Genomic DNA, 57,671 nt, shown 5'->3' with positions numbered 1-57,671 from the left:
CGGATGGACCGGGACACCGCCGCCGTGCTGCTCAAGGTCGCCCTCGACGAACGCCGCGCCGCCCTGGCCGAAGAGGCCGCGCGGGCCGCCGCCCAGACGGCGACCCGGTCCCGGTTGACCGCGGCCACGCAGGCCGTCACCGGCCTTCCCGTCACCGTCCCGGCGTCCATGGCCGGCGCACCCGCCGGCACTCCCGGTTCCGGACCATCCGCCTCCGGCGGGAACGACAAGGACGTGCTGGTCGAGCTGGTCCGCGCGACGTTGCCGGCAATCAGCCACGACGCGGTGCTGGCCGGGGTGGCCGGGGTGCTGCGGATGGCCGCCCGGGTGCGCACCGACCTGGACACGGTGACCGAGCGGCTCGCCAGGTCGTTGTCCGCCCCGAAGGCGGTGGCGCCGGCGACCACCGCGACCGGACCCACCGACGAGCAGCTCAATTTGGCGCTGGACGGTCTGCGCGGCTCGGCCTACAGGGCGACCAGTTCGACCCACGCCTTCACCCAGTTCCAGGCGTTCGCCGTTCAGCGGTCCGCCACCACCGGGAGTGAACCCGCCGTACGGCTGCACCTCGACGGACCGTCCCTGCCGGGCGCTCTGGACTGGTGGCCCGTGCTCGGCGGTGTCGCGGCCGTCGCCTACCGGGCCGTCACGGCGGTCACCCCCGACGACCACCGGGAGACGCTGCGCGCGCTGCTCACCGAGCTGGACCGGCTCGATCTGAGCACGGCGGCCGAACCGACCCGGTGGCGTCGGTTCACCCTGCACCTGCTGGACGAGGACCTGAACAACCCCGACGGCACGCGCCGGTACCCCAGGCCGGGCATCCTGCCGTTGTCCGACGGGGCGTTCATCGCCGTCCTCAACTCCAGCGGCACGGCCACCGGCTACCACTTCGAGGCGCTGCATCACGACCCGGCCGGCGCGTTCGCCGTGCCCGAGCCGTACACGGTGCAGTCCTCGGCATTGGTCGGTGCCGAACGGCCGGCCGGCTGGCTGGCCGGTTTCCTCACCGAGTGGGCCGCGCGCGGCCCACTGCCCTGGCGGCCGGAGGCGGCCGAGCAGTTCGCCGAGCTGACCGGCGTCACCCCCACCGCCGCGAAGCTGGTGCTGGCCGGCCTGCCCCACGCGGACTCGGCGAACACCGTGCCGACCGAGTTGCGCAGGGCGCTCGGGGTCAAGCAGGTGGGCGAGGTCAAGCTGGCCTTCGGGATCCTGAAGGAGGCCCGCCCGCAGCTCCGGCGGGCCGTGGTCTCGGCGCTGCTGCCGGACGACCCGGCCCGGCTGTGGACCGACGGTCCGGCCGTGGCCGCCGCCGCGGCGGTCTGGAACGCCGCCCTCGGGCACCGGGTGGTGGTGCCCGAACAGTTGCTCGCCGAGGCGGTGCGCGCGGTCCGAACCGGCTGGGGGCCAGCGAAGGCGTTGCCGGCGCTGCTCGATCCGGCCCGCTCGGTCGAACTGCGTACCGACCTGGCCTTCGAGATCAGGGGCGACCGGGCCCGGCAGGTCGACGGCCGGGCAGCGGGCTTCACCGGTGAGGTGCTGCGCTCCACGATCGCCCTGGCAGCCTGGGTCGCCCACCACGCGCCGGCCGGCGACCCGTGCCGGGCCGCGTTGCCGGCCGCGCTGGCCGTGACCCGGGACCGGCTGGCCAACCCCGGCCTGCTGCTCGACCTCGACCAGTACGTCTCCCTGCCCGAGTTCCGGCAGGTGGCGGGCACCCCGTCGGAGACCGGCCCTGGCTGGGAACGGTACGGCGCCATCGTCCTGGCGACCCACGACAGCCAACCGTCGCCCGCGTTGCGGCCGGACCTGCTCGACGCCGACGGGACGGACCCGTACCTGCCGGCGCTGCGGTCAGACGCGGCCAAGCCGTACCCGATGGAGGTGGCGCTGCGCCTGGTCCGCGAACCGCGGTTCGCGGCGCTGCTCGGCGACCCGGGGGAGCCGGCCGGCGGCGCGCGGGCGGCGGACGGGACCTGGTGGCCGCAGGATCCGACCCGGTCGGTGCCCGACCTGGTCGCCGAGGTGGCCGGGGAGCACGGCCTGGGTGCCGACGCGGCAGCGGTGTACCTGATGCTGCTGGCCATGCCGGACCCGACCGACCGCAACACGGCCAGGTGGACCGGCTGGAAGCCGGCCCGGCTGAAGGCGGCCCGCGCCGAACTGGCCGGCACCGACCTGGTCATCGAGGCCAGCCGGTCCCGGGCCGGCCGGTCGCTGTTCCTGCCCGGCCGGTGGCTGGAGCGCGGCGGCGGGCAGTCGCCGATCGAGGGCTGGAAGGTCACCCTGTTCGACCTCGCACCCGACGGTACGGCCGGGCTCGGCGTGACCGTGCCGCTCGAACCGGCCGCCGGCCTCTACCTGCGGGCCTGGCAACGCCTCCGCGACGGCGACCGGCCCCGGTTCGACCATCTGCCCACCCGCTGACCCCGCAGGACGGTGCTGCCCCGGCGACCGTCCCGGCCGTCGCGGCGCCACCACCCCGCTGTCGACCCTGTCCCGAACACCCCACCCGAACCAGTGAGATAGAGGAAACGCCCGTGACCCTGACGGAACACGTCCGCCCCACCGCGGCGTCGGAGACCGCCGCCCAGGTCCTCTCCGCCGAACAGCGGTACGCCGACGAGCTGGACTTCCTGGCCGCGTACGACGACGGGGCCCGGCCACCGGGCTGGGCGCTGACCCCGCGCGCCGTGGTCACCTTCATCCAGGGCAGCGACGGCGAGGCGTTGAAGCTGCCCGCCGACCGGCGCACCGCTGCGGACGGCACCGAACTGCCGGCCAGCATGACCGTCCCGCCGAAGTTCGTCGGTGAGCGGAGCCTCGTCGAGCGGTGCGTGGTCACCCTGGCCGGTGAGCGGGGTCTGCTGCTGGTCGGCGAGCCCGGTACCGCCAAGTCGATGCTGTCCGAGCTGCTGGCCGCCGCGGTCTGTGGCACCAGCGCGCTGACCGTGCAGGGCACCGCCGGCACCACGGAGGACGCCTTCCGGTACGGCTGGAACTACGCCCTGCTGCTCGCCCAGGGCCCGACCCCCCAGGCGCTGGTCGACTCGCCGGTGCTGACCGCGATGCGCACCGGCCGGGTGGTCCGGATCGAGGAGGTCACCCGCTGCCTGCCCGAGGTGCAGGACGCGCTGGTCTCCATCCTGTCCGACCGGCGGATGAACGTGCCGGAGCTGAGCGGCACCGAGGACGGCCTGATCCGCGCGGCACCCGGGTTCACCGTGATCGCCACCGCCAACCTGCGGGACCGGGGTGTGTCGGAGATGTCCTCGGCCCTCAAGCGCCGGTTCAACTTCGAGACCATCCACCCGATCTCGGACGTGGACACCGAGACCGACCTGGTCCGCCGGCAGGCGACCGCCGCCGTGCAGCGCGCCGGCGCGGCGTACACCGTGGATGACGCGGTGCTGGACGCCCTGGTCACCGTGTTCCGCGACCTGCGCTCCGGCCGGTCCGGCGAGGGCTGGGACGTGGAGCGGCCCGGCACGGTGATGTCCACCGCCGAGGCGGTGCAGGTGGCGGCGTCGCTCGGCCTGGCCGCCGCGTACCTGCCCGACGGGGACGCGCTCGACCTGGTGCCCGGGCATCTGCTCGGTGTGGTCCGCAAGGACGACCAGAACGACCACGCCCGGCTGCTCGGCTACTGGGACGGCCCGGTCCGCCGCCGCGCCGAGGACGGCTCGGCGATGTGGCGCCGGCTCTGGGACCTGCGGGAGAACCTGCGGTGACGGCCCTCTCCAGCACGTCGACCGGTGCGGCTCCGCCGACCACCGAGCCGCCGACCACCGATCTGCCGACGGCCGACCCGCGAGCCGTGGTCGACGCGCTCGCCGGTTCGGTCCGGCCGTACCTGATCGGGGTGCGGCATCACAGCCCGGCCCTGGCGGCGGTGCTCCCGGCACTGCTCGACGCCGCCGGGGCCGAGGTGGTCTGTATCGAGCTGCCGGCCGACTTCCAGCGCTGGCTGCCGTACCTGTCCGACCCGGCCGCCCGGGCCCCGCTGGCCCTGGTGGGCAGCAACGGCGCGGACGGGCCGATGGGGTTCTACCCGTTCGCCGACTTCTCCCCGGAACTGGCCGCGATCCGCTGGGCCCGGCAGCGCGGCGTCGAGGTGGTCTGCTGCGACCTGCCGCTGGCCGACCCCGGCTGGGCCGCCGACACCACCGACCCGGTTCCCGGCTCCGGTCCGACCGCCGGGTCCGAGCCGACCGCCGGTGGCGATCCCGCCCCGGACGCCGGTGAGCCGGTGCCCGGCCTGCGTCGGTCCGGCTACGCCGCCGCGCTCAGCGCCAGCGGCACCGGTCGGGACGGCGACGACCTGTGGGACCGGGTGGTCGAGGTGCGTGCCCCGGGCTGCTCGTCCGAGGCGGTCCGCCGGGCCGCCCTCGCCGTCGGCTGGGCGATGCGTGCCGACAGCGCCAGCGGCGACGGCGTACCGGCCCGGGATCTGGCCCGCGAGCGGCACATGCGCCGGGTGCTGGCCGAGGCCGGCGCGGACGGCCGGCGGGTCGCCGCCGTCATCGGCGCGTTCCATGCCCCGGCCCTGCTCGTCGCCCCGTCGACCGACACCGACACCGACACCGATGCCTGCGGCGGTCCGGCCCGGACAGCCGGCGGTGCCGTCCCGGCCGGTCCGGTCCGGTCCCTGACGACCCAGCGCGGGCCGGCCACCATCCCCGGCGGCGGCACCGCGGTCACCTCGCTGGTGCCGTACGCGTTCGACCTGCTCGACTCCCGGTCCGGCTACCCGGCCGGGATCCGCGACCCGCGCTGGCAGCAGTCTGTCTTCACCGCCGCCGGCGACCCGGAACGAATCCGGGCCGCCGCCGCTCGGGCGGTCACAGACCTGTGCCGGGAACTCCGCTCGGCCGGTCACACCGCCGGTACCGGTGAGGCCACCGAGACGGTACGGCTCGCCGGCGACCTGGCGCGGCTGCGGGACCTGCCCGCCCCGGGACGGGGCGAGGTGCTGGAGGCGGTGTCCACCGTGCTCGGCCAGGGTGAACTGCTCGGCCGCGGCCGAGCGCTGGCCAGGGCGCTGGAGACCGTGCTGGTCGGCGCCGAGCGGGGCCGGATCGCCCCCGGTACGCCGCGGTCCGGGCTCGGCCCCGCGGTCGAGGCGGAACTCGCCGCGCTGCGGCTGCCCAACCCGGACAGCCCGAAGCCCCGCGAGGTCCGGCTGGACCCGCTGCGCACCGAGCTGGACGGGCGGCGGGAGGTCCTGCTGCAACGCCTCCAGGTCTGCGGCGTCGGCTACGGCGAGCCGATCGCGGTGTCCGGCACCGGCGACGGTGCGGCCCTGACCACCCGCTGGCAACTGGCCTGGACGCCGTCCGTGGCGGCCCGGCTGGACCTGGTCGGCGTACGCGGGGTGACCGCGGCGCTGGCCGCGGCCGGCACCTTGCGGGAACGGTTTCGCCGGGAGGTCGCCGACGGCGGCCCCACCGCCGAGCGGCTGCTGACCGGGCTACGCGACGCCGCCCGGTGCGACCTGCCCGAACTGGTCACCGACCGGCTCGAGTCGGCCGCCGCGGTGCTGCCGGGCACCGGCACGCTGCCCGAGCTGCTGGCCGCACTGGACCTGCTGGAGGCGCTGCGCCGGGAACACCTGCCCGGCACCACCGCCGACGGCCGGGCCCGGGCGGCCGAGCTGGCCGTCGTGCTGCTGGACGCGGCGGTCCGTGGGCTGCCCGGCCTGGCCGGCAGCGACGCCGCCGCCGACGCCGCCGCGCTGGTCGACCTCGCGGTCCGGGCCGGCGAGGACCGGATCGGCCTGCGCCTGGACGAGGCCCTCGGCTACCTGGCCCGGGCCGGTTCGCCGCTGATCCAGGGCGCGGCTCTGGCGGCCCGGGTGCTGCTCGATCTGACCGATCTGGAGACCCTGGGTACCCGGGTGGCCGGCTGGGTCGACGCGGCGACCGGACCGGACACCCGCCGGCACCTGCACCGGCTGCTCGGTGGGCTGCTCACCGCGGCGCACCCGCTGCTGCAGTCCGCCCCGGCCGCGCTGGACCCGCTGCTGGAACGGATCGAGCGGCTCACCGACACCGAGTTCCTGGACCGGCTGCCGGCCCTGCGTGGCGGGTTCGACGTGCTCACCCCGGCGGCCCGGGGTCGGCTGCTGCACACCGTCACCGAACGGCTGGGCGACCGGCTCGATCTGGTCCTGTCCGCCCCGCCCGAGCTGCTGGCCCGCTGGGCCGCCGCCGACGCGGCCGGCCGGGCCGCCCTGGTCGCCCGCGACATCCCGATCCCGGGCACGCCGACCGGCTCCGCCGACGCCCCCGCCGCCAACCCCGCCGGTGTGCACGCCGGGCCGGAGACGCCGGCCGCCCGGCTCACCCCCACGGACCGGTGGCGGCTGCTGCTCGGGCGGCAACCCGACCGGTTGCCGGCCGACGCCCGCCGCTACGCCCGCGCCCTGGACGAGCTGTACGGGGCGGGCCAGGGCGAGGGCGTCACCGACCTCGGCCAGGCGGCCGGCGGCGGCCAGGAAGCCTCCTTCCCGACCGCGCGCGAGTGGGCCGACGAACTGGAGGCGCTGTTCGGCACCGCGGTACGTGAGGAGGTCATCGCCCGGGCGGCCGAGAGCGGCCGTACCGACGTGCTCGCCGAGCTCGACCCGGCCACGGTACGCCCCTCGATGGAGCTGCTGACCTCGGTGCTGTCGCTGGCCGGTGGCCTGCCCGAGGGGCACGTGGCCAAGCTGCGGCCACTGGTCCGGCGGCTGGTCGAGGAGCTGACCAAGCAGTTGGCCACCCAGGTGCGTCCGGCGCTGACCGGGCTGACCAACCCGCGTCCGTCCCGTCGTCCCGGAGGCCGGATCAACCTCGCCCGTACGCTCCGGGCCAACCTGGCGCACACCCAGCGGCTCGGCGACGGCCGGACGGTGGTGGTGCCGGAACGTCCAATCTTCAACACCCGGACCCGCAGGGAGGCCGACTGGCGGCTGGTGCTGGTGGTCGACGTGTCCGGCTCGATGGAGGCGTCGGTGGTGTGGTCGGCGTTGACCGCCGCCGTGCTGGCCGGGGTGCCCACCCTGTCCACCCACTTCCTCGCCTTCTCCACCGAGGTGGCCGACCTGACCGACCGGGTCGACGACCCGCTGTCGCTGCTGCTGGAGGTGCGCGTCGGCGGCGGTACGCACATCGCCGCCGGGCTGGCCCACGCCCGCTCGCTGGTGACCGTGCCGAGCCGCACCATCGTCGCGGTGGTCAGCGACTTCGAGGAGGGCTACCCGCTGGCCGGGCTGCTCGGCGAGGTCCGCACGCTGGCCAGTTCCGGCGTGCACCTGCTCGGCTGCGCCGCGCTGAACGACAGGGGAGTGCCCTGCTACTCGGTACCGGTCGCCGAGCAACTCGTCGCGGCCGGGATGCCGGTCGCCGCTCTCAGCCCGCTCGAACTCGCCCGCTGGGCGGGCGACCGCATCCGTGGAGGATCACGTTGACGGACCGCACACCCACCGCCGCGGACACCGACCGGTTGCCGCCGGTGCTGCCGGGGGTCGCCGCCGCGGCGGTGGCGGCCCTGCCACCTCGGCTGCACAGGCGGCTGGACGCCACCGTCGGACGGCTGGCCGGTGCACCGGTCGGCCGGGTCGACGGCGGCGTAACGGTCGACTGCGGCCCCGAGGCCCTCGTCACCCTGACGCCCGGACCGACCGGCGCGGTCACCGACCCGCACCAGGCGCGGTGCAGCTGCCTGCTGGCGCCCCGCTGTCTGCACCGGACCGCGGTCCTCGTCGCCTGCCCGATCGCCGACCGGGTCACCCACCCCGATCTGGCGTCCACCGTCGCGTCGTCCACCCCGGACGGCCCCGGCGCGGCCACCGGGCGGACCGGGGGACCGGCCGGCCCGGCCGCCGGTCGTACCAGCCGGAACACGGCACCGACGAAGGCGCAACGGGCCGCCGCGAGCGCGCTGTGGCGGGCCGCCGCCGCGGTGCTCGCTGCCGGCGTGCCGGCTGCCGGCGCGGTTCCCCAGGCCGAACTGCTGCGGGCCGCGCACAGCGCCCGGCTGGCCGGCCTGCCGAGGGCCGAGAGCGCCGCGCTGCGCACGGTACGTGGCCTGCGTGCCCACCGGGAACGACTGGCCGGCCACCGGCTGGCCGAGCTGGTCGAGGTGCTGCACGACCTGCTGTACGTGGCCGGTCGGCTGGCCGCCGGCGATCCCGACCCGGCGCTGGTCGGCATCCTCCGGCGGGCCTACCAGCCGGACGGCACGTTGGAGGTGTACGGCGTCTGCCGGGAACCGGTGATCAGCGCGACCGGATACGCCGGGGTGGTCACCCACCTGGTCACCGCCGACGGGCGCCGGCTCTCCTTCGGCGACGTGAAACCGGGCGGCCCGGACCGGGCGCGGGACTGCGCCGGGGCGGTCACCGAGATGGGCGCGGTCGCGGTCAACCACTCGGTGCTGGCCCGCGGCGGCCTGCGGATCACCGGCACCACCGTCTCCCCGGACGGCCGGCTCGGCGCCGGCAAGGGGGTCCGGGCCAGCCCGCTCACCGGGACCGGCTGGTCCGCCGGGCCGCTGGCGGAACTGTTCGCCCGCCCGCTCGCCGAGGTGGTGACCGCCCAACTCGCCGCCGACGACCCGGAGGACCCGGCCCGGGCCGGGACCGCGCTGGTCGGCTGTGACCTGATGGTGGTAGGTGCCGTCGGTGACCAGGTGCTGGCCCGCGAGCTGGCCCCCGCCGCCGCCGACGTCGGACCGGACCGTGCGCCGGTGCCGGACGGGCCGGTGATCCGGCTGGTGCCGGTCGACTCCCACCCGGTGCTGGCCCACGTGGCCAACCTGCGGCGGCTCGCCTCCTGGCCGGGCCTGCGGATTCGGGCGGTCGGCCGGCTGGACCCGGACCGGGCCAGCACGCTGCACCCGCTCGCGGTCGGCCCGGTGCCCGGTGCCGCCGCGACGCTCCGGCTGCCGACAGGTTGGCACGGCCGGCTGGACCTCGGCTACGACGAGATCCAGGGCAGCCACCTACCGCCGCGCGAACCGGCCGCGATGACCGAACCGGTTCGCGCCGTCGACGCCGACGCGGTTGCGGAGTCCCCGCTGTGGCGGGTCCGCCGGCTGGTGGAGCTGGCCGTCTCCGGCGGTCGCCGCGCCGTCGCCGAGGCGGCCCGCGGCGAGGGCGCCGGGCTGGCTGGTCCGCTGCGCCGCGCCGGCTTCACCACCGCCGCCGCCGTGGCCGCCGCGCTCGCCGCCGAGTCCGACCGGCGCGGTCGGGATGCGTTCGGTCGGCTCACCGATCCCGACCCGGACCGGTACGCCTGGGCCTGGCTCGCCGCGACCGCCCACCTCGCCGCCACCGAGCGGGAGCTGATCCGGTCCTCCTGGACCGCCCCACCCGTCGGCTGACCTGCCGGAATCCGGGGTGACTGAGCTCCGGGCCGATAGGTGGCAGCCCAGGTGACCGCACACCCGCGGATCACCTGGCCCCGGCGCCCGCCCGAGCCCCGGGCGGGCGCCGACCCTCCCGGACATCCCGGGGAACCCGACTCTGATCGCCGGCTGCGCCGGGTCGGGAGGGTGCTGACCGGACGGCAGCGCCCATCGAACGGTGTGCTGATCTCCGCCGGTAGTTCGGTTCGTTCGGGACCGCCGGTGGCCACCGGGTGTCCATCCGGCCGGCTGGCCGTCAATCCCGTAGTCGCCGGCCCCGTTTTGGCCACCGCTTGAGTGTGCGCTGGTCACGCCCGGTGTCGGTGGGGCGCCTCGGAAGCCTGGTTCGGTGCGGAGGTCTGCGGATCTCGCCTGGTCGTGGGCTAGATGATCTCTTGACGGCCCTGCTCACATGAAATATAAAGTACATGCTCCGCCCTTACTCGGGAGGTCTTGTGTTCGTTCGAAGAGGGCGATTCGCCGTTGCCCTGGTCGTAGCAGCGCTAACGCTGACGGCTTGCGGCAGTGACTCATCGTCGCCAACTACGGAAGGAGCGGGTGGGAAGCAGGCGCTGACAGTCGCCACTCAACCCGACTTCTTTGGAATTCCGCTGTACTTCGCGGTGCAGAAGGGCTTTCTCGCAAAGCAGGGAATCGAAGCCAAGTTGCAGGAGTTCCCGACCGGCGTGGAGGGGACCGAGGCTGTGGTCACCGGCCAGGCCGACCTGACCTCCGTCGCCGGCTATCCGGTCGCGAGTCTCGCGGCGAAGGGTGCCAAGGTGAAGATCATCGGGCACAACGCGACGTCGTACGGCTGGTGGGGCATCGTCGTCGATGGCAGTATCGCCACCCCGCAGGACCTGTACGGCAAGACGATCGCTCTCCAGTCCAACTCGACGGCCAGCTACTGGTTCGACCGTTTCGTGGCGTTCCACAAGCTGGACAAATCGAAGATCAAGGTCAAGGACGCGAAGTACGCCCAGCTCGTGCCGACCTTCGCCAAGGGCGACGCGAACGCGATCATTCATTTCGAGCCGAACGTCACCAAAGCCATCAGCGCGCGGCCCGGCGCACGTCTCGGCTGGGCCGGGGGCGATGACGACCTGCTGCCCTTCATCGGCTATGTGGTGGCCGGACCGAAGATCTCCGAAAACAAGGAGGTGGGCGTCAAGGTCCTGCGTGCGCTGCGGGAGACGTCCGCCTACATGAAGAGCAACCAGGGCGAGGTCATCGCGTTCATCAAGTCCAAGACCGGAATCACCGACGACGCCGAGGCCAAAAAGATCCTGGCGAAGATCGATTTCAGTCTGGCCTTCGACCCGGCGAGTGTCGACCAGATCCAGCAGGTCGCTGACTACCAGCTGGAGATGGGCAACATCAAGAACAAGGTCGACGCGAAGAGCTACGTCATAACCGATTGGGTCAGTGCCATCTGACGATCGCCATCGGGTCCTCGATTTCGACCCGGCGATCACCGATGGTGTGCCGAACACCTGACCGACCAGTTTCCTCCGATTGATCCGGACGGTGCGGGAAGGCCGACCCGGGCCACGGTTTCCGTGGCCCGGGGAAGCCGGTCGAACACCGGACACCGGCCGTCCGACTTCGAGCCCCGGGTCCGCCCACCCCGGCCCACCCCCGGCGGACGCCACCGGCCGGCCTGTTTCCACCGCACCGAGGAGTCGTCAGTGCCCCCCACACCCAAGTCGATCGCGTGCCGCCCGTACGCGCCAGCCGGCCTTCGGACCCAGTGAGATAGATGGAAATCGCCGTTTCGCACCTCCCGACCGATCCCGCCCGTGCGTTGGAGATAGCCCGGGTCGCCGAGGAGGCCGGCATCGGAACGTTCGGTGTCGCCGACTCGTCGCACCTCTACGGGGCGATGTATCCCGTGGCGCAGCACATCCTCGCGCACACCCGCACCATCCGGGTCGGGCCGTGCGTGACGAATCCGGTCACCCGCCACCCGTCGGTACACGCCGCCGATGTGGCCGCGCTCAACGCGCTGTTCCCCGGCCGGGTGTTCGTCGCGATGGGCACCGGTGACTCGGCCGTACACAGTGTGGGGTTGCGCCCGGCAGACCCGGGGCAGGTGGGCGAGGCGCTCGACACCATCCGGGCGGCGGCCGGTCCGGGTCCTCAGCTCTTTCTGGCCGCCAGCGGGCCCCGGGCGGCGGCGGCGACCCCGGGCAGCGCCGACGGTGTCCTGCTCGGCGGTGGATTCGAACCCGGCTGGCTGGGCAGGCTCGCCACCACCGCAGCGGAGGCTGCGGGGCGCCGCCAGCGCGGATGGATGATCGCGGTGGCCCACCTGGTCGAGCGGGACAGCGAGGTCGCCGCCGCCCGGCAGGCCGTCCGCGCTTCGGTCATCGCCGTGGCCCGGCACGGGCTGCATGTCAACCTCGCCGGCCGTGGAGTCCCGGCGGACCTGGTACCCGGCCTGCGGGAGCTGTTCTCGCGATACGTGTTCGCCGAGCATGCGCGTCCGGGTGGCGTCAACGCCCGGATACTCGCGGACCACCCCCGGGAAGAGGCGTACCTGTTCGACCGGTTCGCGCTGGTGGGGACCCCTGGTGAGGTCGCCGAGCGGCTGCGGGTCGTGGAGGAGAAGACCGAGATCGAGGGGATCGTCCTCACCACGACGGTTCCCGATCCGATGACGCACGTCGCACTGATCGGGCGGCTCGTTCAGGGAGGCAGGGCATGACGACAACGGACGCTACGACGCGATACCCGGCAGTGGACGGGGACGGCTACGTGACGATCGAGGACATCTCGTTCGCGTACGCGGCCGGTGCGCCGCGGATTCTCGCGGACGTCTCCCTGTCGCTGTCCCGAGGCGAGTTCTTCGTGCTGCTGGGCCCCAGCGGTTGCGGAAAGACCACCGTCCTCAACCAGGTGGCGGGATTCGAGTTCCCGACCGAGGGCCGGATGACCGTTGCCGGCCGGCCCGTCACCGGTCCCGGGCCGGACCGGGCGGTGATCTTCCAGGGAGACGATTCACTGCTCGGTTGGCTCAACGTCTACGGCAACGTCGAGTTCGGCCTGCGTGTGCTCGGGGTCAAGAACCCCGAACGCCAGCAGCGGGTGCGGGCCGCGCTGGAGATGGTCGAACTCGGTGGCCAGGCGAAGAAGTACCCGCATGAACTCTCCGGCGGGATGAAGCAGCGGGTGCAGATCGCCCGGGCCCTGGTCACCGACGCGCCGATCCTGTTGATGGACGAGCCGTTCGGTGCCCTGGACGCCCAGACCCGGACCACGTTGCAGGACGAACTCGCCCGGATCTGGGCCGCCACCGACCGCACCGTCCTGTTCATCACCCACGACATCTCCGAGGCGATGATCCTCGGTGACCGGATCGGGATCATGACGTCCGGGCCGGAGGCGAAGCTGCACGACGTCATCGAGAATCCGCTGTCGCGTCCGCGTGAGCGGGGCGGGCCGGACTTCGGCGCGCTCTACCAGGACCTGGAACGGACCGTGACGGTAGCGAAGGCCCGACGTCCCGGTCTGGACGGCGAGGTGGGTACGCGATGACCCCCGCCTCCGCCACCGGCATCGGTGGGCGACCCGGCGCCACACCCACCGGGTACGCCGAATCCACGAGAACGACCGGCGGCCCGGCCGGCCCTCGGCCCCGACGGCGCGGACCACGGTCGGCGGCGTCCTGGTCACGGCGGCGGATCGGGCTGAACCTGCTGGCGGTCGTGGCCGCGATCGTGGTGTGGCACCTCGCCGCGTTGGCGAAGAACAACCCGCTGGTCTTCCCGACCCCGCTCGACAGTGCCCGCGCGCTGGTGGAACTGGTCCAGGACGCGGACTCGCGCGGCGAGGTGCTGGTCACCCTGTGGCGGGTGGTGGTCGGGTTCGCGCTGGGCAGCACGCTGGGAATCGCCGTCGCGAGCCTGCTCGGCTCGTCGCGGGTGGCGGCCGACGCGCTGGAACCCGTCGTGCACTTCCTGCGCTCCATCACGCCGGTGGCCTGGATCGTGCCGGCCACGATCTGGTTCGGGGTCGGGGACGCGTCGATGCGGTTCATCGTCATCTACGCCACCGTCTTCCCGGTCATCCTCAACACCCTGACCGGGATGGCACAGGCCGCCCGGAACAAGACCCGAATGGCCCGGGTCTTCGGCGCCGGGCGGTTGCGGACCTACCGTTCGGTGGTCATCCCGAGTGCGGTGCCCTACGTGCTGACCGGGATGCGGCTGTCCCTCGGCTACTCCTTCATGAGCGTGATCGGCGCCGAGATGGTGGCGGGCAGCGACGGCATCGGCCACCTCATCTACGAGTCCCGGCTCTTCTACGACACTCCGACCATGTTCGCCGGGATCCTGCTGGTCGGTGCCGCCGGCCTGGCCTTCGACCGGGTGTTCGTCCTGGCCAGTGCCCGGATCTTCCGCCGATTCTACTGTGGGCAGGTGGCGCGATGAGCGTGTCGACCCGGACGGCCCGACCCGCCGTCGTCCGTCGGCCGGGCGGTGCCCCGCGGTTGCGGCGGGCCCTCACCATCGTCGGCGGCTTCGTCGCCGTGGTGGCGCTGTGGTGGCTGGCCGCCAGCTTCTACGGGATGCCGATGCTGTTCCCCGGCCCCCCCGACGTGGTCACCCAGTTCAAGTCGGTGCTTGCCGACGGCAGCCTCGCGCAGGCGGTGTCGGCGAGCCTGGGACGGGTCGCCGCCGGCCTCGTGCTGGGCAGCCTGCTCGGTACGCTGCTCGGCCTGCTGAGCGGTTCGAGTCGGGTGCTCGAGGCGTTGCTCGAGCCGTTCATCAGCTTCTTCCGGTTCATTCCGCCGCTGGCCTGGTTCGCTCCCGTCCTGCTCTGGCTCGGTGCCGGTGAGCCGGCGAAACTGACCCTGATCCTCTACACCACGGTGTTCGTCGTCGCGGTGAACACGGCGGCGGGGGTGCGGGCGGTACCGGGGAACAAGCTGCGCATGGCGGCGACCTTCGGTGCCCGGCCGTGGCAGACCTTCCTGCTGGTGCGGTTGCCCGGCAGCGCGGCGTACATTCTCGCCGGAATCCGGATCGCGCTGGGCAACGCGTTCATGACGGTGGTGACCGCGGAGATGCTCGGCGCGCCATCCGGACTCGGCGTGATCGTCACCAACGGCATGGCGACCACCAACATCCGAGGCGTGTTCGTCGCCCTGATCACCCTCGGCGCGCTCGGCCTGATCGCCGATCGCCTCTTCGTCGCCCTGCTCCGCCGGTTCGGCGCCCGGTTCGGGGCCAGCCCCGACGTGGCGCGGTAGCCGTCGGGACCATTCCTCTCTTCCATCAGTTCGACCCGTGATCTAAGGAGCACCCCGTGGCGTACGCGACGATCAACAACACATCTCTGTGGTACGAGGTGGCGGGGCAGGGACCGCACCTGCTGCAACTGCACGGCCTCGGCCTCGGCCACGCCAACTTCGCCCCGGTGACCCCGTTGCTGCGTCCGGACTTCACCGTGATCGACTACGACATGCGCGGGTTCGGCGACAGTGACAAGCCGCCGGCGCCGTACTCGATCGAGGGGTGGGCCGACGAGGCGATCGGGCTGCTCGACCACCTCGGCCTGGACGCCGTCGACGTGCACGGCACCTCGTTCGGGGGCATGGTGGGCATCGTGATGGCGGCCAAGTACCCGGACCGGGTCAAGCGGCTGGTCATCGGCTGCTGCATGGCGCGGTACGACTCCCTCGCGATTCTCAACAAGAAGGTGTGGAAGGCGATGGCGACCGCGACCGGGATGGGTGAGGAGGTCGCCAACCTCATCGCCTCGCAGGCGTTCAGCCGGGCGTTCCACGACACCGACCGCGCACCGGCCCAGGTGGCGGCGATGGGGGCCGCGTTCAAGAAGAACGACCCCGAGCTGTGGAAGCACTTCTGCGACCTGCTCTGCGAGGCGGATCTCACCGGTTACCTGCCGCAGATCACGGCGCCGGTGTTGGTGACCAGCGGTGACCAGGACATCATGACCCCGGTGGACTCCGGCCCGGCGGGGGTCGGCACCCGGGAGATGGTCCGGCTGCTGCCGAACGCCTGGCTGACGCTGCTGGAGGGCTGCGGCCACCTGCACCTGGTCGAACGGCCGGAGGAGAGCGCGAAGCTCGTGCGGGACTTCATTCTCGACGGGACGGTCAACGGGGAGACCGTGCTCGGGGAGACCGACGGGCGATGACGACACTAGTCACCGGCGGTACCGGTTTCGTCGGCCAGCACGCCACGGCGATCCTCGCCGGGCAGGACGAGCGGGTCATCGCCCTGGACCCGCTTGCGCCCCGGGAGGAGCTGCGGCAGGCCGGGGTCGAGTACGTCCGGGGTGACGTCTCCGACCTGCGGTCGCTGCTGGCCATCCTGGCCGAGCACGGCGTGGACCGCGTCATCCACCTGGGTTCCCTGCTGGCCCCGGCCTCGGCGGATGATCCGTACCGGGCGCTGGAGGTCAACTGCGCCGGTACCCAGAACATCTTCGAGGCGGCTCGGATCCTTCGACTGACCAATGTGACCTGGGCCAGCTCGATGGCGGTGTTCGGGCACAGCGCCGCGGCGTTGGCCGAGGGCGAGTTGCTCACCGAGCACACTCCGCACTCACCCGACAACGCGTACGGGGCGACGAAGTCGTACTGCGAGCACATCAGCCGCGCGTACCGGAAGCGGTACGGGGTGAACTGCGTGGGGCTACGACTCGGGCTGGTGTACGGCGCCGGGAAGGTACGCGGCGAGGGCCTGTTCACCGAGCAGTTGTTCCAGCGGCCGGCGCTCGGGCAGCCCGGGGTGGTCCCCTACGGCGACGATGTCTACTGCTGGCAGTACGTCCGGGACGTGGCGGCGGCGTTCACGTTGGTGTCCCGCCTGGACAGTACGGAAAACGCCGTCTACAACCTGCCCGGGACGGTGCTGACCATGGTCGACGCGGTCGAGACGGTACGTGCGCTGGTGCCCTCGGCCGAGCTGACGGTCGAGCCGGGGGTGCTCGGTTTCCCGTACCGGATCGACGCCTCCCCGCTGACCGCCCTGCTGGGCGACTCCCTCCGGCTGACGGCGATCCGCGACGGTTTCGCCGCCACGATCGAGGGAATCGCCGCCCGGGCCGGTCGGTGACGACCGGGGTCGGGGGGACCCGACGTCAGGGATCGAGCCGGCCGGGCTCGCCGGAGAGGTCGCGATCGTCACCGGCGGTGGTTCGCGGGGGACGACATCGGCATCGGCCGGGCCACCCGCGATCCTCCTGGCCCGGCGGGGAGCCCGGGTGATCGTGGTGGACAGCGCCCGGGACCGGGCCGGGGCCACGGTCGACCTGATCGGGGCGGAGGGCGGGGAGGCGATCGGCCGGTGACCGCTCCCGGTGGATCACCGGGGCTGTGCTTGCGGTGGACGCCGGAGCAACGGCGGGACCGGGCGTCACCCCGGGACACCTGACCGGTGTGGCCGCCGATGCCGGTCCGGCCACCGGGGCGGTCGAAGGATCGTCCCTGCAGGAATGAACGTTGCCGATCGGGTGGCGGTGCGTCCGCCGCCCGATCGTCTTGCCCGTCCGGGGACCGCTTCGGCCCGGTGGGTGTGGCCGGGGCGCGGCCTGTTCGGAGGGTCAGCTCCTCGGGACAGCCCCGTCTGGGCTGCTCGCACCGGCGGAGTCCAGGCTGTTCGACGCGAAGTGATCGGCGAGCAGGTCCCCGGCGTGCCGGAGGTGGTCGGTGACGGCTCGTCTGGCCGCCTCCGGATCGTGGCTGGCCAGCGCTCGCACGATCGCGGAATGGTCGTGCAGGGACGCGTCCGGCCAGCCACCGATCGTGGCGTAGAAGCGGCGGGGCACGTACTTGGTGATGAAGCCGAGAAACCAGAGCAGCTTTCCCGAACCGCCACTGGTGTTGACCATCCGGTGGAACAGGTGGTTCAGGCGTTCCATCTCGTCGGTGTCGCCGTTGCTCGCTGCCTCGTCGATTCGGCCCTGGAGGGCCCGCAGCTCGGCGATCTGTTCCTCGGTGAGCGTCGTGGCCGCGCGAGCGGCCAGCTCCCCGGCGATCAGTGCCTGGGCGATGAACAGGTCGCGGATGTCTGCCGGGGCCAGCGGAGCGACCACGAAACCGCGCCGGGGCTGGAGTTGGAGGAAGCCCTCAGCGCGCAGCGAGAGCAGTCCTTCCCGGACCGGGGTGACGCTGATCTCCAGCGCGGCGGCGACCTGTTCCTGACGAAGGTGCTGCCCCGGCCGGAGCTGTCCGGACATGATCAATTCTCGGACGTAGCTGGCCGCCTCGTCGCTGAGTTGCACCCGCTTGTTCTGGGACCGAGCGCCGTCGACGGGTAGGTTCATCCAGAGTCCTCAAATATGAAATATGGCCCGACACAGCATACTGAATCGGTCCTCGGATAGGAGAGGCGGCCCGGCCTCCCGCGTGTCGGTCGGGCCGCCTCTCTCACCAACGGCTGAGGCCGAACAGGTTAGCAATACCGTCGCATTCGTCGATGTGCCAGGCAGTGTGCCACAACGCCGCCGCGCGATCCCCGAGCCGGGGACGGACGAGCAGGTCGAACTTCGCCCGTAGCCGCTCGTCGGACATCGGCCGGTCGACGCTGCCGGTGGCGTGTGCGACCGAGACCCGGTGGGTCGTGCCCCCGGTCGTGCGTACGGTGACCTCGCAGGCGTCCTTGGGCATCGTCGGCTCGGTGCTGGCCCGCACCTTGCGGCGTAGGGCGACCACCGACTCGTCCCGCGCCCGGGCGTCGCTGTACTGGGCTGGTCCGGCGCCGCCGTCCAGGAATCCCACCGCGAAGCAGTGGTAGACGGAGAACTTGCTGCGCAGCCCGTCCTCCGGTTCCTCGACCCCCATCACCTGCAGGACCACCGGGCGGACCACCACGTCGACCGACTCGATGACCTCCGGTCCGGGCAGGATGTCGCGTAGCTCGATGGCGGCGTCGATGACCGGGTGGCTGACGATCCCGCAACTGTAGGGCTTGAACGCGTTCGCCTCGATCTCCCAGGCCCGGCCCAGCTCTCGGGTGGCCTCGGCCAGGTCGGGTTCGGGCGCCAACAGGGCCGCGAGGCCCCGGCGGCCCTCCAGCGGCGCGTCGGGCCCGGTGAACCCGCCGGCGGCCAGCAGTGCGGCCTCCACCCCGTCGGCGGCGGCCTTGCCGGGATGCATGGACTTGCTCATCGTGCCCAACTGCTCCGTGGTGCCGGCGGCCTGGGTCGCTGCCAGCGAGACCGCGTGCCGCATCCGGGTGGCGTCGAGCCCGAGTAGCCGGCCCGCCGCGACGGCGGCACCGAGATGCCCCATCGTGCCGGTCAGGTGCCAGCCCCGGTCGAAGTGTCCCGGACCGAGCGCGTTGCCGACCCGGCAGGCTACCTCGACTCCGGCGGTGACGGCGGTGAGGAGGTCACGCCCTGACGCGTTGGTGAGTTCGGCCACGGCGAGAGCGGCCGGCACCACCGGCGAGCCGGGATGGATCACGGTACGCAGGTGGGTGTCGTCGAAGTCCTCGACGTGCATCGCCATGCCGTTGACGAACGCCGCCCAGGCGGCGGTGAGCGTGTCCGCGCGGCCGAGCACCGAGGAGCGCCCGCGCAGGCCCAGGTCGCCCAGGGTGGCGACGGCGATCTCGACGGCATCGTGGCGGGACGCGTCCACGGCCAGTCCGACGACGTTGACGAACGTGCGCCGGGCGGCGTGTCGGGCGGATTCCGGGATCTGGTCCCAGCTCAGGCCGCTGGCGAACTCGGCAAGCTCGGCGGTGAGCCGGACCGGGCCCGGTTGCGCTGTTCCCGTCATGCTGGCTCTCCCACGATCGTCGTCAACAGGTCGCCGCAGGAGCTGGCCGAGGCCAGGCCGCGTACCGCGGCGATGACCTCGGGGCCGTGACCGGGTCGGGTCCGGTCGACCAGGGCGGTGACCTTCAGGTCGAGTTCGGTGTCGGTCATCGGCCGCGCGACGCTGCCCCGGGCATGCGTGACGGATTCGGTGAGTACCGGCCCGTCCGACACCACAACCTCGACGGTCGCCGCGTCGCGGGCCATCGACCCGTCGATGATCAGGGTGGTGGCCGCGCGCAGGGCGGTCATGTCCGGGGCGACGACCCGGGCGTCCTCGTACTGGGCCAGCCCCACCACACCGTCGGCCAACGCCGCGGCGACGCCGTGCACGGTGCTGAACCGGGCGGCGAGGCCGGTGTCCGGCGCCGGGTTCCCGGTCAGTTCGGCGACCAGGGGGTGGCAGCGGACCCGTACGGCCACCGGTGTGCGGCCGGCGAGCCGGGCGTGCAGCCGCTCGGCGGCCTCGATCGCGGGATGTGCGACGATCCCACACGGGTACGGCTTGACGGTGTTGTCCAGGAACTGCCAGCGTGTGCCCAGCTCGGTGGTCAGCCGGGCGGGATCCGTGGTGGGGGAGAGCGCCCGGAAGTAGCCGCGTGGGCCCTCCAGCGCCGTCGGGGAGCCGGTGAAGCCGCGCCGGGCCAGGGTCGCCGCCAGTACGCCGTTGGCCGCGGCCTTGCCGGGGTGGAACGGCTTGACCATCGTGCCGAACCCCTCCCGATGCCCCAGCGTCATGCTGGACGCGATCGCGATCGCATTGCCGAGCTGCTCCGGGGACAGCCCCAGCAGCAGGCCGGCGGTGACCGCGGCGCCCGGGGCGCCGACGGTTCCGGTGATGTGCCAGCCGTCGTCGTAGTGCCACGGCGTCATCGTCAGGGCGAGCCGAAGTTGGGTCTCCAGCCCGAGGGCGACCGCGTCGAGGAGCCGGGGTCCGGTGGTCCCGTGGTCGGGCAGGATCGCCACCACGGCGCCGAGCACGGCCGCGCCCGGGTGTACGACGGTGTCGAGGTGGGTGTCGTCGAAGTCGTCGAGGTGGGCGGCGAGCCCGGTCGCCAGCGCGGCGCTCAGCGGATCGAGGCGCTCCACGCGGCCGGGTACCGGGCAGCGACGCTCACCCCCGTTGTCCAGCGCGGTCGCGACGACGATCTCGACGGCCCGATCACGACAGGCGCCGGTCGCGGTTGCGACGACGTTCAACAGACTGCGGGCCGCGTGCGCGCGGAGTTCGCCGGTCAGGCCGGTACGGGACAGGTCGACCAGAGCTCGGGCCAGCTCGTGGGCGGCCGGATCGGTCGCGGTCACGCGGTCGGCTCCCGGACATACTCCACCAGGATCCGGTCGGCCCGCCGGGGGTCGACGAAGCCGATCGTCGTTCCCCGTGAGCCGGGGCGGGGCACCGTGTCCATCAGACTCATGCCGCACGCCTCGGCACCGGCCAGCGCGGTGGCGACGTCGTCGACCAGGTACGCGCAGTGGTGGATGCCCTCGCCCCGTTCCCGGAGGAACTGGGCCACATCGTCCTCGTCGGACTTCGGCTCCAGTAGCTCGATCAGGGTGGCGCCGGCCCGGAAGAAGGCGACCGTCAGCGTCGGGAATTCCTCGGCGCCTTCGTATGGCAGGCCGAGTTGGGTCTCGAAGTGCTCCCGAGACGCCTCGATCGAATGTACGGCCCAGCCGAGGTGGTGTAGCTGCATTGTTCCTCCTGCTCGCGGCTGAACTCCGAACGCCCAGCGGTGCGAGGATACTGTGTATCATATTTTTCATCTCCGAGAGAACCTCGCGTCAGCCGATGCCGACGCGGGGCTCGAAGGCCGCCCTGCGTGCGGTAAAACGGCAATAAACCAGGACAAGGAGGACGTGTGCTCCCTCTGGATGGCATCGTCGTCGTCTCACTCGAACAGGCCGTTGCCGCGCCGTTCGCCACCCGGCAGCTCGCCGACCTCGGTGCCCGCGTGATCAAGATCGAACGACCCGAGGGCGACTTCGCCCGGGGCTACGACCGCACCGTGCACGGCCAGGCGAGCTACTTCGTCTGGCTCAACCGCTCGAAGGAGTCGGTGGTCCTGGACCTCAAGTCACCGGGCGGCCGAACCGCGCTGCGTCGACTGCTCGCCCGGGCGGACGTGTTCGTACAGAACCTCGCCCCGGGGGCGGTGGACCGGCTCGGCTTCGCGGTCGAGCAGTTGCGCGCCGACCGGCCAGAGCTGATCACCTGCTCGATCAGCGGCTACGGCAACGGCGGCCCGTGGCGTGACCGCAAGGCGTACGACGCGCTCATCCAGTGCGAGACCGGCCTGCTGTCCATCACCGGCACCCCGGACACGCCGGTGAAGGTGGGGATCTCGGTGGCCGACATCGCCGCCGGCGTCTACGCCTACAGCGGCATCCTGACCGCGCTGTATCACCGGGAACGCACCGGCGAAGGTTGCGCGCTGGAGGTCTCGCTGTTCGACGCCCTCGCTGAGTGGATGTCGCAACCCGCGCTGATGGCCCAGTACACCGGAACGGACCCACGCCGGTTCGGCGCCCATCACACGGTCATCGCGCCGTACGGCCCGTACCCGGTCGCCGACGGCACCGTCCAGCTCGCCGTCCAGAACGAGCGTGAGTGGCGTCGCTTCGCCTTCGAGGTCCTCGAAGCGCCGGCGCTGGCGGATGATCCACGGTTCGACAGCAACTCCGACCGGGTGGCCCACCGGGCGGACCTCGATCAGGAGCTGGCCAGGTGGATGAGCCGGTTCACCGTCACCGAGATCACGGCCCGACTCGACAGGGCCGGGATCGCCAACGCGACGGTCAACACCGTGACGGACTTCCTCGACCACGTGCAGCTCACCGCGCGGAACCGGTGGACGAACGTGGCGACCCCGGCCGGTGAGGTGCGGACCCTGCTGCCCCCGGTGACCTCGGAGCAGATCGACGTGCGGGTCGATCCGGTGCCCGCCCTCGGCCAACACACCCGCACCGTGCTGGCCGAGTTCGAGTTCACCGATGACGAGATTGCGCAGATGAGTACCGACGAGGTTGCCCGATGACCGTCAAACCTGGCTGGACCGGCCGATTCCTGGAGGACTTCGAGGTCGGCGACATCTACGAGCATCCGTTGGGACGCACCATCACCTCGACGGACAACACCTGGTTCACCCTGCTCACCCAGAACACCGCCCCCCTGCACTTCGACCACCACTACGCCAGTCAGACCGCGTTCGGCCGTCCGCTGGTGAACTCGTGCCTGACCCTGTCGGTCGTCACCGGACAATCCGTCACCGACGTGTCGCAGAACGTCTTCGCCAACCTGGAGTGGGCCGAGGTCCGGATGCCACGTCCGGTGTTCGAGGGGGACACCCTCTATTCCCGCTCCGAGGTGCTCGGCGTCCGACCGTCGGGTTCGCGAGCTGACGTGGGCGTCGTCGAGGTCCGTACAACTGGCTACACCCAGGCTGGCACGGTCGTGGTGACCTTCCGCCGGACCCTGCTGGTCTACCGGCGGGGGCACGGCCCGCAGCGTCCCGCACCGGCGGTCGACGCGTGAACGGGACCACCGCGCGGCGATCGGTGCAGACCGCCCGGACGCTGCTGTTCGTGCCGGGGTCCCGTCCCGACCGCTTCGGCAAGGCCGTCGCGGCCGGGGCTGACGAGGTCATCCTCGACCTGGAGGACGCGGTCAGCGGGCCGGACAAGCCGGCCGCGCGGCAGTGGGTCCGGGACTGGCTCTGCGGCACCGGCGCCGCCGCGGTGCGGATCAACGCCGGCCCGGAGCAGGCCGATGACCTGACCGCCCTGGCTGGCGTACCCGGGCTCACCGCCGTGGTGGTCGCGAAGGCCGAGGATCCGGACGTGCTCCAGCTGGTCGGTGACCGGCTGGGGGTCCCGGTGCTCGCGCTGATCGAGAGCGCCCGGGGGGTGGCCCGGGCCCGCGAGGTCGCGGCTGCCCCGGCGGTGGCCCGGCTGGCGATCGGCACGGTCGACCTGGCCCTGGACCTCGATGCTGAGGAGGCGTGGGAGCCGTTGCTGTCGGCCCGCGCCGAGTTGGTCGTCGCCTCCCGGCTGGCTGGCCTGTCCGGTCCCGTGGACGGGGTCAGCGCCGGGCTCGACGACGAGCGGGAGGTGTTCACCGCCACCGAGCGCGTCCGGGCACTGGGGTTCACCGGCAAGCTCTGTGTCCATCCCCGGCAGATTGCCCCGGCGCACCGCGCGTTGCGGCCATCGGCGGACCGGGTTGCCTGGGCGACCCAGGTGCTGGCCGCGACCCATACGGGATCGTCGGCCGGCCGGGTCGGCGCGGAGATGGTGGACCTGCCCGTCCGGCTCCGGGCGGAGCGGATCCTGGCCGCGCATCATGCTGCCCTCGGTGAGGCCGACGGTGACTGAGATCGGTGAGCTGGACGGGCCGTCGCTGACGGAGACACTGGTCGCCGAGGTACGCCGTCCGGTCGACGCGGACACGCGCAGGCTCGCCGCGCTGCACGTGCTCGACTGGATCGCGACCGCGACGGCTGGGCTCGGCACCGAGGAGGGCGGCATCCTCACCGCGTTCGCCGCCTCCGCCGACCACGGTCCGGCGTGGACCATCGGGTACGGCGAACGGGCCGAGTCGACCGCCGCGTTCGTCAACGCGGGGCTCGCTCTGGTGCTGGAGATGGACGCCACACATCGGCGGGCGCGGCTGCATCCCGGGCCGGTGGTGATCGCGGCGGCCCTGGCGATGGCCCAACGACAGGGGGCGAACGGCGCGGGGTTCCTCGACGCTGTGGTGCGGGGCTACGAGGTGATGATCCGGGTCGGCGAGGCGACCGGGCCCACCCATTACCGGTACTTCCATCCGACGAGCACCTGTGGCGCGTTCGGGGCCGCGGCGGCCGGTGCCAGCCTGCTGGATCTTACCGAACGTCAGTGGGTCGACGCCCTCGGTAACGCTGGCAGCCGCACCGGTGGTCTGTGGCGCTGTCGCCTCGAACGGACGATGTCCAAGCTGGTCCACGTCGGGGAGTCGGCCGGTGCCGGACTGCGCGCGGCGCGGCTGGCGCACCTGGGGCTGACCGGTCCGCGGCACGTTCTCGAGGGGGAGTTGGGCCTGTTCGCGGCAAGCTGTCCGGATGCCGATCCCGAGGCCGTCAATCGGCCCGGCGTTTCCGGATGGAAGATCACCGAGACCTCCCTCAAACCGTGGCCTGGCTGCCGGCACGCGCACCCCGCCGTGGATGCCGCGCTTCGGCTGCGGCGGCACCTGGTAGCGGACGGGGTGCCCGCCGGGCAGATCGAGGAGGTCGAGGTCCTGACCTACCCGGAGGCGTTGGGCTTCACCGATCAGCCCCGACCGGCGTCGACCCCGGAGGCGTTGTTCTCGGTTCAGCACCTGGTGGCTGTCGCGCTGGCGCGCGGGGAGCCATCCCTGGACGACGTGGGCCCGCCGGCCCTGCGTGATCCCGAACTGGCGGCGATCCGGGCCCGGGTGCGGGTGGCCAGCGGGGAACCGTACGCGTCGGCGTACCCGTCGAGTTGGGGAGCGCGGGTGTCGGTGGCGTACCGGGGGCGGTGGTACCGCGAGCAGGTCCGGGACACCAGGGGTGACCCGGAGTCACCCATGACCGCCGGTGAGATCGAGGCCAAGGCCGGCCGGCTGCTCGATCGGGCGGGCCTGACCGGGCCCGAGATCGCCGCCGGGCTGGCGACCGTGGCGAGCCTGCCCACCGCGGGTGGGCTGGGGCAGCTCGTCGCCGTGCTGCCCGGGAGAAGTGGGCCGGGTCGCGCCGGGCCCGGCGGGCCCTTGCTCTAGCCAGTCTACAAATATATTATTTTCTGGATAATCGAACTTGACGAAGGAGATCAAGTTGTTCGTACTCTCCGCCGAGGAACGGGCGATTGTGGACTTGGTTCGGGACTTCGTCGACAGGGAAGTCAAACCGGTCGTCCGGAACCTCGAACACGACAACGTCTACCCCGAGGACCTCATCAAGCAGATGGCGGCCATCGGGATGTTCGGCCTGACCATCCCCGAGCCGTACGGCGAGGTCCGTGTCTCCACCGTCTGTTACGCGATGGTCACCGAGGAGCTCGCCCGGGGCTGGATGTCGCTGGCCGGCGTGATCGGCGGGCACACCGTGGTGGCCAAGCTGATCCTTCTCTACGGCACGGAGGAGCAACGACAGCGCTACCTGCCCCGAATGGCCACCGGTGAACTGCGTGCGACGATGGCGCTCACCGAGCCCGGCGGTGGATCAGATCTCCAGGCGATCCGCACCGTGGCTCGCCTGGACGGTGACGAGTACGTCGTCAACGGATCCAAGACCTGGATCACCAACGCGCGCCGGTCCGGCCTGGTCGCGCTGCTGTGCAAGACCGATCCGACGGCCACGCCGCCGCACACCGGGATCAGCGTCCTGCTGGCGGAGAAGGGGACCGGCTTCGAAGTCTCCCGCGATCTGCCCAAGCTCGGCTACAAGGGTGTGGAGAGCTGTGAACTCAGCTTCGACAACTACCGGGTGCCGGCCGACGCGGTGCTCGGTGGAGTGCCCGGACGCGGGTTCGTCCAGATGATGCGTGGCTTGGAGATCGGCCGGATCCAGGTTGCCGGGCGGGCCGTCGGGGTCGGCCGGGCCGCCTTCGAGGATTCGTTGCGCTACGCCCAGGAGCGGGAGAGCTTCGGCGTCCAGATCTGGAAGCACCAGTCGATCTCGAACTACCTCGCGGACATGGCGACCAGACTCACCGCCGCTCGGCTGATGCTGCACGACTCGGCGGAACGCCTGGACCGGGGCGAGCGCTGCGACCTGGAAGCGGGGATGGCGAAACTGTTCGCCTCGGAGACCGCCATGCAGATCGCCATGGACGCGTTGCGGATCCACGGCGGCTACGGATACTCGACGGAATTCGACGTCGAACGGTACTTCCGGGACGCGCCGCTGATGATCGTGGGTGAGGGCACCAACGAGATCCAACGCAACATCATCACCCGCCAGCTCATCAGCCGGCAGGGGAGCCAGAGCTGAAGCGTGCCCGGTTGGCGGCTCCGCCCGCCCCGGGGCACCCTTTCGGCAGCGTCCTCGAGGTCACGGCGGGTCAGCGCCACCGCGAGGACACGGGACCAGGAGACGATCACATGACCGACCCCAATCCGGCGCCCGCGCCCGACCCGACCCGCGGAAACCGGCGCCGGCCGACCGTACTGAGCACGCTGCCGGAGAAGGTGCGCCCCGACCGTGCCGCGTTGCTGATCATCGACATGAGCAACGACTTCCTGCACCCCGCGGGCAAAACGATCGTCCGGGGCGGCCGGGACGTCGGCGCGGCCCGGGCCGTGGTCCCGGTGCAACGCCGGCTCATCGACGCGGCCCACACCGCCGGGGTGCCCGTCATCTACGTGTCACACACCACCCTGCCGGACCACGCCAGTGACTCCGGGCCGTGGCTGGACGCGCGCAGCAGGGCGAGCTTCTCCGTCGTGGACATCTGCATCGACGGATCCTGGGGGCAGCAGGTGATCGACGAACTCACACCGACCGAGGACGACATCCTGGTGAAGAAGTACCGCTACAGCGGGTTCGCCGGGACCAACCTCGACCTGGTGCTGCGGAGCCTCGCCCGGTCGACCGTCATCTGCGCCGGCGTGTCCACCAACGCCTGCGTCGAGGCGACCGCGCGGGAGGCGTTCAGCCACGACTACTACGTGGTCATCCCCGAAGACGCCTGCGCGTCGTGGGACATGGAACTGCACCAGGCCACCCTGGATACCGCCCGACACCGGTACGCCACGGTCGGCCCGGCCGCCGACATCATCGAGATCTGGTCGAGCACAGAGGAACGGCGATGACCCCCACGACACCACGTATCGCCTACTCGTACGGCGAGAGCGGCGCCGGATTGGAACCACCCGCCCCGGGCCGGGGGCTGATCGTGCACGTGGTGCTCAACGTCGAGCACTGGCCGCTGGACGCCCCGATGCCCCGGAAACTCCTGGGTAGCCCGCACGGTGCGGACCACATCCCGGACGTGCCGAACTACAGCTGGGCCGAGTACGGCATGCGCCGGGGACTGCCCCGGGTGGTGTCCGCGCTCACCGGTCGCGGGCTGCCGGCCAGCGTCAGTTTCAACGCCGCCGTCATCGACGCCTATCCGGAGGCGGCCGGGCGACTGCGGGACACCGGCTGGGAGTTCGTCGCACACGGTCTGCACCAGCAGGCGCTGCCGTCGGCGCCGGACGAGAGCGTGGTGATCGACGAATGTCTGCGCAAGATCGAGGAGTTCACCGGCCGGAGACCCAGGGGCTGGCTCGGTCCCGGCCTCCAGGAGACCTTCACGACTCCCGACCTGCTGGCCGCAGCCGGCGTCGACTACACCTGTGACTGGGTGGTCGACGACGTTCCGGTCTGGCTGGCGGCCCAGCCGAGACCGCTGGTCGCGCTGCCGTACTCGCTGGAGTTGAACGACAGCATCATCTACGCCACCGAGAAACACTCCTCCGACGAGATGTACCGGCGATTCACCGAGACCGTCGAGGTGCTCGCCGCCGAGGCGGCGCTCGAACCGAGGGTGCTCACCCTGCCGATCCATCCCCACATGGTCGGAGTGCCGCACCGGATCCGGTACTTCGACCGCATCCTGGACGAGTTGTCGAATCGGGAGGACGTCATCTTTCTCACCGGCAGCGAGATCTGCGACTGGTTCACCGGCCAGCGTCCGGCGACCGAGCACTGACGGTCGGGCCCGGCACTACCGGACGGCCCTTCGCGGTCGCCCTGCCGGCGGTGGCGGCGCGCAGGGGCAGGATGCCGACGGGCCGCCGGGGCACGCGTCGCGCCCCGGCGGCCCGTCGTCGTCAGCCGTTGTTGTCGATCAGGCTGGCAATCTCGTTGTAGATCAGGTGTGCCTTCGCGCCCTGGTTCGACGGGCAGCCGCCGAGGTGGTGCAGGGCGACCACCCGGTGGCTGGCGTTCAGCACCGGCGAGCCCGAGTTGCCGCCGGAGGTGTCACAGCTGTAGCTGATGTTCGAGGTGTTGTAGTTGGCGTTCCGCACGCTGCACGTCGTGCCGTTCTGGGTGTCCTCGTAGATCGACAGTCGCTTCGGGCTGCCGTCGCCGTGCCCCGGGATGTAGATCCGGGTGCCGTTGGTGGTGGCGGTCGTCGCCAGGTACAGCGTGCCGAACGCCTGGATGTTGGCGAAGTTGTTCACCGAGTACAGGGCGTAGTCCAGTTCGCCGGAGCCGCCGCTGCTCACCCTGTGGAGGGTGGCGCCGCTGACCTTGGTGCCGGCGCCGGGGTTCGAGCCGCCGCAGGTGGCGCACTGGTAGTCGAACTGCATCTCGCTGCCGCTGACGGCGGACTGCGTCGAGAAGCAGTGCTTGTTGGTCAGCATCCGGTTGGTGTTGCCGACCCGCCAGGTCGTGCACATCCCACCGCCGCTGATCAGTAGTCGCGCCACCGCCCTGCCGCGGGCGTATTCGGTGGGGTGGCTGCTCTGGTAGCAGACCACGTCGCGGCGCGCGTCGGTGCTGCAGACGGACTGCGTGGAGAAGTTGTGCTGGGTGATCTCCGTGGGGTCGTAGCCGCGCCAGAACCGGTCGATGGTCGCGGCGGTGCCACGGGAGGGGCGGCTGCTGTGCAGCGTCACCACCGCGGTGTCGCCCTCGACCGACATCGCCCAGAAGCCCGGCTGCCCGTCGGTGGTGTAGTCCGAGCCGGTCGCCCGGTTCAGGTGGCGGTCGTACCGGTAGCTCTCGCGGCCGTCGGGGCTCGACACGGTCACGTAGGCGCCGCCGGCCAGTCGCAGGGAGCTGAAGTGCACCTTGACGTACGACGCGCCGGGATGCCGGATGATCTGTTCCTGGCCGCCCCCGGCGTAGGACAGCGAGCCGGCGACGGTGCGGAGTTCACCGACCGTCGTGACGCCCTCGGCCGAGAACTGGTCCGATTCGGGCGCCCGCTCGGACTGTGGTGCGAGAGGCTGGACCGAGTACGCCTCGGCGGCGGGTACCGACAGCAAACTGAGCCCGAGTGTGCAGGCGCCGAGCGCGACCGCCGCCGTTCGTAGACGACGCAGGCTGTGTCTCATCGTCGCTCCTCCCCAGGAACCAGCACCCAGACGTGCTTTCAGCCTTCATACACGAGCATCTCGATACATGCAAATGTATCTATTGACTTGCGGCCTGTGGCGCCGCCGCGCCGGCTCTTTCCTGTGGGGGTGAATTCGACTAGACGTCGGCGCGGGTTCTCACGCGCGGAGGTGGCCGGCGTCGGCCCGGCCGACGAGCTCACGCGGTAGCGCCCCACCGGCCAGGATGGATGGCCAGACCCGTGAGGAGAGCCGATTGACGTAGGTCATTGCCGCGCCTCTCGTGATCACCTAGGTTGGCACACGATCGCACCCTGTCGCACTGAGCACCTCCCCGCTCTGGCGAGGCCGCGAGACACGGACCAATCGCGCCGATCGGTGACTTAAGGAGCTCACGGTGGCCCAGCCGCTCTATCGAAGAACCTTCCCAACCCGCAGGGCGAGCACCCGGCTGGTCGCGTCGGTGGCCGCAGGCGTCCTGCTGCTCGCCGCGACCGCCGTTCCCGCCGCTGCGGCACCCTCCCGCCTGCCGCTACCGGCCGGCCAGGAGACACCTGCGGCACCAGCGGCGCCCGAGCGACCGGCACCCGAGCTTCCGCAGCCCAAGAGCGGGCTCTGGCTGTTGCGGATGGACAAGCCGTCGTTGGTGGCCGCTTCGAGGGCGACCACGGCACGCACCGGCAGGATCGACCCCCGGTCCGCCGCGAGCACCTCCTACGCCACGGAGTTGGCGCGGCAGCAGGACGTGCTGGTGGACGAGATCGAGACCGCCCTGGGCCGCTCCGTGCGGGTCGCCCACACGTACCGGAACGTGATCAACGGACTGGCGGTCGCGGTCAGCGCGGACGAGGCGCAGCACCTGTCCGACCTGCCGGGAGTCGCCGCGGTCGTACCCGACCAGGAACTCACCCTGGAGACGGACACCAGTAACGCGCTGATCCAGTCGGCCGCCGTCTGGCAGGGACAGACCGCAGGGGACGTCGCGACCCGGGGCGAGGGCGTCATCGTCGGGGTTCTGGACTCCGGGGTGAACCCCGGCCATCCGTCGTTCGCGGCGGTGGACGGCGACGGCTACCGGCACACCAACCCGTTCGGCACGGGCAACTACGTCGGCGTTTGCGCTCCGACCCACCCGCGCCCCGAGGCGATCTGCAACGACAAGCTGATCGGCGCCTGGTCGATGGCCGCCGGCACCAACGCCCGGGACGACCACGGTCACGGCAGCCACACCGCCTCGACCGCCGCCGGCAACCGGCACCAGGCGACCATCACCGTCGGCACGGACTCGCACACCCTCACCATTTCCGGGGTCGCACCACGGGCCAACATCATCTCCTACAAGGTCTGCGTGACGACGCTCTGCAACTCCTCGGCGACGATCGCCGCGGTGGACCAGGCGATCACCGACGGTGTGGACGTTCTCAACTACTCGATCTCCGGGCGCGACAACCCGTGGAACGACCTCGTGGACCAGGCGTTCCTGGAGGCATACTCAGCCGGCATCTTCGTCGCCGCCTCCGCCGGCAACAATGGCCCGGCCGCCAGCACCGTCGCGAAGACCGCGCCGTGGAACATGTCCGTCGCCGCGGTCAGCCACGAGCGGGTCGTCGCCCACCGGCTCGACGTGACGGGTCCGACGCCGGCCCCGCCGGCGCTCACCGGCGTCGCCGCCGTGCTGGGGGAGAACTCACCGAGCCCGCCCATCGCGGGAGAGATCCGGTACGCGGGCACCGTCGACCCGGACAACGCGCAGGGCTGCGCGGGCTTCCCGTCAGCGGCGTTCAGCGGCGGGGTAGCCCTGATCCCCAGAGGCGGCTGCGACTTCTCCGTCAAGGTGCGCAACGCCGCCACCGCCGGCGCCACCGGGGTGGTCGTGCACACCCAGTACGGCGGACCGCCGCTGACCATGGGCGCACTCACGGGGAGCACCATCCCCGCCGTGATGGTCAGCCTCGCCGACGGGCAGCGGCTGCGCGCCCACCTGGCCGCCACCGACGGGCCCGTCTCGGTGCGGGTGGGCGCCGGCAGCGAGGTGCTGCGCGACGGGGACTGGACCGACGTGGTGGGCGACTTCAGCTCGCGCGGGCCCAGCCGGTTCGACATGCTCGCGCCCACCGTCGCCGCCCCGGGCCGGAACATCCTCGCCGCCACGATCGGGACGGCCGGCAACCCGGCCCAGTACACCTTCATGCAGGGCACCTCCATGGCCTCGCCGCACGTCGCCGGCGCCGGCGCGCTGCTGGCGGCCCTGCACCCGGACTGGTCACCGACGCGGATCCGCTCCGCGCTGGCGGTCACCGCGGACCGCGACGGGGTGGTGAAGGAGGACGGTGTCACGCCGGCCGACGCGTTCGACATCGGCTCCGGCCGGATCAACCTGGGGCAGGCCGCCCGCACGGGGCTCGTGCTCGACGAGACGGCTGAGAACTTCGCCGCGGCCGATCCCGAGTCCGGCGGCGACCCGCAGACGCTGAACCTGCCGGCCGTCGTCGAACACCACTGCCTGAAGGTCTGCACCTTCACCCGCACGGTGTCCAGCGTGGCCACCGTGGACGCGACCTACCGGGCGGCGGCGCAGGCCCCGGCCGGAGCCCGGATCACGGTCACGCCGACGCAGTTCACGCTGGCGCCCGGCGCCAGCCAGGAGTTGACCGTCAGCCTGGACGTCACCGGCACGCCCCGCAAGGACTGGCTCTTCGGCGCGATCAACCTGACCACCGACGCCCGGCACGGGTCGGGCGGGCAACCGATCGCCCAGGCGCACTTCCCGGTCGCCGTCCTGCCGGCGGCCCCGGACCTGACCCTGGACCCGGCCACGCTGAGCAGCAGCCTGGATGTCGCGCAGGCCGAGAGCCACACCGTCAAGGTGAGCAACGCCGGCGGAGCCGAACTCACCTGGCAGGCGACGGGCGACGGCGCCGGCTGTTCCTGGCCGGCATGGGCGAAGGTGACGCCGGCAACCGGGACGCTGGCCCCGTTCAGCAGCCAGGACATCAAGGTCACCCTCGACTCGACCGGCCTCGACGACGGCGGCGTGTTCCGGGCCGACCTGTGCCTGGCCAGCAACGACCCGAAGAAGCCCACGCCGGCGATCGCGCTGGAACTGACAGTGGTGCCGGTACCGAAGATCGAGGTGGCACCCCGGTCGCTCTCGGCCCGGCAGCCGGCCGGCATGGTCACCAAGCAGTCGTTCACGGTACGCAACTCCGGGCACGGAGTGCTGGACTGGCGGCTCGACGACCCGAACGCGGGCCCGGACGACGAGCGCATCCGGCTCCTGCGTGACGGCGTCCTGTTGATCCCCAACTCGGGCAGCGCCACCCGCGGAGTGATGGCGTTCGACCCGCACTCGGGGAACCTGATCGACCCGCAGTTCATCCCGCACACCGCGTTCGACCCGTCCACCAACCTGTACACACCGTTCCAGATCATCGCCAAGCCGGACGGCAGCGGCTTCCTCATGTCCGACCAGGTCAACTCGGTGATCACCGAGCACGGCCTGGACGGCAGGTTCCGCCGCGTCTTCGCCCCGACCACGGGCGTGCGGGACCCGGCGATCATGACCAACACCCGGGGCATCGCGGTCTCCCCGCGCGGCACCGTCCTGGTCACGGTCGCCAACGGGGACAACGCCAACTCCGTGGTCGAGTTCGACGCCGAGGGCAGGTACCTGGGCAGGTTCGTCGCGCCGGGGGCGGACGGGCTCAAGGGACCGTGGGCGATTCTCTTCCGCGGCGACGACATGCTCGTCTCGGCCAGCGACAGCGACGCCATCCACAGCTTCAGCAAGGACGGCTCGCGCGCCAATGCCCGCTTCTTCAGCGGGCTCAGCTGGCCCGGCCAGCTCGTGGAGCTGCCCAACGGCAACGTACTCGCGGCGAGCTGGGGCAGTGGCTCCACCGCCGGGGTCTGGGAGCTGGACCGTGCCGGCAAGCTCCTCGGCGTCTACGCGCCCGGCGGCAGCGGCTACCAGGGCGTCCACCCCCTCGGCAACGGCAACATCCTGACCACCAGCTCGCGCGGTGTCCACGAGATCGACCGGGCCAATCACCTGGTAGCGGTCAAGAACGACAAGGGCGCGGCCCGGTTCATCACCCACGTACGGCTGCCGGACCTGCAACCGTGCGTGACGCCTGCCGAGGTGCCGTGGCTGAGGACGACGCGCACCGCCGCCGGAACCGGCGCCGGCCAGGCCAGCGAGGTGACGATCTCCCTGGACAGCACCGGGCTGGCCGCCGGCACGTACCGGGCCCAGCTCTGCGTCACCAGCGACGACTCCTCCAATCCTCTGGTGACGCTCCCGGTGAAACTGGAGGTCACCGACCAGACCTGCGGCCAGGTGGTGAGCGGCGAGCACCGAGGCCCGTTGCCGGTCCGGGCCGCGGTGACCTGTCTCGCGCCGGGTGCCAGGGTGTTCGGGCCGGTGAGCGTCGAGAAGGGCGCGGGACTGGTCGCGCTCGACGCCACAGTGACGGGACCGGTGGCCGCCGCCGGGGCCTCGGTGGTGGAACTGACGAACAGTCGGGTCGACGGTCCGGTCTCGGTCACCGGTGCCACCGGCCGGGTCCTGCTGGGCGGGACCCGGGTGACCGGGCCGGTCAGCCTGGTCGACAACCGTACCGGCGACACCCCGATCGTGGTTTCCGGGAACCGGATCGACGGGCCGCTGCGGTGTGTCGGAAACCAGCCGCCACCGGTGAACGGTGGGGCGGCGAACACGGTCGGCGGCCCCAGGTCGGGCCAATGTGGTGGACTGTGATGCGGCGTCCCGGATAGCCCGTCGGTGAGGTAGCCAGATTCGCCGGTGTGGTCGCGGTCGCGGCCACACCGGCGGGTCACCGACGCGGATCCCGGCTCTCCCCTGCACGCACTCCTAGGAGCGTCGGAGGTCCCGGTTAGCATCCGCCGGTGACGCTCACACCTGATGACCTGATCGGCTACGTCGAACGCGACCTCGACGCCGACCTCGCACGGTGGCTCTCCGGCCGTCCTCCCGTCACCGTTCCCGTGGAGACCCGGCCGGTGGCGCCGATGCTCGACCGCCTCCCGCCGGCGTCCGCTACGGCGCTGGCGGCATTCGACCGTCGCGTGCGGTCAGGGCGCATGCCCCAGTTCCTGGACGTGTACGACTGGTCCTACGGGTTCGACTTCGCCGCGAACGACTGCGGGATCCTGGACGCCGACTATCAGACGGAGCTCACCGACGACGACGTCTACCCGATCGGCGCCGACGGCAGCGGCAACCTCTACGTGGTGCTCACCGACGGGCAGGTCGGCCTCTGGTTCCACGAGGAGGAGGTCGTCGAGGGCGACACCCGCTTCGACAACCTCGACGTCTTCCTCTGGTCAGCCGTGCGCTACCAGGCGGTGCGGGCGGGAGTGCTCGAGCGGGCCACGGTCGAGGCCGACTTCCTGTCGCTGAACCAGGACGGCGCGCTGCGGCCCGACCTCGGGCTGCTCAGCGCCATGAAGTAGGGCGACAACCCGCACGGATGCCCTGGCTCGCGGCCTCGCCGGGGCCTGGGACGAGGGGCTCATGTGGGGGGACGTGACCTGATCGATCGGGTAGGCGCGGGGGACTGGCGAGCAGTGCGGATGAGCAGTGCCAGCCGCTCGGGGCGTTCTCGGTCGTTGACGACCCAGCCGACGAGGCTTACTGCCATGCCCGCGGCCACGAGGAGCAGAACGACCATGGGCCAGCCCGCCGCGGCGAGGACGGAAACCACGCCGCCGCTGGCGATGAACATGCTCAACCTTCGCGCGGAGGTCATCCTTGGTCTCCCTCATCGTGCCAGGGGTTCTCGCGAAGGCTTCGGCGAAGCGATGGCGCTGAGATCAGCAGCCGGGTGGCGTAGGCGAGTTGGCGCAGCAGTCCGTCCAGTTCGGCGAGCTCCGCCCAGAACTCCTCGCCGTACCGGGGGCGCTCCACCTCGGGGATGATCCGCAGTGTCATCGCGAGGAGGCGGACCGCGGCGGGTCGCGTACGCGGTCGCGCCGGACGAGCCCGCGCGGTGATGGTGATGGGGGCTGGAAGGACCGCCGCGGACCCCCCACCGGCTCTGAACACTCGTTCCGTCCCGGCCCGGTAACCGCGGAAGTAGTGGCTGGCGTTGGTGGCGATGGCGGTGGGATTCCGCATCACGTGCTGCGGAGCGTACTGCCCAGCCCAGGCAGGAAGGTTCATCGGGTTGCTGCCCGGCACGCGTCGCGGCAGCGGCCCACCTCGGGATGCGTGCCACGGGGGGATCCCGGCTACGCGCCGATCGCTCCGCAGTTGGGTCAGCACGCGGACCAGTACCTCGTCGGTGGCGTCGGGTGTCCGGTGGTGGCTGGTCGGCGGCTTCGGCCGCGGTGCGGGCAGCGGCTGGCGCTCGCCGTCCGCCCCGGTCATGCGCACCCCCCGGACAGTCCCGGTCGCAGGGCCGTCAGGCGGTTCACGGTCGCGGACGCACGCGCGAGGGCGTCGCGCGCCTTCTCGGCCCCGTGCGGGGTCAGTGAGTAGTAGCGGCGGCGTGGTCGCCCGGCCTCGTGCGGGTCGCGGTCTTCCCAGCGCGACTGCAACCAGCCGATGCGTTCGAGCCGAGCCAGGATCGGGTGGAGCGTGCCGCTGGCGAGGCCAGCGGCTGCGCAGATCTCCAGCCCGTAGAGCTCCTGATTGGGGCGCTCCAGGAGTGTTCGCAGGACGAGCTGGGTGGACAGGGTCATCCGCACTTCAGGGGGCATGGTTGAACTCTACCAAGCTAGGTAGAGAACGACTACTGCCGCGCCGGCGTTGGCGGCGGGCCGGTGGAGCACCCCCCGGGGCCGGTCGCCCGCGAATCGGGGACCGGCCGGGGTCGAGGCGTCGCCACCGGGATCGGTGCCGCCGGCGGTGATTGCGACGCGCCCGGCGGGGTTCGGCTGGACAGCGGGATCGTGGCGGGGTAAGACAGCACGGCGAGGCTCCCGGTCGGGGCATCGGATCTTGACCGGCCGCTGTCCTACCGGGAGCCTCGCTCTCATCGATGTCCGGGTTGCCCGCACCCATCGTGATCAGCATGATCACGATGAAAAGGATCGATGTCGACACCGTCAGCCGACACGCTGGAGGAACAGTGGTTACAGGTCGCCCGAACGCTCGGCCGTGGTTGCCGTACACCGCAGCCATCGTGGCCGGGGTCGCGGTCATCGCGGCGGCCTACCTGATCGTCCGGCCTGCGGCGGACGTCGGGTGTACGCCGCTGGAGGTCAGCTCGTCGGTGGAGAAGGACGTACTGCTCGGCGAGTTGGCCGAGCGCTACAACAAGAGCGATCGGCGGTTCGATGGCCGCTGCGCCACCGTGTCCGTGCATGGCCTGACCTCGGGTGCGGCGACGGATGCGCTGGACGGCGACTGGGCCGTCGAACAGCCCGACCTTCCGCGACCGCAGGTGTGGTTGCCGACGTCGACCCTGTGGACCGGGCAGTTGAAGCTGCTCGACGAGGCCGCCGGGCGACCGGCGCAGACCTCCGGCCAATACCCGTCGATCGCGAACAGCCCGCTGGTCATCGCCGTGCCGCGCCCGAAGGGAGAGCTTCTCCAACGACAGGGGCCGCTTGGCTGGGGCGAGATCCTGGGTCTGTCCGGGCGGACGGGCTGGGCCGCCTTCGGTCGCCCCGATTGGGGGCGGTTCACCTTCGGCAAGGTCAACCCGAACCTGTCCACCTCCGGGCTGGCGGCCATCATCGCGACGTACTACGCGGCCATCAACCGGGCCAGCGACCTGACCGAGAGTGACCTGACGAATCCGGGGGTGACCCAGTTCGTCCGCCGGATCGAGGCCAATGTGTCCCACTACAGCGACGACGTGGTGGACCTGCTCAAGAACCTCGCCGAGGCGGACCTGTCCGGCGGCGGCAGTCCGGCCTCGACCGACGTGAGCGCGATCGTGACGCAGGAGGAGTTGGTCTACCAGTACAACGAGGGGGAGCTGAGTCCGACCCGCGGTGAGAAGCCCAAGGTCCCGCTGGTCGCGCTCTATCCGAAGGAGGGCACGTTCAACCTGGACCACCCGTACGTGGTCCTTCCCTCGGCCAACCCGGAGCAGCGTGCCGCCGCCGCCGACTTTCTGAAGTACCTCCAGCAGCCGGCACAACAGCGGAGCTTCAGCCGGCTCGGGTTCCGCGACCACGAGCGGAACGCGTCCGACCCGCTGGTCGCCTCCGTCCGGGGGCGCGGGACAGCCGATCTCACCTACTTCGACCCGCCGAATCCCACCGTGGTCAAGGCGATCCTCACCGGCTGGGACACGCTGCGCAAGAAGGCGAACATCCTCGTCGCCGTCGACACGTCCGGTTCGATGAACGCCAAGATCGGTGACCAGAGCAGATTCCAGGTGGCGACCGCGGCCGCCGCCAAGGGCTTCGGTCTGTTGAACTCCGAGGACCAGGTGGCGCTCTGGTCGTTCTCGTCCGAGACGAAACAGCGGCCGAAGGCGCCCTACAGCGAGGAGGTCCGACTGTCGGCGTTCAACGAGAAGGTTCTCACCAACAAGATCAGCAGTCTCCATGTCGAGGGCGGCACCGCTCTGTACGCCACCGTCCGGGCGGCACGCCGCTACATGCTCGACCACTATGACGAGTCCCGGATCAACGCGGTGGTCGTGTTGACGGACGGCAAGAACGAGTACAGCAAGGACACCAAGCTCGCCCGGCTGCTCCAGGACGTCGCGCTGGATCCGCAACGTCCGGTCAAGATTTTCTGCATCGCGTTCGACGAGCAGTCCGACTTCGTGACCCTGGACCGGATCGCCAAGGCGTCCGCGGGCAAGGCGTTCGACGCCCGCGACACGGCGAAGATCGACGACGCGTTCGTCAAGCTGATCAGCAGCTTCTGACGCGGCAGCGGCGGTGCCTGACCCTGCCGCAGGTGTTCGACGGCAGAGGCAGCGGTAGATGCGCGGTGGCACCGAACACCCCGACCCGGCAAGATACGTGCCACGCGGCCCGCGTCGAGGCGGTGGTGCTGCGGCCGGACCGGTTCGTGTACGGCGTCGTAGCGGCCGGTGAGACCGGCCGGGTGGGTTACGCCCCGGCGGCGGCCCTCGGCACGCCGCAGGCGTCAACCCGGCCGTCCGTCTCGGCGAGAGGGGCCGGACTCAGCGGAGGCTGACGAACCGGTCCCGGCGTGGGAATCCCTCGATCCGGCCTACGGAATAGCCCGACCTGATCCCGTTTCTCTCGTCGGGGAAAGGTCGAGCCTGTTGGACGCCACTGGCGCCCCGCTGGCGATCGACGGAATCGCCCCGGGGCGCCGCACCGACCCCGGGGCGAAAGCCGTCGTCGACGAATAGACCGACCGGTCGACGGACCTGGTTGGCGGGGTACGCGGCTGCCGTGCGACCTCGACTGTCGCGCGATTTCAAGATCCGCGCCCACCACGGGCACTCGTCGCCGTTCCGGTCCAGCGGGGTGGCGTAGAGCCTGCGGTCGTCATACCCGGTGTGCTGGATCTGCGCGTCCTCCGCCACGCGTCCGTCCCGTCGCCTGCCGGCCACACCGCAGGGCCTGACGGTTGACGCCCCACTCCCGGCCCGGGTCGCGGATCGCGCGGCCGGAGCCCTGCTGCCAGCGCGAACATCGGCTGCCCGGCACCTCCTGATGCCCTGGGTGCCCACTTTGTCGCGAGTCAGCCGTAGGGATGACTGGTATATCAGTCGAACGCATGAACGATGTGGACTGAGTGGCCACACTTGCCTCTCGGCAATTGGTGGCGACGAAGCGATCAGCGGTCGCTCCCGACCGCTTCGGCCCGACCGGGGCTGGAATTTCGGCCACGCCCGGCCGGGTTCTTGTGAAGTGAACATGAATGACGTGTTACGGCGGCTCTGGGAAAGGGCACGTCAGTCCGGCTGGTGCCCGTGAAATCCGCATTCAAGGTCCATCGAAACGTGCTACTGCAAGCGGCTTTCGGATCTTGCCGCGCTAGCATCCGGCCGTGCTTGCGTCAATGCTCTACATGCGACACAGTTGGGCCTCCGGGATCCGAAAGGCTAATTGCTAGCCTTCGGCGGCAACCCCGCAGTCCACAAGGGACTGTGGCATTGTCGTCTCCTCATCGGAGGTCTCTACATGGTCCCCACCGGACCTACGCGCCGTCGCGCGACACGACTCGCCCTCGCCGGGATGACCGCGCTCACGGTCGTCCTCGGCACTCAGGCTCCGGGCCTTGCCCGGCCCCCGGCCGCGCCGACCGTGCCGGCCCAGCCGCCGACCTCACCCGGTCTCGGTCAGGTCGCGAGCAAGAAGGAGGCCCGCCCCGGCCCGCTGCCCACGAGGTCCGGCACCGTCAAGGTCACCGAGTCCAAGCAGAGCGCCCGGAGTGGCGGCGTCGGCACTCAGGTGCTCAACGACAAGGTCGCGCTCCGGGCGCTGATCGTGGCCACGAACACGGCGGACTTCGGCGTGGCCACGCTCACGACGACCCTCAACCGGGTCGGCGCGGCCTACGACATCATCTACACCGCCACCGAGTCGATCACCCCGAGCACGCTCGTCCGCACCGACGGCGTCGGCAAGTACAACGCGATCCTGCTCACCAACAGCATGCAGCTCTACGAGTCGGGCGGTAACTACCTCAGCGGCCTGACCAGCACGGAGTGGAACACCCTCTGGGCCTACGAGCGCAACTTCCAGGTCCGGCAGGCCGCCCTCTACACCAGCTACGGAACCTGGCCGGAGGACTACTGCCTCACCTCCAACGGTGAGAGCGCGGTCGGCGACACGCCCCTGCCCGTCTCGCTGACCAGCAACGGCGCCGCGGTCTTCGACTACCTCAACAGCTCCGCCCAGATTCCCGTGACGCAGTCGTACGTCTACCGCACCTCGATCAGGTCCGGCTGCAGCGCCGACGCTCTGATGACCAACGGCTCCGACGTGCTGGCCGTGCGCAGCACCTCTCCCGACGGCCGGGAGCGGATCGCGCTGACGTTCACCTCGAACCAGTACCTGCTCCACTCGGACCTGCTGGTCTACGGCCTGTTCCGGTGGACGACCAAGGGCCTGCACTTCGGTGAGCAGAAGCACCACCTGAACGTCGACATCGACGACTGGTTCAACACCTCGGACCACTACCACGATGACGGCACCGTCGAGTACAGCCCCGGCTTCCAGGTCAGCGGCCACGACACGGTCAACCTCGACGCGCAGCAGACCGCGCTGCGGACCGCCCACCCGCAGGCGTCCGGATTCACCTTCAACATCGCGTACAACGGCGCCGACATCGACCCGTTCGCCGGCGACACGTGCAGCCCCAACGGCGACGCCACCACGCTGACCGCCACCACGAAGTGCCTCAAGAACAACTTCCGGTGGACCAACCACACGTTCAACCACCCCGAGTTGAACACGACGGACTACAGCACCAGCTACAGCGAGATCAACACCAACCGGACCGCGGGCGCGGCGATCGGGCTGAACGCCCCGACCACCGTGCTGAAGACCCCCGAGTACTCCGGCCTCGGTGTCTACAACGACGACCCGGACAACGACACGGGCCCGCCCACCGACCACGGGCTGGCGGCGTCCAACCCCGCGCTGCTGGAGGCTGCGGCGGATCTCGGCATCAACGCGGTGGCGGGCAACATGTCGTTCCCCAGCCACGTGCCGGCGAACTTCAACGGGGCCACCGCACACCCGCTGGACCAGAGCATCGCGGTGGTGCCGTGCTGGCCGACGAACATCGCCTACCACACCACCACCCCGGCGGAGGAGACGGTCTTCTACAACTCCTTCTACGGCCCGAACGGGCTCTTCCCCTACTGGCCCACCGACCGCACCTACCCCCAGGTCCTGGACTACGAGTCCGGGGTGGCGCTACAGCACGTGGCGTCCGGCTCGATCTATGCGCACACGTTCCACATCGCCAACGTGCGCGACTACGGCGCCGGCAAGAGCCTGGTCACCGACTGGGTCAAGGGCGTGCTGACCAAGTACGACTCCTTCTACGCGGTGCCGCTGCTGAACTCGGCGTGGACGGACATCGCCGCGTACACCAAGGCGACCACGGCCCACTTCGCCGCACGCAGCGCCGGGGCCGAGGCGATCTACGACCGGACCACCGGTGACATCACGGTGACCTCGCCGGCCGCCGGCACGCTCCGGCTGGGTGGCGTGACCACGGCCACCACGGGGGCCACCACGTACGGCACCGACGTGACCGTGCCGGTGACGCTCGTGGCGAACACCGCTGTGACGTTCGACGCCGCTCCTCGCCTGTAGGGCCTGGCAGCGACAAGCAGTAACGCGAAGGTGAACGGGAGTAACTGGTGAGGATCGCTCTGGTCTCGGAGGGCACCTACCCCTACGCGATGGGCGGCGTGAGCATCTGGTGCGAGCAGCTCATCCGGGGGATGCCGGACTACCGGTGGGAGGTCGTGGCGCTCACCGTGGACGGTACCGAGGAACCGGTGTTCGACAGGCCGGCGAACCTTGACCGGGTGCACTCGATCCCGTTGTGGGGCGGACGGCCGCCAGGCCGCCGCCCCCAGCGGGGGGTGCTGGTCCCGTCCGGACGGCCCGGCGCGGAATTCCTCGAGTCCTACGAGGTGTTCCTGCGGGCGCTGGTCACCCCGCTGGAGTCGACCCGTTCCCAGGCTGGCTCAGTCAACCGGAGCACCTTCCTGCTCGCCTTGCGCGGCATGTTCGAGTACGCCGCCGGCGGTGGCGACCTGAGCGCGGGCCTGCTCTCCAACGAGGCCCTGAGGATGATGCTGGAAGCCTGGCACACCCTCCGGGTCGACGAGACCGGGCCCGCGCCCAGCGTCGCCGACGCGCTGGAGGCGGCCTGGCTCATCTCGCACATGATGCGACCGCTGAGCGCGCCGCCGGTGCGCGCCGACATCGTGCACTCGTCGATGAACGGCCTCGCCACGCTCGTCGGCATGGCTGCGACGTGGGCCTACGGCACCCCGCTGGTCCTCTCGGAACACGGCATATATCTGCGCGAGCGGTACATCTCGTACCTGAATGACAGCGCACCGCATCCGGTACGGGTGCTGGTGCTGAGCTTCTTCCGCTCACTCGCCGGTGCGGCATATCTGATCACCGGCGCGCTGGCGCCGCACTCGCAGTACAACCGGCGCTGGCAGTTGCACAACGGAGCCGACCCCGAGCGGATGTGGACGATGTACAACGGCGTCGACCCGGACGAGTTCCCTCCGGCGGTCGGTGAACCGGACGTGCCGACCATCTCGTTCATGGGCCGCATCGACCCGCTCAAGGACCTGCACACCCTGATCCGGGCGTACGCGCTGGTCCGCGCGGAGATCCCGACCGCCCGGCTGCGCATCTTCGGTGGGACGCCGGTCGCCAACCAGGTCTACCACGCCAGCTGCCAGGCACTGATCGACGAACTCGGACTGACCGGGCACGCCACGCTGGAGGGCCGGGTCGGCAACGCGGTCGAGGCCTACCACGCCGGCAGCCTGGTCGCGCTGACCAGCATCTCCGAGGGCTTCCCGTACACGGTGGTGGAGGCGATGGCGTGCGGGCGTCCGACCGTGTGCACCAACGTCGGCGGCGTCGCCGAGGCGGTCGGTGACACCGGCTTCGTCGTCGCGCCGCGGGACGTCGCCGGCGTCGCCGACGCCTGCGTGCGGATGCTGCGGGACCGGGACCTGCGGCTGCGGCTCGGTGCGGTCGCCCGGGCCCGGGTCCTGGAGAAGTTCACCCTGCAGCGCTCGTTGCAGGCGTACCGCAACATCTACGAAGGGCTCGCCGCGCCACGGACGGTGTCCGCACCGCCGCGGCACCTGCGCGGCCAGGCGCAGGGCTGGGTCAAAGTCCCGGACCGCAAGATCCGGCCCGGGGTGGCGCCCGTCCCTGCCCGGATACCCCGACAGCGTGGACCCGAAGAGTACGGATCCACCGCGTACCCGCCGCGTCGCGACCCGAATTCGTCCGGATGTCCGCCGGTGCGCCCGGCGGTGGCGCACTCGGACGGCGAGTCGACGGTCGGGATACTGCGCCCCACCGGCGGCCGGCGATGACCTTCCTCAGGGACGCTGACGCCACCGACCCGCTGTGGCGGCCCGGCGTCACGATGACCACCGGAGCGGCGCGCGGCGCCGATCGGGCGGACGAGCCCGAACGCACGATCCTGCTGCCCAGGATCTCCACCGATCCGGTCGACGACCTGGTCGAGCGGGTCCGGCCCCAACTTACCCGCGTCGTCGACGCGCTACAGGTCGCCGCCGCCCTGGAGGCCGACGGGCACACCGACCGGGCCGCCCAGGTCGAGTACGGCTACAGCGACGTCTTCGTGCTCGCCTCCGAGGTGTTCCGGCGGATGGGGCCGACCTCGCCGCTCGTGGACGAGGCACGCACCTCGCCGGCGACCGGCCGGGGCCGCTGGGGCGACCTGCGAACGATCTCGCACGGCCTGCTCTACGTGCTGCCGAGTGCCGCGTTCCCGGCCGTGCTGGCGGTCGTGGGGCGACCGGGTCTGGTGCTCGGGATGATCCTCGCCGGGACGCTCGGCTGGATCTACTCGGGCGTGATCGCCTACTCGGCGTACCGCCTGCTCGGCCTCGGCCGGCCACGCTCGGCGAGCCGGCTACTGCGGACAGCCGCGCTGACCGCGCCCCTGCTCGGCGCGGTGGCCGGCGGCGCGGTGCTGCCGTACGGCGGCCTGTCGCTCGCCACGATGATGGTCCTCCAACTGGCGTACCAGCTGGCCAGCACGCTACTGATCTTCTACCGGCGCGAGTTGTGGCTGGCCCTGGCGATGATCCCGGCCTTCCTGTTCGGCGGGATCTACCTGGTGTCCGGCGGCACGACGCAGCAACGGTGGGCCGTGGGCGCAGCGGCTGTCGGCGTGCTGGCGACCCTCGCCGCGGCGCTCTGGGTAGCCCAGACCGCGGCCCGGGCCGAGGAACCGGCAGCACGGGATCCGCTCTGGCCGGAGGCGCCCGCGCTGCTCGGCGTCGCCGGCTACGGGCTCTGTTCGGCGGCGCTGCTCTTCCACGCGCAGGCACCGTACCTGCTGGGCCGGTTGGACATCGCGGCAGCGGCGGTACCACTGATCCTGTCCATGGGGTTCGTGGAATGGCGGACCAGCCGGTTCTGGGCGAACGCGGTCGCACTGGCCCGGCACACCCGCGAACCGCACGGTTTCGTCGCCGGGGTCTGGCGCATGATCGGCCGGGAGGTCGCTGCATGCCTCGCGGTGCCGGCGGCGCTGGGGGCGGCGTTACTGGCCGGGCTGTTCCACGCGGGCATGCTCTCGGCCGCCGGGGTCGTGATGACGGCCGCGCATGTGGCACTTGCCGGCGCCTACTACCTGGCCTTCCTCCTGGTCGGCCGGGGCCGGTACGGCTGGCTGTGCCTGTCCATGGCGGTCGGGATCGTGCTGCACACCGGGGTCGGCGCTCTGCTCGGCGTCGCGCCGCTGTTCGGGCAGGACGGCCGCGCGCTCGCCGACACCTCGCTCTACCTGGGCAGCGTCGTGCTGCTCCAGGCCCTGTTCGCGCTCGGTCTGGTTCCGGTGATCGGGCAGGTCCGGCACTACCGATAGTCCACTCGAGGCCCTTGGGGAGGTCCGGTTGCACGCGGTGATCCTTGCCGGCGGTAAAGGGGTGCGGTTACGGCCGTATACGACGGCGCTGCCGAAGCCCCTGATGCCGATCGGCGACAGCCACTCGATCCTGCAGATAGTGCTCGACCAGCTCGCGTCGCGCGGGTTCACCTCGGTGACCCTGGCGATCAACCACCTCGGCCCGTTGATCCGGGCCTTCGTCGGGGACGGCCGCCGGTGGGGGCTCGTCATCGACTACGTCGAGGAGGACCAACCGCTCTCCACGGTCGGCCCGTTGTTCGGGCTGAAGGACAGGCTGCCCGACGAGTTCCTGGTCATGAACGGTGACATCCTCACCGACCTGGACTACGGCGACCTGCTCCGCACCCACAAACTCTCCGGCGCGGTACTGACGTTGGCGACCTCCGAGCGGGTGCACCAGATCGACTTCGGCGTGCTGGACGTGGACGCCGGGCGGATCGTCGGGTTCCGGGAGAAGCCGGCGCTGCGCTACCCGGTCAGCATGGGCGTGTACGGGATGTCGCGCAAGACGCTCGATCCCTACCCGGCGGGGCTCGCCCTCGGCTTCGACCAGCTGGTGCTGGACCTGCTCGCGGGCGACGACCCCCCGGTGACGTACCCGTTCGACGGGTTCTGGCTGGACATCGGCCGGCCGGAGGACTACGACGAGGCGAACCGCTCGTTCCCACAGCTCAAGCCGATCCTGTTGCCCGGCCACCCGAAGCCGCTGGGGGTGGCCCTCGGTGAGGGGACGGCCGCCGGCGACCCGCTGGCCGTCGCGGACCTGTCGGCCGTCGTGCGAGCCGGAGAGTTGACGTGACGCGGGTGCTGCTCTTCGGAGCGTCCGGCTTCATCGGCGGGCACGCGCGCGCCGCCCTGGAGTCGGACCCGAGGGTGACCGAGGTGATCTGCCCGGGCCGGGCGACCTTCGACCTGCTCGACGGCGAACCGGACGCCCTCGCGGCGATCCTGCGCGAGGTCGCCCCGGACGCGGTGGTCAACTGCGTGGGCGCCCTCACCGGCTCCGCCGCACAACTGGTCACGGCGAATACGCTGGTCGCGGCGAAACTGCTGGAGGCGACCGCCGCCGCGGCGCCGCAGGCCCGACTGGTCCGGCTCGGTTCGGCCGGCGAGTACGGCCCGGTGCCGGATCGTGCCTCGGTCACCGAGGAGGAGCCGGCGCAGCCGGTCAGCGCGTACGGCGTCAGCCACCTGGCCGGTACCCGGCTGTTCCAGCTCGCCGGCGAGTCCGGGCAGGCCGACGCGGTTTCGCTGCGGGTCTTCAACCCGATCGGCCCCGGCATGTCGGAGGAGAACCTGCTCGGCCGTGCGGCGGCGCGCATCCGTGGCGCACTGGCCGACGGCGCTGCGGAGATCACCCTGGGGCCGCTCTCGGCGTACCGGGACTTCGTCGACGTGCGGGATCTCGCCGCGCTGATCGTCGCGGCGGTGCTCGCGCCCGAGCTACGGCACCGGGTCTTCAACGCGGGCAGCGGCCGGGCGGTCGCCGCGCGGGAGGCGGTCGAGCTGCTGGCCGGCACGGCGGGCTACCGTGGCCGGATCCGTGAGGCCGGTACCGGGCCGCAGCGCTCGATGGCGGTCAACTGGATCCGGGCCGACGTCAACCGGGCGGACCACGAGCTGGGTTGGTCGCCGGTGCGCGACCTGGCGACATCGATCAAGGACATCTGGGCCGCCGGGGAGACGCGGTGAGCCGTCGGTTCCCGGTCGGCGGGAACCGGCGGCTCCTCGTGGCCGCCCTCGCCGGGCTGACCGTGCTGGTGGCGACCGCGATGTGGGGGTTCGTCGGCCGTCGGCCGGGCAGCGGACCGGTGTCGGCGCCGCCACCCGGCGCCAGCACCGCACCGGTCAGTCCGGTCAGTTCAGGCAGTCCGGTCCCAGGTCCGGCCGACGTTTCCCCGTCCACGGCGCGGCCGATCGACCCGGCCACCGCCGTACCCGGTGGTGTCGCCACCACGTCGCCCGGGACGATCCGCGACTGGGCGTACCAGCTACAGGGGTACGCCGACGGCCGGCTCGACGCGCTGACCCGGGGCCGGTATCAGCTCGCCGTCGTCGACCTGACCCGGGACGGGCACACCGGCTACTTCACCGCTGCCGAGATCGGCGCGCTGCGCCGCAGCGGCAAGCGGGTGCTGGCGTACTTCGAGATCGGCAGCATCGAGAACTTCCGCCCGGAGTACCCGGTGATCCGCCGCGATGCCCCGGACCTGCTGGCCAACGAGTGGACGGACTGGCCCGGCGAGTACTTCGTCCGCTACTGGGACCCCCGCTGGTGGGAGCGGGTCGTGCGGGCCCGGGTCGATCAGGCGCTGCGCGCCGGCTTCGACGGGGTCTACCTGGACACACCGCTGGCGTACGAGGAGATCTCCCTGGCTGCCACCCAGGGCCGCGACCGCGCGCGGCTCGGTGCCGAGATGGCCGCCCTGATCGTCAGGATCAGCGAGTACGCCAAGGCCAAGCGGCCCGGCTTCCTGATCGTTCCACAGAACTCTCCCGAGCTGCGCGAGCAGTCGGGTTACACCGCCGCCGTCGACGGCATCGCGATGGAGGAGCTCTTCTACCTCGCCACGGACGAGCCGTGCACCCAGAGCTGGTGCGCGGAGAACCTGGCGCACACCCGGGCGCTGCGCGATGCCGGCAAGTTCGTGCTCGCGGTCGACTACGCCGTGCGCGCCGACCACGTACGCGGGGCCTGCCGCCGCTACCGCGCGGAACGGTTCGCCGGCACGGTCACCGTCCGGGCTCTCGATCGGCTCACCGCCCGCTGCGGCTGAGTGCGTCGCGGACGGCCGGGCCCCCGCGACGGGAGGTCCGAGCAGCGGACCTCGCCTCAATCACGTCACATGAAACGAAAGGGACAAAACGAATGAGCACAAAGATCGGGGTCGTCGGCCTGGGCTACGTGGGGCTCACCCTCACCGCCGCCCTCGCCGACAAGGGCTTCACGGTGTACGGCGCAGACGTGTCACCGGCGGTGCTGGAGTCGCTCTCCCGCGGCCGGCCGCACATCTTCGAGCCCGGCATCGAGGACGTCTTCGCCGCCCACCTCGGCAAGAACATCCATGTGGGCGCCGACCTGCCGAAGGACACCGTCGACGTGGCGGTGATCAGCGTGTCGACGCCGGTCGACAACATCACCCAGCGTCCCAATCTGGCGAACCTGGCCGCCGCCGCCCGGGTCGTCGCCGCCAGTTGCCGCCCGGACACCCTGGTGGTGGTCCGCAGCACGGTGCCGGTCGGCACGAGCCGCCGGGTGGTGTTGCCGGAACTCCAGGCCGCCTGGGGCGAGCAGGTCCGGCTGGTGATGGCGCCGGAACGGACCATCCAGGGCCAGGCGCTGCGTGAACTCGTCGAGCTGCCGCAGGTGATCGGCGGCCTGGACGCCGAGAGCCTCGCCGCCGGGATCGAGTTCTTCAACGGACTGGTGCGGGCCGTCGTCCCGGTGTCCGGACTGGAGACCGCCGAGCTGGTGAAGCTCTCGAACAACTGCCACACCGACCTGATCTACTCCTTCGGCAACGAGATCGCGCTGATCGCCGAGCGGCACGGCCTCGACCCCCTTGAGGTGATCAACGCGGCGAACGTCGACTACCCGCGCCCCGACCTCGCCAAGCCCGGGTACGTCGGGGGTGGCTGCCTCTCCAAGGATCCGTACATCATGATCGACAGCGCGGGTGACCGCCGGCCCTTCCTCGTCGGCAAGGCCCGCCAACTCAACGAGTACCTGCCGATCCACGTCGGTGAGACCGTGGTCCGGATGCTGATCGAGGCGCGTGGCCGCAGCCTCGGTGCGCGCCTGGCGGTGCTCGGCTGGGCGTACAAGGGCTGGCCGGCCACCGACGACATGCGCGGCACCCCGATCGCCACCATGATGCGGGTCTTCTCCGCCGCCGGCGTCACCGTCCTCGGTCACGACCCGATGGTCACCGACGACGTGATCCGGCAGTACGGGGGCGAACCGGTCAGCCTGGACAAGGCGTTCACCGAGGCGGACGCCGTCCTGATCATCAACGACCACCCGGACTACCGGGCGATCCAGGTCCCGGAGGTGCTCGGCGCCGCGCGGCCGGCGTTCATCTACGACTCGTGGCGGGTGCTCGACTCCGACGCGGTCATGGCCGCCGGGGTCCGCTACGCGGGCCTCGGCTACCTGCCGCCCGCCCCCGTCGCATCCGGGTCGGCCGCACCGGCCGCGCAGGTGGTGCCGGCATGAGGGCGCTTCTGCTCGGCGGGGCCGGCTTCATCGGCCTGCACCTCGCCCGCCGCCTCGTCTCCGACGGCCACCAGGTGACGATCGTGGACGACTTCTCCCGCGGCCGTGACGACGCCGACCTCGACCGCCTGCGGAGCGACCCGGCGGTGCGGGTGGTCTCCGGAGACCTGACCGCCCCGGACACCTGGGCCGCTCTACCGACGGGCTGGGACCAGATCTACCTGCTCGCCGCCGTCGTCGGGGTCCGTAACGTGGAGCAGGATCCGGCCCGGGTGGTCCGGGTCAACACCCTTTCCGCGATGCACCTGCTCGACTGGGTGGCCCCTGGCGAGCGGGTCTTCTTCGCCTCCACCAGCGAGGTCTACGCCGGGGGCGTGACGGCCGGGGTGGTACCGGTGCCGACGCCTGAGACCGTGCCGACGATGATCTCCGACATCTCGGCGCCCCGCTTCGCGTACGCGGCCAGCAAACTGCTCGGTGAGGCCGCCCTCCTGCACACGGCCCGGGCCCGCGGCTTCGAGACCGTGGTGGGCCGCTTCCACAACGTGTACGGACCACGGATGGGCGCCGACCACGTCATTCCGGAGATGTCCCTGCGCGCCCTGCGGGGAGCCGACCCGTTCCCGGTGCCCGGCGCCGACCAGTACCGGGCGTTCTGCCATGTGGACGACGCCGTCGAGGCCATGCTGCGGCTGATGGCCGCCCCGGCCGCCGCGGGTCAGATCGTGCACATCGGCAACGACCGCGAGGAGACCAACATCGGGGACCTCGCCAAGCTGGTCCTACGCGTGGCCGGGGTGAGCCCCGCGATCGAGCCCGAGACCGCGCCGCCCGGCTCGGTCGCCCGCCGCTGCCCGGACCTGTCCCGGCTACGGGAGCTGACGGGCTACGAGCCGACCGTCAGCCTGGAGGAGGGCGTGCGCACCACCTTCTCCTGGTACCGAGAGCACGGGTGGCCGTGATGATCCGGCGTCCCATCTGTTTCTACTACGGCGACGGGCATCTGGACCGCCTCGCCGGGTATGTGCGCGTGGTCCTGCAGCCGGACTTCTACCAACCCGCCGAGCTGCGATACCTCGCGGAGCAGGACGTGCAGACGCTCGCCTACCTGTCGCTGTCGGAGGACCAGGGCCCGCCCGCGCCCTGGCAGCGCCAGGAACGCAACCCGGACTGGGGTGGAGCATTCGTCCAGGTCGGCCACCCGCTCTGGGTGGCGCACGTGGTCGGTGCGGCGAAGAAGGCGATCGCCCAGGGCTACGCGGGGCTCTTTCTGGACACGCTCAATGTCGAGCTGACCTATCCCGAGGACGTGCCACACCTGCTCACCCTGGTCGCTGCGGTACGGGAGGAAGCCAAGCCCGCGTACCTGCTGGCCAACCGGGGCTTCGGCATGCTTCCTCGGCTGGCCGAGATCGTCGACGGCATCGTCTTCGAGTCGTTCACGGCCCGATGGACCGACGACGGCTACGCCCCGTGGCCGCCCGACGTGCTGGAGTTCCACGCCCAGATCGCTGAGCAACTGCTACAGCTGGAACTGGACCTGTACAGCCTCGACTACGCCGACAGCCAGGGGTTGACCGAGTTCGCCGAACGCCGGGCCCGCCAGTTCGGTCTCCAGTCCTTCGTCAGCGACCGCGCACTGTCCCAGACCTGACCGCCTGACCGTTCGCACCCTCCCCGCCGGGCCGGGGCCGGGCCGCGCGAGTTGCTCCCAACCGCGCGCCCGGCTCCAGCCCGGCGAGGGCCGGGCTCCCGTCGCTCTCTCGGCCGCGTACGCGTCGGGCTGTGCGTGAGGCGCACGCGCGCCGCGGTCAATGCCCACTCGGTGCGGGGGGCGTCGCGGTCGGTGCCGCCCGCTGTCGCCACCGAGGTCTGGGGCCCGGGCGTGGGCGCCGCTGCACCGCAGGTACGCCTCCCGGTGCCGATGGAGCTGAGTCGGATACGACATCAGCCGCGCTCGCCGACCGCACGCGACGCTCCGACCGTGCCTGCTCACGCCACCAGGTGCTGCTCGGCCAGTTCGGCCAGCCGCACGGTGCACAGGCCGTTGCGTTCGGCCCGCACGTCGGTCACCTCGAGCTGCGTGCCGGGGGCGAGGATGAACTCCTCCTCGCCGGTGAACGCGGAGAACCTGCGGATGCCCACCGCCCGCACGGGAAGCACCTCGAAGAGCGTCCGCTTGCCGCGGCCGCCGAGGAACGCCTGGGCCACGCTGAGCTTCGACGTGCACGAGGACACGCCCCACCACGTCACGGTCCGGCCGAGCGGATACTGCGCCCGCAGGTCCAGTGACACCCCGCGCCACAGCGGCTCCCTGCGGGCCGGAAGCCGCGACACCGCCGAGAACAACAGCCGCAGGTACGGCAGGTACGGGAGGATCTGGCTGCGGTCCGGGTTGCGCAGGGTGGCGTTGATCTGCCGATAGAACGCCGACTCGCAGGTGTACAGGTAGAGGGCGGCGACCTCGTCGACGGACAGGCCGTCGGCCCCGCCGTCCACCCGCGTCTCGCCGAACTGGCGCGACTGCTCCACGTGCCGGTCGAGCCCCGACAGCAGCTTGGCCACCGGTGCGGCGGCCTCGCGGAAGTCCATGAGGGGGGTGTCGTACACGCCGGTGATCGCGGGAAGTACGAGCCCCTCGTCCTTGACGCCGGCGAGCCGCTCAAGGTAGAGCTTGTGAAGCTCCATCGTGGAGGCGATGAACGCCCCCATCCGGTCGGCCATGCCCGCGTCCGTGCCGCCGGCCTGCCCGGTCAGCGTGCTCCACCCCTTGCTGGGCAGCCAGTCGATCTCCTCGGCCCCCAGCGTCCTGAGGGCCGCGTTCACGTCGGCGAAGTGGTTCCCGTCGCAGAAGATGTCACCCTGGGCCGCGGGGTTGGGGTGGTCGATGTGCCGGACCTCCACCTCGGGGTACTTCTTCTCGAGCTGGAGCACGATCTTCTTCAGGTTGCGGGCGTGCGCCCCCCACCACGCGAACACCACGCCCCGGTCTTCTTCGTCGGCGTGCTGCTTGGCCCTCAGGATCTCCTCGACGAGCTTCTCGACGACCGGTTGCCAGAAGGCAGTGTGCTGGCCGGTGGACATCGCGCCGTCGCTGCTCGCGGTGAGTGCCGCGTTCAGAAGCAACACGCCCTGCGTGAGCATCGCCTGGAACCACTCCGGCGGCTGCACGGTGTCGTGTTCCTCCAGCAGGGCGCGAATGTCCCCGATCGGCGTCCTCTTGGGGATGCCGTGCTTCCACATCGCCGCGGCCTTGATGATGCAGCGAATGGTGACGACCCTGCCGAACTGGCTGTCGGCCCAGTCGTGGAAGGTGTTGTCGAACATGGCGATGCCGGTGGCACTCTCGGGCCGTGGGTACGGGTTCTGGCCGAATACGACGACCTTCCACTTGTGCGGCGGGTTGGGCTTGAGCGCCTGGAAGGTCAGTTCCCGGACGGGTACGACCTTCGGGGCGCGGCCCGGGCCGATGAACGTGGCCGCGGCCGGCTGCGCCTCGATGACCGGTTTCAGGAGCGGCAGCCACGGCTCGCCGCCGCCCTTGAAGAGCTCGGCGAGGGCCAGCGGATCGGTCGGGTCGGGGGCGTCGGCGTCGCTCATCGTGGGCTCCTGAGGTGGCGACCCGTGGCGGTGAGGGCACGGGTGATCAAGGTGCGGAGGGATTGTGCCGCGAGAGTGCGACAGATGCGATGCCGGGAAGCAGGACAGCCCCCGCCGGCGTTCCACCCGACACTTGTGCGTCGCCCGGCGCGGTATCTTGATCTACGTCGGACACCCCCCTTCCCGCCATCGGAGCGAGCCATGACTGCCGATCTTGAAAAGCCGCTGCTCAAGGTGGTGCTGAAGGACGTCAACGCCAAGGTGGTGCAGGCGTGGCGGGCGGCGTTCGCCGACACCCCCGAGGTCGAGATCCACAAGGGGTCGATCACCAGCCAGCACGCCGACGCCTGGGTCAGCCCGACCAACTCGGCAGGCCGGATGGACGGCGGGGTCGATGCGGTCATTAAGCGGCACCTCGGTGCGGGGATCCAGCTACGCGTCCAGCGCGCGATCCGCGACCAGTTCGGCGGGGCGCTGCCGGTGGGAAGTGCCGTGTGCGTGCCGTCCGGGGCGACCAACCCGAAGTTCCTGATCTCGACGCCGACGATGGAGCAGTCGGTGCAGGACGTGAGCGAGACGTTGAACGTGGCGCTGGCGTGCGCCGCCGCGTTCCAGGCAATCCACATGCAGAACGAGAAGGAGCCGGGCAGCATCAGGTCGGTGGCGCTGGTCGGCATGGGCGCGGCGACGGGCCGGGTGGTGCCGCGGGTGTGCGCCAATCTGATGTGGACCGGCTACACCCTGTTCAACGACTACCACTTCCGGGACTACGACGACCTGCGGAGGACCATCTGTACGCAGCTCGACGGCATCGAGAGCCGTCCCGAGGAGGAGCGGGTACGGGTGACGCCCCCCACGGCTCCCGACTCTCACCGATGACGCGGTGAACCCCGACGGACCCGGCTAGATCCAGCCCTCCTCCCACGCGCGATGCGCGGCCGCGTGCCGCGAGCTGACGCCGAGCTTGGTCATGGCCGCGGACAGGTAGTTGCGGACGGTGCCCGGGGCGAGGTGAACGTGCGCGGCGATCTCGTTGACCGACGCCCCGGTCCGGGACGCGCGCAGCATCTCCAGTTCGCGCTCGGTCAGCGGGCACGCGTCCTCGGTGAGGGCGGACGCGGCGATCTCCGGGTCGACGTACCGCCGGCCGGCCGCGACGTCGCGGACGATCTCCGCGAGCCGGGTGGCCGCTGTGCTCTTCGGCACGAAGCCGCTCACCCCGGCGGACAACGCCCGGCGCAGCACGGCCGGCCGGGCATGCCGGGTGACCAGCACGACCCGGGTGGGCAGCAGGGCCCGGATCTCCTCGGCGGCGCGCAGCCCGTCGGTCGGCGGCATCTCCAGGTCCAGTACGGCGATGTCGGGCCGGTGCTCCAGAGCCAGGCGCGTGGCGTCCGTGGAGGTCGACGCCTCGGCCACGACGGTGATGTCGGCCTCCAGCCCGAGCAGCGCCGCCAGGGCGCCACGGAGCATTTCCTCGTCGTCGGCGAGCAGCAGGCGGATCATGCCGCCCCCACCGGCAGCCTCGCCGCGACGACGAAACGGTCCCCGTCGTGCCGCCAGGTCAGATCGCCGCCGGCCGCGGTCAGCCGTTCGGCGAGCGTGGCCAGCCCGGAGCCGGCGCCCGCGCCGGGCACCTCCATCGCGCCGTCGTTGCTCACCCGCAGGTGGGCCCGGCCGCCGTCGACCCGGTACTCGACGTCGGCCCGCGCGGCGCGGCTGTGGCGCAGGACATTGGTCGTGGCCTCGCGCATCACCAATCCGAGCAGGTGCCGGCCGGACGCGGACAGGCTCGCGGCGGCCGGCCGCAGCTCCATCCGCGCGTCGATGTCGGCGGCGGCGAGCACCCGGGTCGCGTTGGATATCTCCTCTTCCAGCGTGGTGCGGCGGTAGCCCTGCACCAGGGCGCGGGTCTCCTGCAGCGCGTCGGTGGACAGCCGCCGCACCTCCCTCATCTCGGCGGCGGCCCGGGCCGGGTCGACCTCGGCCAGCCGCGCCGCCAACTCGCTCTTCACCGCGATCACCTGAAGGTGGTGGCCCTGGATGTCGTGCAGGTCGGCGGCGAACCGCAGTCGTTCGTCCTTGACCGCCAGCTCACCGGCGAGCCGCCGGGCCTGGTGCAGCCGTCCCGCGACGTCCCACGCCCACAACGGGCCCAGCGTCGTCCAGGCGGTGAAGGCCGTGAGACCCAGCGGGAACGCCGCCGCGTAGAGCAGGTCACCCTCGCCGGAGCGCAGGCAGACCAGCGTGCCGGGCACCGGGGCGACCGCCACCGCGCCCGCGACGAGCGCCCGCCGGCCCCGCGCCGACAGGAACGCCGCGCCGATCGCCACCACCATCGCCGGGGCCACCGCCCACAGCCCGTACTCCCGGAAGGCGAGCTGAACCGCGCCCAGCACCGTGGCGCCCGCGCCTCCGGCGATCAGCCATCCGGCGGGCCGGCCCCGCACCGCCGCCCCGGGCAGCGGCACCAACCGTCGGTTGAGCAGCACCACGCTCGCGACGACGGTGACGGCGAGCGCGGCGCCGCCGACGCCGCGCGCCCAGGCCGGCACGCCCCCACCCAGCAGCCAGTCGCCGGTGAGGAAGACCAGCACGCTCACCACGGCCCCGGTCAGCGTCCACCAGGTGTACCGGCGAAAGCCCGTGAGCCCCGTCCCGCGCTCGATCGCCTCGTCCACCACGCGGCCATTGTCGCAGTCGACCGGCGTGACAGGTGTCATGAGATCTCGTGACGAACCCACGCCCCCACATGCGGGTTCGGCACTACTGGCGGTCCGTCGACTCGCCCAGTGTGGACGGTGCAAGGACACCCCTTGTCCATACCCGGAGGTGAACAGTCAGATGAGGCGCCACTTCGTTCGGCACTACCTGGAGATGGTCGCCGCGATGGTGGTCGGCATGCTGGTCCTCGGCGCGGCCCGCGCCGGGGTCCTCGCCCTCGCCGGCGTCGACCACTCGGCGGCGAGGCACCCCGAGATCGCCGCGCTGGCCATGGCGTTCGACATGTCGGTCGGGATGGTCGTCTGGATGCGGTACCGCGGCCACGGCTGGGCGGGCACGCTGGAGATGGCCGGCGCGATGTTCGTACCGGCCGTCGTTCTCGCGCCGCTGAGCTGGCTGGGCGTCATCTCGGGCGACCAACTGATGATCGCCGCCCACGTCGTGATGCTGCCGCTCATGCTCGGCGTCATGCTCCGCCGCCGCGAGGAGTACGCGCGATGAGCCGCGCCATCCACACCCTGGGTCGGCGCTGGCCCACGCTGCTGGCCCTCGCGTCGGCCGCGCTGACCCTGGGAGGCGGCGACCGCGCCGGCCAGGTGGCCGGGCTCGGCGAGATTCTCCTGATCCTGCCCCTGCTCTACCTGGTCGTCGCCAGGGCGGGAAGGCGGCGCCTCTCCTGGATCGTGCTGGTCGCCAGCTTCCTGCTCACCACGGGACTGCGTTTGGCGGAAGTCCCAGCGACCGCCGTCATCGTCCCGATCGCTCTGGGCGCGCTGATCTGGAGCGCGATCGGTGGGCACGCGCTGCGACCCGGCGCGATCCGGATCCAGGCGCTGGGCATGCTCGCCTTCGGCGCGCTCGCCCTCCTCGGGCTGGCCGTGGACCCCGACCTGGGCCGCTACCTGGTGGCGGCCGGCTGGCTCCTCCACGGCATCTGGGACTTCGTCCACCTCAAGCTCGACAAGGTCGTGGTCCGCTCGTACGCCGAGTGGTGCGGCGTGTTCGACGTCCTGATCGCGGTCCAACTGGTCGTCCTGGGGTAGTCGATCTCAGGGTGCCCGCATCTCGGGGGAGGCCCAGCCGCCCGGGCTGGGCAGCTCGACGCCCAGCGGGCGGTGGGAGCGAGCCCTCGCTCTCACCGCCCGCTGGTGTGGCGTGTCCGTCAGGTGGTGATGGCGATCCTGCTGACCTGCCCTCCGCCGCTCATGGTCAACCACGAGGCGTAGGCGCCCTGCTTGGCGAAGAAGTTGCCGCCGCCGACGAACGCGAACCAGTCCTGACCGCTGACCGCGATGTCGCTGACCTGCCCGCCTGCGGCTACGGTGAGCCATCCGGCGTAGATGCCGTCCTTGGCGTAGAAGTTGCCGGCCTGTTGCCAGCCGATCCAGTTGCCGCTGAGTGCGACCTTGGTGGCTCCGCCGGAGTTGACGGCCTGCCACGACGAGTATGCGCCGTCCTTGGCGTACAGGACGCCGGCCGAGTTCACGAACGCGAACCGGTTGCCGGCTATGGCGATGTCGCTGACCTGCCCGCCTGCGGCTACGGTGAGCCATCCGGCGTAGATGCCGTCCTTGGCGTAGAAGTTGCCGGCCTGTTGCCAGCCGATCCAGTTGCCGCTGAGCACGACCTTGGTGGCTCCGCCGGAGTTGACGGCCTGCCACGACGAGTATGCGCCGTCCTTGGCGTACAGGACGCCGGCCGAGTTCACGAACGCGAACCGGTTGCCGGCTATGGCGATGTCGCGTACCTGTCCGCCTCCGGCGATGGTGAGCCAGGGGGCGTAGATGCCGTCCTTGGCGTAGAAGTTGCCGTCCTGCAGCCAGCCGATCCAGTTGCCGCTGAGCACGACCTTGGTGGCTCCGCCGGAGTTGACGGCCTGCCACGACGAGTACGCGCCGTCCTTGGCGTGCACCACGCCGGCCGAGTTCACGAACGCGAACCGATCGGGGACCTCATCGATCGGCGTCAGGTCCTCGAACGCCAGGTTGATGAGAGCGCCCTTGGTGACCGTGCCGCCGCAGGAGTAGGCCGGGGTGATGTTGTACACCGCGCCGTTGCGCCGGATTTCGAAGTGCAGGTGGGGGCCGGTGGAGTTGCCGGTGCTGCCGACGTACCCGAGCACCTGCCCCTGCCCGACCCGCTGCCCGACGGCGACGGCGGGCTGCTGCACCATGTGCAGGTATCTGGTCTGGTAACCGCTGGCGTGGGAGACCGTCACCATGTTGCCCCCGCCGGAGGTCCAGCCGGCGAAGGTGACAGTGCCGGTGTAGGCGGCGCCGATCGCCATCCCGCTGTTTCCCGCGATGTCCACACCGTAGTGA

Annotated in this window: 45 protein-coding genes (2 of these 45 running past the window's edge); 33 read left to right on the top strand and 12 right to left on the bottom strand. The window is 71.4% G+C overall.

The genetic code is table 11. The features are described from left to right. The 11 genes from ACFYZF_RS18275 to ACFYZF_RS18225 all read left to right on the top strand — a co-directional run. Positions 1-2,427, top strand: the final stretch of a protein-coding gene (locus ACFYZF_RS18275; protein WP_387021961.1) for a hypothetical protein. The gene continues 2,601 nt to the left of window position 1, outside the view; only the last 2,427 of its 5,028 coding nucleotides appear in the window; its start codon lies beyond the left edge, outside the window; its stop codon occupies positions 2,425-2,427. Positions 2,428-2,540: 113 nt separating this feature from the next. Continuing rightward, on the top strand, positions 2,541-3,731 hold the full coding sequence (locus ACFYZF_RS18270) for an AAA family ATPase (protein WP_387021959.1): 1,191 nt from the start codon (positions 2,541-2,543) through the stop codon (positions 3,729-3,731). Next, entirely contained in the window at positions 3,728-7,450 is a 3,723-nt protein-coding gene (locus ACFYZF_RS18265; RefSeq protein WP_387021957.1) for a DUF5682 family protein, read from the top strand. The genes ACFYZF_RS18270 and ACFYZF_RS18265 overlap by 4 nt, the downstream gene beginning before the upstream one ends. After that, positions 7,447-9,366, top strand: coding sequence for a hypothetical protein (locus tag ACFYZF_RS18260; protein ID WP_387021955.1), 1,920 nt, complete (start codon positions 7,447-7,449; stop codon positions 9,364-9,366). The genes ACFYZF_RS18265 and ACFYZF_RS18260 overlap by 4 nt, the downstream gene beginning before the upstream one ends. A gap of 479 nt (positions 9,367-9,845) precedes the next feature. Next, a complete protein-coding gene (locus tag ACFYZF_RS18255) occupies positions 9,846-10,826 on the top strand; it encodes an ABC transporter substrate-binding protein (protein WP_387021952.1) in 981 nt (326 codons plus the stop codon). A gap of 323 nt (positions 10,827-11,149) precedes the next feature. Then, complete coding sequence (locus ACFYZF_RS18250; RefSeq protein WP_387021949.1) at positions 11,150-12,097, top strand: LLM class flavin-dependent oxidoreductase; 948 nt, start codon at positions 11,150-11,152, stop codon at positions 12,095-12,097. After that, positions 12,094-12,927, top strand: a complete 834-nt coding sequence (locus ACFYZF_RS18245; protein ID WP_387021946.1) for an ABC transporter ATP-binding protein — start codon at positions 12,094-12,096, stop codon at positions 12,925-12,927. The genes ACFYZF_RS18250 and ACFYZF_RS18245 overlap by 4 nt, the downstream gene beginning before the upstream one ends. After that, the gene (locus ACFYZF_RS18240; RefSeq protein ID WP_387021944.1) at positions 12,924-13,823 is read left to right on the top strand and encodes an ABC transporter permease; all 900 of its coding nucleotides are present in this window, start codon (positions 12,924-12,926) and stop codon (positions 13,821-13,823) included. The genes ACFYZF_RS18245 and ACFYZF_RS18240 overlap by 4 nt, the downstream gene beginning before the upstream one ends. After that, on the top strand, positions 13,820-14,644 hold the full coding sequence (locus ACFYZF_RS18235; protein ID WP_387021942.1) for an ABC transporter permease: 825 nt from the start codon (positions 13,820-13,822) through the stop codon (positions 14,642-14,644). The genes ACFYZF_RS18240 and ACFYZF_RS18235 overlap by 4 nt, the downstream gene beginning before the upstream one ends. 56 nt (positions 14,645-14,700) lie before the next feature. After that, positions 14,701-15,555, top strand: a complete 855-nt coding sequence (locus ACFYZF_RS18230) for an alpha/beta fold hydrolase (protein WP_387021940.1) — start codon at positions 14,701-14,703, stop codon at positions 15,553-15,555. Next, positions 15,552-16,478, top strand: a complete 927-nt coding sequence (locus tag ACFYZF_RS18225; RefSeq protein WP_387021937.1) for an NAD-dependent epimerase/dehydratase family protein — start codon at positions 15,552-15,554, stop codon at positions 16,476-16,478. The genes ACFYZF_RS18230 and ACFYZF_RS18225 overlap by 4 nt, the downstream gene beginning before the upstream one ends. A 487-nt stretch (positions 16,479-16,965) precedes the next feature. On the opposite strand, the gene ACFYZF_RS18220 is transcribed toward ACFYZF_RS18225, so the two are convergent. The 4 genes from ACFYZF_RS18220 to ACFYZF_RS18205 all read right to left on the bottom strand — a co-directional run bounded on the left by ACFYZF_RS18220 (position 16,966) and on the right by ACFYZF_RS18205 (position 20,882). After that, positions 16,966-17,688: a GntR family transcriptional regulator gene (locus ACFYZF_RS18220; protein ID WP_387021934.1), complete on the bottom strand. Its 723-nt coding sequence runs from the start codon at positions 17,686-17,688 to the stop codon at positions 16,966-16,968. 103 nt (positions 17,689-17,791) lie between these two features. Continuing rightward, positions 17,792-19,147: an MmgE/PrpD family protein gene (locus ACFYZF_RS18215; RefSeq protein WP_387021931.1), complete on the bottom strand. Its 1,356-nt coding sequence runs from the start codon at positions 19,145-19,147 to the stop codon at positions 17,792-17,794. Continuing rightward, positions 19,144-20,490, bottom strand: a complete 1,347-nt coding sequence (locus ACFYZF_RS18210; RefSeq protein ID WP_387021928.1) for an MmgE/PrpD family protein — start codon at positions 20,488-20,490, stop codon at positions 19,144-19,146. Before ACFYZF_RS18210 ends, ACFYZF_RS18215 begins: the two co-directional genes overlap by 4 nt. Beyond that, the gene (locus ACFYZF_RS18205; RefSeq protein WP_387021925.1) at positions 20,487-20,882 is read right to left on the bottom strand and encodes a VOC family protein; all 396 of its coding nucleotides are present in this window, start codon (positions 20,880-20,882) and stop codon (positions 20,487-20,489) included. Before ACFYZF_RS18205 ends, ACFYZF_RS18210 begins: the two co-directional genes overlap by 4 nt. 165 nt (positions 20,883-21,047) lie before the next feature. Here ACFYZF_RS18205 and ACFYZF_RS18200 point away from each other — a divergent pair, with 165 nt between their 5' ends. The 7 genes from ACFYZF_RS18200 to ACFYZF_RS18170 all read left to right on the top strand — a co-directional run bounded on the left by ACFYZF_RS18200 (position 21,048) and on the right by ACFYZF_RS18170 (position 27,882). Continuing rightward, on the top strand, positions 21,048-22,223 hold the full coding sequence (locus ACFYZF_RS18200) for a CaiB/BaiF CoA transferase family protein (RefSeq protein WP_387021922.1): 1,176 nt from the start codon (positions 21,048-21,050) through the stop codon (positions 22,221-22,223). Continuing rightward, entirely contained in the window at positions 22,220-22,720 is a 501-nt protein-coding gene (locus tag ACFYZF_RS18195) for a MaoC family dehydratase (protein ID WP_387021920.1), read from the top strand. The genes ACFYZF_RS18200 and ACFYZF_RS18195 overlap by 4 nt, the downstream gene beginning before the upstream one ends. Further along, complete coding sequence (locus tag ACFYZF_RS18190) at positions 22,717-23,559, top strand: HpcH/HpaI aldolase/citrate lyase family protein (protein WP_387021917.1); 843 nt, start codon at positions 22,717-22,719, stop codon at positions 23,557-23,559. Before ACFYZF_RS18195 ends, ACFYZF_RS18190 begins: the two co-directional genes overlap by 4 nt. After that, entirely contained in the window at positions 23,552-24,964 is a 1,413-nt protein-coding gene (locus ACFYZF_RS18185; protein ID WP_387021914.1) for an MmgE/PrpD family protein, read from the top strand. The genes ACFYZF_RS18190 and ACFYZF_RS18185 overlap by 8 nt, the downstream gene beginning before the upstream one ends. A 55-nt stretch (positions 24,965-25,019) precedes the next feature. Further along, positions 25,020-26,177 (top strand): acyl-CoA dehydrogenase family protein, encoded by a 1,158-nt coding sequence (locus tag ACFYZF_RS18180; RefSeq protein WP_387021911.1) that lies wholly within the window; start codon positions 25,020-25,022, stop codon positions 26,175-26,177. 110 nt (positions 26,178-26,287) lie between these two features. Continuing rightward, positions 26,288-26,998: a cysteine hydrolase family protein gene (locus ACFYZF_RS18175; RefSeq protein WP_387021908.1), complete on the top strand. Its 711-nt coding sequence runs from the start codon at positions 26,288-26,290 to the stop codon at positions 26,996-26,998. Continuing rightward, positions 26,995-27,882: a polysaccharide deacetylase family protein gene (locus ACFYZF_RS18170; RefSeq protein WP_387021905.1), complete on the top strand. Its 888-nt coding sequence runs from the start codon at positions 26,995-26,997 to the stop codon at positions 27,880-27,882. Before ACFYZF_RS18175 ends, ACFYZF_RS18170 begins: the two co-directional genes overlap by 4 nt. Positions 27,883-28,003: 121 nt before the next feature. Here the strand turns inward: ACFYZF_RS18170 and ACFYZF_RS18165 are convergent, their stop codons facing one another. Continuing rightward, positions 28,004-29,236 carry a trypsin-like serine peptidase gene (locus ACFYZF_RS18165; protein WP_387021902.1) on the bottom strand — a complete coding sequence of 411 codons (1,233 nt, stop codon included), beginning with the start codon at positions 29,234-29,236 and terminating at the stop codon, positions 28,004-28,006. A 397-nt stretch (positions 29,237-29,633) separates the two neighbouring features. Between ACFYZF_RS18165 and ACFYZF_RS18160 the strand changes: the two genes are divergently transcribed. Beyond that, positions 29,634-33,995 carry a S8 family serine peptidase gene (locus tag ACFYZF_RS18160; RefSeq protein WP_387021900.1) on the top strand — a complete coding sequence of 1,454 codons (4,362 nt, stop codon included), beginning with the start codon at positions 29,634-29,636 and terminating at the stop codon, positions 33,993-33,995. 149 nt (positions 33,996-34,144) lie between these two features. Continuing rightward, positions 34,145-34,711: a hypothetical protein gene (locus ACFYZF_RS18155; RefSeq protein WP_387021897.1), complete on the top strand. Its 567-nt coding sequence runs from the start codon at positions 34,145-34,147 to the stop codon at positions 34,709-34,711. A gap of 59 nt (positions 34,712-34,770) precedes the next feature. Here the strand turns inward: ACFYZF_RS18155 and ACFYZF_RS18150 are convergent, their stop codons facing one another. From ACFYZF_RS18150 to ACFYZF_RS18140, 3 genes are all read right to left on the bottom strand, one after another. After that, a complete protein-coding gene (locus ACFYZF_RS18150) occupies positions 34,771-34,983 on the bottom strand; it encodes a hypothetical protein (RefSeq protein WP_387021894.1) in 213 nt (70 codons plus the stop codon). 20 nt (positions 34,984-35,003) lie between these two features. Beyond that, entirely contained in the window at positions 35,004-35,189 is a 186-nt protein-coding gene (locus ACFYZF_RS18145) for a hypothetical protein (RefSeq protein WP_387021892.1), read from the bottom strand. 434 nt (positions 35,190-35,623) lie between these two features. After that, positions 35,624-35,959 carry a PadR family transcriptional regulator gene (locus tag ACFYZF_RS18140; protein WP_387021889.1) on the bottom strand — a complete coding sequence of 112 codons (336 nt, stop codon included), beginning with the start codon at positions 35,957-35,959 and terminating at the stop codon, positions 35,624-35,626. Between the two features lie 314 nt (positions 35,960-36,273). On the opposite strand from ACFYZF_RS18140, the gene ACFYZF_RS18135 reads away from it, so the two are divergent. The 10 genes from ACFYZF_RS18135 (at position 36,274) to ACFYZF_RS18090 (ending at position 50,680) form a co-directional block, all read left to right on the top strand. Continuing rightward, on the top strand, positions 36,274-38,091 hold the full coding sequence (locus ACFYZF_RS18135; RefSeq protein ID WP_387021887.1) for an extracellular solute-binding protein: 1,818 nt from the start codon (positions 36,274-36,276) through the stop codon (positions 38,089-38,091). A 1,288-nt stretch (positions 38,092-39,379) separates the two neighbouring features. Beyond that, on the top strand, positions 39,380-41,473 hold the full coding sequence (locus tag ACFYZF_RS18130; RefSeq protein WP_387021885.1) for a hypothetical protein: 2,094 nt from the start codon (positions 39,380-39,382) through the stop codon (positions 41,471-41,473). 47 nt (positions 41,474-41,520) lie between these two features. After that, positions 41,521-43,242, top strand: a complete 1,722-nt coding sequence (pelF, locus tag ACFYZF_RS18125; RefSeq protein ID WP_387021883.1) for a GT4 family glycosyltransferase PelF — start codon at positions 41,521-41,523, stop codon at positions 43,240-43,242. Beyond that, positions 43,239-44,768 carry a hypothetical protein gene (locus tag ACFYZF_RS18120; RefSeq protein ID WP_387021881.1) on the top strand — a complete coding sequence of 510 codons (1,530 nt, stop codon included), beginning with the start codon at positions 43,239-43,241 and terminating at the stop codon, positions 44,766-44,768. The genes pelF and ACFYZF_RS18120 overlap by 4 nt, the downstream gene beginning before the upstream one ends. 37 nt (positions 44,769-44,805) lie before the next feature. After that, the gene (locus ACFYZF_RS18115; RefSeq protein ID WP_387022170.1) at positions 44,806-45,609 is read left to right on the top strand and encodes a sugar phosphate nucleotidyltransferase; all 804 of its coding nucleotides are present in this window, start codon (positions 44,806-44,808) and stop codon (positions 45,607-45,609) included. Continuing rightward, positions 45,606-46,502 carry an NAD-dependent epimerase/dehydratase family protein gene (locus ACFYZF_RS18110; protein ID WP_387021879.1) on the top strand — a complete coding sequence of 299 codons (897 nt, stop codon included), beginning with the start codon at positions 45,606-45,608 and terminating at the stop codon, positions 46,500-46,502. The genes ACFYZF_RS18115 and ACFYZF_RS18110 overlap by 4 nt, the downstream gene beginning before the upstream one ends. Next, positions 46,499-47,587: an endo alpha-1,4 polygalactosaminidase gene (locus ACFYZF_RS18105; protein WP_387021877.1), complete on the top strand. Its 1,089-nt coding sequence runs from the start codon at positions 46,499-46,501 to the stop codon at positions 47,585-47,587. The genes ACFYZF_RS18110 and ACFYZF_RS18105 overlap by 4 nt, the downstream gene beginning before the upstream one ends. 92 nt (positions 47,588-47,679) lie before the next feature. Next, positions 47,680-49,026 (top strand): nucleotide sugar dehydrogenase, encoded by a 1,347-nt coding sequence (locus tag ACFYZF_RS18100; protein WP_387021875.1) that lies wholly within the window; start codon positions 47,680-47,682, stop codon positions 49,024-49,026. Next, positions 49,023-49,988 (top strand): NAD-dependent epimerase/dehydratase family protein, encoded by a 966-nt coding sequence (locus tag ACFYZF_RS18095; RefSeq protein ID WP_387021873.1) that lies wholly within the window; start codon positions 49,023-49,025, stop codon positions 49,986-49,988. Before ACFYZF_RS18100 ends, ACFYZF_RS18095 begins: the two co-directional genes overlap by 4 nt. Beyond that, complete coding sequence (locus ACFYZF_RS18090) at positions 49,988-50,680, top strand: hypothetical protein (protein WP_387021870.1); 693 nt, start codon at positions 49,988-49,990, stop codon at positions 50,678-50,680. The genes ACFYZF_RS18095 and ACFYZF_RS18090 overlap by 1 nt, the downstream gene beginning before the upstream one ends. 338 nt (positions 50,681-51,018) lie before the next feature. Here the strand turns inward: ACFYZF_RS18090 and ACFYZF_RS18085 are convergent, their stop codons facing one another. Continuing rightward, positions 51,019-52,626, bottom strand: coding sequence for an ADP-ribosyltransferase domain-containing protein (locus ACFYZF_RS18085; RefSeq protein WP_387021867.1), 1,608 nt, complete (start codon positions 52,624-52,626; stop codon positions 51,019-51,021). Positions 52,627-52,827: 201 nt separating this feature from the next. On the opposite strand from ACFYZF_RS18085, the gene ACFYZF_RS18080 reads away from it, so the two are divergent. Continuing rightward, positions 52,828-53,505 (top strand): macro domain-containing protein, encoded by a 678-nt coding sequence (locus tag ACFYZF_RS18080; RefSeq protein ID WP_387021864.1) that lies wholly within the window; start codon positions 52,828-52,830, stop codon positions 53,503-53,505. A 24-nt stretch (positions 53,506-53,529) separates the two neighbouring features. Here the strand turns inward: ACFYZF_RS18080 and ACFYZF_RS18075 are convergent, their stop codons facing one another. Both ACFYZF_RS18075 and ACFYZF_RS18070 read right to left on the bottom strand, forming a co-directional pair. Beyond that, positions 53,530-54,132 carry a DNA-binding response regulator gene (locus tag ACFYZF_RS18075; RefSeq protein WP_387021861.1) on the bottom strand — a complete coding sequence of 201 codons (603 nt, stop codon included), beginning with the start codon at positions 54,130-54,132 and terminating at the stop codon, positions 53,530-53,532. Further along, positions 54,129-55,349 (bottom strand): sensor histidine kinase, encoded by a 1,221-nt coding sequence (locus ACFYZF_RS18070; RefSeq protein ID WP_387021858.1) that lies wholly within the window; start codon positions 55,347-55,349, stop codon positions 54,129-54,131. The genes ACFYZF_RS18075 and ACFYZF_RS18070 overlap by 4 nt, the downstream gene beginning before the upstream one ends. A gap of 121 nt (positions 55,350-55,470) precedes the next feature. On the opposite strand from ACFYZF_RS18070, the gene ACFYZF_RS18065 reads away from it, so the two are divergent. Together ACFYZF_RS18065 and ACFYZF_RS18060 are read left to right on the top strand one after the other, a co-directional pair. After that, positions 55,471-55,851: a hypothetical protein gene (locus ACFYZF_RS18065; RefSeq protein ID WP_387021856.1), complete on the top strand. Its 381-nt coding sequence runs from the start codon at positions 55,471-55,473 to the stop codon at positions 55,849-55,851. Next, positions 55,848-56,393, top strand: a complete 546-nt coding sequence (locus ACFYZF_RS18060; RefSeq protein WP_387021854.1) for a hypothetical protein — start codon at positions 55,848-55,850, stop codon at positions 56,391-56,393. The genes ACFYZF_RS18065 and ACFYZF_RS18060 overlap by 4 nt, the downstream gene beginning before the upstream one ends. Positions 56,394-56,512: 119 nt before the next feature. On the opposite strand, the gene ACFYZF_RS18055 is transcribed toward ACFYZF_RS18060, so the two are convergent. Further along, on the bottom strand, positions 56,513-57,671 hold the 3' portion of the coding sequence (locus tag ACFYZF_RS18055; RefSeq protein WP_387021851.1) for a peptidoglycan DD-metalloendopeptidase family protein. It continues 179 nt past the right edge of the window; the window shows 1,159 of its 1,338 coding nt (coding positions 180-1,338); the start codon falls outside the window, past its right edge; the stop codon is at positions 56,513-56,515.

Source organism: Micromonospora sp. NPDC001898, assembly GCF_042891255.1.
GTDB lineage: Bacteria > Actinomycetota > Actinomycetes > Mycobacteriales > Micromonosporaceae > Micromonospora.
Note: the sequence above shows the minus strand (reverse complement) of the source record. Positions and strands in the feature narration are given on the sequence as shown.

Excerpts from the sequence above, each read along its gene's own strand:
- ACFYZF_RS18250 (WP_387021949.1), top strand. The coding sequence starts at position 11,150 with ATGGAAATCGCCGTTTCGCACCTCCCGACCGATCCCGCCCGTGCGTTG.
- ACFYZF_RS18245 (WP_387021946.1), top strand. The coding sequence starts at position 12,094 with ATGACGACAACGGACGCTACGACGCGATACCCGGCAGTGGACGGGGAC.
- ACFYZF_RS18240 (WP_387021944.1), top strand. The coding sequence starts at position 12,924 with ATGACCCCCGCCTCCGCCACCGGCATCGGTGGGCGACCCGGCGCCACA.
- ACFYZF_RS18235 (WP_387021942.1), top strand. The coding sequence starts at position 13,820 with ATGAGCGTGTCGACCCGGACGGCCCGACCCGCCGTCGTCCGTCGGCCG.
- ACFYZF_RS18225 (WP_387021937.1), top strand. The coding sequence starts at position 15,552 with ATGACGACACTAGTCACCGGCGGTACCGGTTTCGTCGGCCAGCACGCC.
- ACFYZF_RS18220 (WP_387021934.1), bottom strand. The coding sequence starts at position 17,688 with ATGAACCTACCCGTCGACGGCGCTCGGTCCCAGAACAAGCGGGTGCAA.
- ACFYZF_RS18215 (WP_387021931.1), bottom strand. The coding sequence starts at position 19,147 with ATGACGGGAACAGCGCAACCGGGCCCGGTCCGGCTCACCGCCGAGCTT.
- ACFYZF_RS18205 (WP_387021925.1), bottom strand. The coding sequence starts at position 20,882 with ATGCAGCTACACCACCTCGGCTGGGCCGTACATTCGATCGAGGCGTCT.
- ACFYZF_RS18195 (WP_387021920.1), top strand. The coding sequence starts at position 22,220 with ATGACCGTCAAACCTGGCTGGACCGGCCGATTCCTGGAGGACTTCGAG.
- ACFYZF_RS18175 (WP_387021908.1), top strand. The coding sequence starts at position 26,288 with ATGACCGACCCCAATCCGGCGCCCGCGCCCGACCCGACCCGCGGAAAC.
- ACFYZF_RS18170 (WP_387021905.1), top strand. The coding sequence starts at position 26,995 with ATGACCCCCACGACACCACGTATCGCCTACTCGTACGGCGAGAGCGGC.
- ACFYZF_RS18165 (WP_387021902.1), bottom strand. The coding sequence starts at position 29,236 with ATGAGACACAGCCTGCGTCGTCTACGAACGGCGGCGGTCGCGCTCGGC.
- ACFYZF_RS18150 (WP_387021894.1), bottom strand. The coding sequence starts at position 34,983 with ATGTTCATCGCCAGCGGCGGCGTGGTTTCCGTCCTCGCCGCGGCGGGC.
- ACFYZF_RS18145 (WP_387021892.1), bottom strand. The coding sequence starts at position 35,189 with ATGACACTGCGGATCATCCCCGAGGTGGAGCGCCCCCGGTACGGCGAG.
- ACFYZF_RS18140 (WP_387021889.1), bottom strand. The coding sequence starts at position 35,959 with ATGCCCCCTGAAGTGCGGATGACCCTGTCCACCCAGCTCGTCCTGCGA.
- ACFYZF_RS18135 (WP_387021887.1), top strand. The coding sequence starts at position 36,274 with ATGATCACGATGAAAAGGATCGATGTCGACACCGTCAGCCGACACGCT.
- ACFYZF_RS18130 (WP_387021885.1), top strand. The coding sequence starts at position 39,380 with ATGACCGCGCTCACGGTCGTCCTCGGCACTCAGGCTCCGGGCCTTGCC.
- ACFYZF_RS18120 (WP_387021881.1), top strand. The coding sequence starts at position 43,239 with ATGACCTTCCTCAGGGACGCTGACGCCACCGACCCGCTGTGGCGGCCC.
- ACFYZF_RS18100 (WP_387021875.1), top strand. The coding sequence starts at position 47,680 with ATGAGCACAAAGATCGGGGTCGTCGGCCTGGGCTACGTGGGGCTCACC.
- ACFYZF_RS18095 (WP_387021873.1), top strand. The coding sequence starts at position 49,023 with ATGAGGGCGCTTCTGCTCGGCGGGGCCGGCTTCATCGGCCTGCACCTC.
- ACFYZF_RS18090 (WP_387021870.1), top strand. The coding sequence starts at position 49,988 with ATGATCCGGCGTCCCATCTGTTTCTACTACGGCGACGGGCATCTGGAC.
- ACFYZF_RS18085 (WP_387021867.1), bottom strand. The coding sequence starts at position 52,626 with ATGAGCGACGCCGACGCCCCCGACCCGACCGATCCGCTGGCCCTCGCC.
- ACFYZF_RS18080 (WP_387021864.1), top strand. The coding sequence starts at position 52,828 with ATGACTGCCGATCTTGAAAAGCCGCTGCTCAAGGTGGTGCTGAAGGAC.
- ACFYZF_RS18075 (WP_387021861.1), bottom strand. The coding sequence starts at position 54,132 with ATGATCCGCCTGCTGCTCGCCGACGACGAGGAAATGCTCCGTGGCGCC.
- ACFYZF_RS18070 (WP_387021858.1), bottom strand. The coding sequence starts at position 55,349 with ATGACACCTGTCACGCCGGTCGACTGCGACAATGGCCGCGTGGTGGAC.
- ACFYZF_RS18065 (WP_387021856.1), top strand. The coding sequence starts at position 55,471 with ATGAGGCGCCACTTCGTTCGGCACTACCTGGAGATGGTCGCCGCGATG.
- ACFYZF_RS18060 (WP_387021854.1), top strand. The coding sequence starts at position 55,848 with ATGAGCCGCGCCATCCACACCCTGGGTCGGCGCTGGCCCACGCTGCTG.